At 53.8% G+C, this 57,671-nt stretch carries 54 protein-coding genes and 1 pseudogene; 22 read left to right on the top strand and 33 right to left on the bottom strand.

The annotated features are described in order from the left end of the window. Positions 1-56 precede the first annotated feature (56 nt). Positions 57-1,547: a malate dehydrogenase (quinone) gene (mqo, locus tag B3729_RS22705; RefSeq protein ID WP_073450725.1), complete on the top strand. Its 1,491-nt coding sequence runs from the start codon at positions 57-59 to the stop codon at positions 1,545-1,547. Positions 1,548-1,709: 162 nt separating this feature from the next. Here mqo and B3729_RS22700 read toward each other — a convergent pair whose 3' ends face one another. Further along, entirely contained in the window at positions 1,710-2,540 is an 831-nt protein-coding gene (locus tag B3729_RS22700; RefSeq protein ID WP_010798420.1) for an undecaprenyl-diphosphate phosphatase, read from the bottom strand. 183 nt (positions 2,541-2,723) lie between these two features. Here B3729_RS22700 and pnuC point away from each other — a divergent pair, with 183 nt between their 5' ends. From pnuC to folE, 4 genes are all read left to right on the top strand, one after another. Continuing rightward, positions 2,724-3,284 carry a nicotinamide riboside transporter PnuC gene (pnuC, locus tag B3729_RS22695; protein WP_037030284.1) on the top strand — a complete coding sequence of 187 codons (561 nt, stop codon included), beginning with the start codon at positions 2,724-2,726 and terminating at the stop codon, positions 3,282-3,284. Next, positions 3,281-3,805: an AAA family ATPase gene (locus B3729_RS22690; RefSeq protein WP_074826676.1), complete on the top strand. Its 525-nt coding sequence runs from the start codon at positions 3,281-3,283 to the stop codon at positions 3,803-3,805. Before pnuC ends, B3729_RS22690 begins: the two co-directional genes overlap by 4 nt. 49 nt (positions 3,806-3,854) lie before the next feature. Continuing rightward, positions 3,855-4,412 carry a Smr/MutS family protein gene (locus B3729_RS22685; protein ID WP_150347329.1) on the top strand — a complete coding sequence of 186 codons (558 nt, stop codon included), beginning with the start codon at positions 3,855-3,857 and terminating at the stop codon, positions 4,410-4,412. A 92-nt stretch (positions 4,413-4,504) separates the two neighbouring features. Next, positions 4,505-5,053 carry a GTP cyclohydrolase I FolE gene (gene folE / locus B3729_RS22680; RefSeq protein WP_010798424.1) on the top strand — a complete coding sequence of 183 codons (549 nt, stop codon included), beginning with the start codon at positions 4,505-4,507 and terminating at the stop codon, positions 5,051-5,053. Positions 5,054-5,097: 44 nt separating this feature from the next. Here folE and B3729_RS22675 read toward each other — a convergent pair whose 3' ends face one another. The 4 genes from B3729_RS22675 to B3729_RS22660 are packed head-to-tail and all read right to left on the bottom strand — an operon-like array spanning position 5,098 to position 10,435. Beyond that, positions 5,098-6,900: an ABC transporter ATP-binding protein gene (locus B3729_RS22675; protein WP_125888444.1), complete on the bottom strand. Its 1,803-nt coding sequence runs from the start codon at positions 6,898-6,900 to the stop codon at positions 5,098-5,100. Continuing rightward, positions 6,897-8,033: a family 1 glycosylhydrolase gene (locus B3729_RS22670; protein WP_286789064.1), complete on the bottom strand. Its 1,137-nt coding sequence runs from the start codon at positions 8,031-8,033 to the stop codon at positions 6,897-6,899. Before B3729_RS22670 ends, B3729_RS22675 begins: the two co-directional genes overlap by 4 nt. An 18-nt stretch (positions 8,034-8,051) precedes the next feature. Then, positions 8,052-9,257, bottom strand: coding sequence for a UDP-galactopyranose mutase (gene glf / locus B3729_RS22665; RefSeq protein WP_409438658.1), 1,206 nt, complete (start codon positions 9,255-9,257; stop codon positions 8,052-8,054). Then, positions 9,245-10,435: a glycosyltransferase family 1 protein gene (locus tag B3729_RS22660; protein ID WP_125888446.1), complete on the bottom strand. Its 1,191-nt coding sequence runs from the start codon at positions 10,433-10,435 to the stop codon at positions 9,245-9,247. The genes glf and B3729_RS22660 overlap by 13 nt, the downstream gene beginning before the upstream one ends. A gap of 432 nt (positions 10,436-10,867) precedes the next feature. Between B3729_RS22660 and galE the strand changes: the two genes are divergently transcribed. Continuing rightward, positions 10,868-11,977 (top strand): UDP-glucose 4-epimerase GalE, encoded by a 1,110-nt coding sequence (gene galE / locus B3729_RS22655; protein ID WP_010798429.1) that lies wholly within the window; start codon positions 10,868-10,870, stop codon positions 11,975-11,977. 53 nt (positions 11,978-12,030) lie between these two features. On the opposite strand, the gene B3729_RS22650 is transcribed toward galE, so the two are convergent. Together B3729_RS22650 and B3729_RS22645 are read right to left on the bottom strand one after the other, a co-directional pair. Beyond that, positions 12,031-12,633 (bottom strand): glutathione S-transferase family protein, encoded by a 603-nt coding sequence (locus B3729_RS22650; protein WP_286789063.1) that lies wholly within the window; start codon positions 12,631-12,633, stop codon positions 12,031-12,033. 15 nt (positions 12,634-12,648) lie between these two features. Continuing rightward, positions 12,649-13,806 (bottom strand): PLP-dependent aminotransferase family protein, encoded by a 1,158-nt coding sequence (locus B3729_RS22645; RefSeq protein ID WP_019365563.1) that lies wholly within the window; start codon positions 13,804-13,806, stop codon positions 12,649-12,651. Positions 13,807-13,886: 80 nt separating this feature from the next. Between B3729_RS22645 and B3729_RS22640 the strand changes: the two genes are divergently transcribed. From B3729_RS22640 to B3729_RS22630, 3 genes are all read left to right on the top strand, one after another. After that, a complete protein-coding gene (locus B3729_RS22640) occupies positions 13,887-14,357 on the top strand; it encodes a MarR family winged helix-turn-helix transcriptional regulator (RefSeq protein ID WP_010798432.1) in 471 nt (156 codons plus the stop codon). A 120-nt stretch (positions 14,358-14,477) separates the two neighbouring features. Further along, positions 14,478-15,080, top strand: a complete 603-nt coding sequence (locus B3729_RS22635) for a LysE family translocator (RefSeq protein ID WP_037030959.1) — start codon at positions 14,478-14,480, stop codon at positions 15,078-15,080. Between the two features lie 10 nt (positions 15,081-15,090). Further along, positions 15,091-16,278 (top strand): benzoate/H(+) symporter BenE family transporter, encoded by a 1,188-nt coding sequence (locus B3729_RS22630; RefSeq protein WP_150347325.1) that lies wholly within the window; start codon positions 15,091-15,093, stop codon positions 16,276-16,278. Positions 16,279-16,347: 69 nt separating this feature from the next. On the opposite strand, the gene rluB is transcribed toward B3729_RS22630, so the two are convergent. The 4 genes from rluB to zwf form a co-directional block, all read right to left on the bottom strand. Next, entirely contained in the window at positions 16,348-17,454 is a 1,107-nt protein-coding gene (gene rluB, locus B3729_RS22625) for a 23S rRNA pseudouridine(2605) synthase RluB (protein ID WP_286789062.1), read from the bottom strand. Between the two features lie 171 nt (positions 17,455-17,625). Then, a complete protein-coding gene (locus B3729_RS22620) occupies positions 17,626-18,264 on the bottom strand; it encodes a bifunctional 4-hydroxy-2-oxoglutarate aldolase/2-dehydro-3-deoxy-phosphogluconate aldolase (protein ID WP_010798436.1) in 639 nt (212 codons plus the stop codon). 11 nt (positions 18,265-18,275) lie between these two features. Beyond that, entirely contained in the window at positions 18,276-18,986 is a 711-nt protein-coding gene (pgl, locus tag B3729_RS22615; RefSeq protein WP_286789061.1) for a 6-phosphogluconolactonase, read from the bottom strand. Further along, entirely contained in the window at positions 18,973-20,442 is a 1,470-nt protein-coding gene (zwf, locus tag B3729_RS22610) for a glucose-6-phosphate dehydrogenase (RefSeq protein ID WP_010798438.1), read from the bottom strand. The genes pgl and zwf overlap by 14 nt, the downstream gene beginning before the upstream one ends. Before the next feature lie 161 nt (positions 20,443-20,603). Here zwf and B3729_RS22605 point away from each other — a divergent pair, with 161 nt between their 5' ends. Next, positions 20,604-21,479 (top strand): MurR/RpiR family transcriptional regulator, encoded by an 876-nt coding sequence (locus B3729_RS22605; RefSeq protein WP_074826707.1) that lies wholly within the window; start codon positions 20,604-20,606, stop codon positions 21,477-21,479. Between the two features lie 44 nt (positions 21,480-21,523). Here B3729_RS22605 and B3729_RS22600 read toward each other — a convergent pair whose 3' ends face one another. The 12 genes from B3729_RS22600 to edd all read right to left on the bottom strand — a co-directional run bounded on the left by B3729_RS22600 (position 21,524) and on the right by edd (position 34,731). Continuing rightward, complete coding sequence (locus B3729_RS22600) at positions 21,524-21,697, bottom strand: DUF1289 domain-containing protein (RefSeq protein WP_010798440.1); 174 nt, start codon at positions 21,695-21,697, stop codon at positions 21,524-21,526. Positions 21,698-21,771: 74 nt separating this feature from the next. Beyond that, a complete protein-coding gene (locus B3729_RS22595; protein ID WP_019365555.1) occupies positions 21,772-23,088 on the bottom strand; it encodes a carbohydrate porin in 1,317 nt (438 codons plus the stop codon). 76 nt (positions 23,089-23,164) lie between these two features. Then, positions 23,165-24,376: an AGE family epimerase/isomerase gene (locus tag B3729_RS22590; protein ID WP_286789060.1), complete on the bottom strand. Its 1,212-nt coding sequence runs from the start codon at positions 24,374-24,376 to the stop codon at positions 23,165-23,167. A 10-nt stretch (positions 24,377-24,386) separates the two neighbouring features. Next, the gene (locus B3729_RS22585; RefSeq protein WP_019365553.1) at positions 24,387-25,298 is read right to left on the bottom strand and encodes a carbohydrate kinase family protein; all 912 of its coding nucleotides are present in this window, start codon (positions 25,296-25,298) and stop codon (positions 24,387-24,389) included. Between the two features lie 9 nt (positions 25,299-25,307). Then, positions 25,308-26,411 (bottom strand): ABC transporter ATP-binding protein, encoded by a 1,104-nt coding sequence (locus B3729_RS22580; RefSeq protein WP_019365552.1) that lies wholly within the window; start codon positions 26,409-26,411, stop codon positions 25,308-25,310. 8 nt (positions 26,412-26,419) lie between these two features. Next, positions 26,420-27,265, bottom strand: a complete 846-nt coding sequence (locus B3729_RS22575) for a carbohydrate ABC transporter permease (RefSeq protein ID WP_010798445.1) — start codon at positions 27,263-27,265, stop codon at positions 26,420-26,422. Then, entirely contained in the window at positions 27,258-28,187 is a 930-nt protein-coding gene (locus tag B3729_RS22570) for a carbohydrate ABC transporter permease (protein ID WP_010798446.1), read from the bottom strand. Before B3729_RS22570 ends, B3729_RS22575 begins: the two co-directional genes overlap by 8 nt. A 78-nt stretch (positions 28,188-28,265) precedes the next feature. Then, positions 28,266-29,525: an ABC transporter substrate-binding protein gene (locus B3729_RS22565; protein WP_010798447.1), complete on the bottom strand. Its 1,260-nt coding sequence runs from the start codon at positions 29,523-29,525 to the stop codon at positions 28,266-28,268. Between the two features lie 158 nt (positions 29,526-29,683). Next, positions 29,684-31,141 (bottom strand): ATP-binding protein, encoded by a 1,458-nt coding sequence (locus B3729_RS22560; RefSeq protein ID WP_010798448.1) that lies wholly within the window; start codon positions 31,139-31,141, stop codon positions 29,684-29,686. Further along, positions 31,116-31,853 (bottom strand): response regulator, encoded by a 738-nt coding sequence (locus B3729_RS22555; RefSeq protein WP_010798449.1) that lies wholly within the window; start codon positions 31,851-31,853, stop codon positions 31,116-31,118. Before B3729_RS22555 ends, B3729_RS22560 begins: the two co-directional genes overlap by 26 nt. Positions 31,854-31,939: 86 nt before the next feature. Continuing rightward, a complete protein-coding gene (locus B3729_RS22550) occupies positions 31,940-32,908 on the bottom strand; it encodes a glucokinase (protein ID WP_286789059.1) in 969 nt (322 codons plus the stop codon). After that, positions 32,905-34,731 carry a phosphogluconate dehydratase gene (gene edd, locus B3729_RS22545; RefSeq protein WP_286789058.1) on the bottom strand — a complete coding sequence of 609 codons (1,827 nt, stop codon included), beginning with the start codon at positions 34,729-34,731 and terminating at the stop codon, positions 32,905-32,907. The genes B3729_RS22550 and edd overlap by 4 nt, the downstream gene beginning before the upstream one ends. Before the next feature lie 135 nt (positions 34,732-34,866). Between edd and gap the strand changes: the two genes are divergently transcribed. Further along, on the top strand, positions 34,867-35,871 hold the full coding sequence (gene gap, locus B3729_RS22540) for a type I glyceraldehyde-3-phosphate dehydrogenase (RefSeq protein ID WP_019365545.1): 1,005 nt from the start codon (positions 34,867-34,869) through the stop codon (positions 35,869-35,871). Positions 35,872-35,939: 68 nt separating this feature from the next. Here gap and scpB read toward each other — a convergent pair whose 3' ends face one another. Next, positions 35,940-36,701: an SMC-Scp complex subunit ScpB gene (scpB, locus tag B3729_RS22535; RefSeq protein ID WP_122044780.1), complete on the bottom strand. Its 762-nt coding sequence runs from the start codon at positions 36,699-36,701 to the stop codon at positions 35,940-35,942. A 152-nt stretch (positions 36,702-36,853) separates the two neighbouring features. On the opposite strand from scpB, the gene B3729_RS22530 reads away from it, so the two are divergent. The 4 genes from B3729_RS22530 to guaD all read left to right on the top strand — a co-directional run bounded on the left by B3729_RS22530 (position 36,854) and on the right by guaD (position 40,899). Next, on the top strand, positions 36,854-37,873 hold the full coding sequence (locus tag B3729_RS22530; protein ID WP_286789057.1) for a GlxA family transcriptional regulator: 1,020 nt from the start codon (positions 36,854-36,856) through the stop codon (positions 37,871-37,873). Continuing rightward, positions 37,866-38,099, top strand: coding sequence for a DUF1272 domain-containing protein (locus B3729_RS22525; protein ID WP_150347318.1), 234 nt, complete (start codon positions 37,866-37,868; stop codon positions 38,097-38,099). Before B3729_RS22530 ends, B3729_RS22525 begins: the two co-directional genes overlap by 8 nt. A 560-nt stretch (positions 38,100-38,659) precedes the next feature. Beyond that, positions 38,660-39,493, top strand: coding sequence for a xanthine dehydrogenase accessory protein XdhC (xdhC, locus tag B3729_RS22520; RefSeq protein WP_286789056.1), 834 nt, complete (start codon positions 38,660-38,662; stop codon positions 39,491-39,493). 107 nt (positions 39,494-39,600) lie between these two features. Next, positions 39,601-40,899 carry a guanine deaminase gene (gene guaD / locus B3729_RS22515; protein WP_286789055.1) on the top strand — a complete coding sequence of 433 codons (1,299 nt, stop codon included), beginning with the start codon at positions 39,601-39,603 and terminating at the stop codon, positions 40,897-40,899. Positions 40,900-40,953: 54 nt separating this feature from the next. Here guaD and fdhE read toward each other — a convergent pair whose 3' ends face one another. Genes fdhE through fdnG form a run of 4 tightly spaced genes read right to left on the bottom strand, consistent with a single transcriptional unit; the run spans position 40,954 to position 46,598 of the window. Continuing rightward, positions 40,954-41,844 (bottom strand): formate dehydrogenase accessory protein FdhE, encoded by an 891-nt coding sequence (gene fdhE, locus B3729_RS22510; protein ID WP_286789066.1) that lies wholly within the window; start codon positions 41,842-41,844, stop codon positions 40,954-40,956. A gap of 44 nt (positions 41,845-41,888) precedes the next feature. Further along, on the bottom strand, positions 41,889-42,599 hold the full coding sequence (locus B3729_RS22505) for a formate dehydrogenase subunit gamma (RefSeq protein WP_286789054.1): 711 nt from the start codon (positions 42,597-42,599) through the stop codon (positions 41,889-41,891). Continuing rightward, entirely contained in the window at positions 42,596-43,516 is a 921-nt protein-coding gene (gene fdxH / locus B3729_RS22500; RefSeq protein WP_010798462.1) for a formate dehydrogenase subunit beta, read from the bottom strand. Before fdxH ends, B3729_RS22505 begins: the two co-directional genes overlap by 4 nt. Before the next feature lie 13 nt (positions 43,517-43,529). Then, complete coding sequence (fdnG, locus tag B3729_RS22495) at positions 43,530-46,598, bottom strand: formate dehydrogenase-N subunit alpha (RefSeq protein WP_286789065.1); 3,069 nt, start codon at positions 46,596-46,598, stop codon at positions 43,530-43,532. 393 nt (positions 46,599-46,991) lie between these two features. Here fdnG and B3729_RS24910 point away from each other — a divergent pair, with 393 nt between their 5' ends. Further along, positions 46,992-47,261: an ureidoglycolate lyase gene (locus B3729_RS24910; RefSeq protein WP_409438657.1), complete on the top strand. Its 270-nt coding sequence runs from the start codon at positions 46,992-46,994 to the stop codon at positions 47,259-47,261. A 187-nt stretch (positions 47,262-47,448) separates the two neighbouring features. Further along, positions 47,449-47,715 (top strand): annotated as a pseudogene (locus B3729_RS22490) (hypothetical protein); the annotation flags it as partial. Between the two features lie 5 nt (positions 47,716-47,720). Here the strand turns inward: B3729_RS22490 and rarD are convergent. The 3 genes from rarD to B3729_RS22475 all read right to left on the bottom strand — a co-directional run bounded on the left by rarD (position 47,721) and on the right by B3729_RS22475 (position 50,249). Next, on the bottom strand, positions 47,721-48,626 hold the full coding sequence (gene rarD / locus B3729_RS22485) for an EamA family transporter RarD (protein WP_286789053.1): 906 nt from the start codon (positions 48,624-48,626) through the stop codon (positions 47,721-47,723). Continuing rightward, complete coding sequence (locus tag B3729_RS22480) at positions 48,623-49,480, bottom strand: carboxylate/amino acid/amine transporter (RefSeq protein ID WP_286789052.1); 858 nt, start codon at positions 49,478-49,480, stop codon at positions 48,623-48,625. Before B3729_RS22480 ends, rarD begins: the two co-directional genes overlap by 4 nt. Before the next feature lie 160 nt (positions 49,481-49,640). Further along, positions 49,641-50,249 (bottom strand): FMN-dependent NADH-azoreductase, encoded by a 609-nt coding sequence (locus B3729_RS22475; protein ID WP_074826758.1) that lies wholly within the window; start codon positions 50,247-50,249, stop codon positions 49,641-49,643. 154 nt (positions 50,250-50,403) lie between these two features. On the opposite strand from B3729_RS22475, the gene B3729_RS22470 reads away from it, so the two are divergent. The 3 genes from B3729_RS22470 to B3729_RS22460 all read left to right on the top strand — a co-directional run bounded on the left by B3729_RS22470 (position 50,404) and on the right by B3729_RS22460 (position 53,875). Beyond that, positions 50,404-51,297 (top strand): LysR family transcriptional regulator, encoded by an 894-nt coding sequence (locus B3729_RS22470; RefSeq protein WP_286789051.1) that lies wholly within the window; start codon positions 50,404-50,406, stop codon positions 51,295-51,297. A 69-nt stretch (positions 51,298-51,366) separates the two neighbouring features. After that, a complete protein-coding gene (locus B3729_RS22465) occupies positions 51,367-51,918 on the top strand; it encodes a peptidylprolyl isomerase (RefSeq protein ID WP_286789050.1) in 552 nt (183 codons plus the stop codon). A 121-nt stretch (positions 51,919-52,039) separates the two neighbouring features. Further along, positions 52,040-53,875 carry an ABC transporter ATP-binding protein gene (locus tag B3729_RS22460; RefSeq protein WP_286789049.1) on the top strand — a complete coding sequence of 612 codons (1,836 nt, stop codon included), beginning with the start codon at positions 52,040-52,042 and terminating at the stop codon, positions 53,873-53,875. A 2-nt stretch (positions 53,876-53,877) separates the two neighbouring features. On the opposite strand, the gene B3729_RS22455 is transcribed toward B3729_RS22460, so the two are convergent. Beyond that, entirely contained in the window at positions 53,878-54,513 is a 636-nt protein-coding gene (locus B3729_RS22455; RefSeq protein WP_074826766.1) for a hypothetical protein, read from the bottom strand. 356 nt (positions 54,514-54,869) lie between these two features. Between B3729_RS22455 and queD the strand changes: the two genes are divergently transcribed. Next, on the top strand, positions 54,870-55,226 hold the full coding sequence (queD, locus tag B3729_RS22450) for a 6-carboxytetrahydropterin synthase QueD (RefSeq protein WP_010798473.1): 357 nt from the start codon (positions 54,870-54,872) through the stop codon (positions 55,224-55,226). Between the two features lie 84 nt (positions 55,227-55,310). Next, positions 55,311-56,780 carry an inorganic phosphate transporter gene (locus B3729_RS22445; RefSeq protein ID WP_010798474.1) on the top strand — a complete coding sequence of 490 codons (1,470 nt, stop codon included), beginning with the start codon at positions 55,311-55,313 and terminating at the stop codon, positions 56,778-56,780. 434 nt (positions 56,781-57,214) lie between these two features. Here B3729_RS22445 and B3729_RS22435 read toward each other — a convergent pair whose 3' ends face one another. Further along, positions 57,215-57,463 carry a hypothetical protein gene (locus B3729_RS22435; protein WP_286789047.1) on the bottom strand — a complete coding sequence of 83 codons (249 nt, stop codon included), beginning with the start codon at positions 57,461-57,463 and terminating at the stop codon, positions 57,215-57,217. Positions 57,464-57,671 lie beyond the last annotated feature (208 nt).

Below are 57,671 nucleotides of genomic sequence, written 5' to 3'. Positions count from 1 at the left end.
TAAAAGGCTTGGCTTTTATAATTCAAGAATGACCTTGTGCTTCAGGAGTACCATTAATGACCCAACGTGGTAGCGGAGAGTCGGATCTCGTTTTCGTGGGAGCCGGCATCATGAGTGCGACGCTTGCTGTCATGCTCAAGGAACTTGACCCCTCATTGAATGTGGAAGTTCTAGAGCTACTCAGTTCCGGCGCCGCCGAAAGTTCCAACCCTTGGAACAATGCCGGCACAGGTCACGCAGCACTTTGCGAGCTGAACTACACCCCGGAAGGCAAGGACGGTACGGTAAACATTACCAAGGCCATCGATATCAACATCATGTTCGAGACGTCCAAGCAGTTCTGGACCTACCTTGTCGAACAGGGCCATTTCGATTCGCCTAGAAGCTTTATCAATCCTGTCCCTCACCTAAGCTTTGTCCGCGGCGATAAGGATATTTCGTTCCTGCGCAAGCGCTTCGAAGCACTGTCGGCGAACCCCTTGTTTGCCGGGATGGAATACACTGAAGATCGTGCAAAGCTTGAAGAGTGGATGCCCCTAATGATGAAGGGACGCACCACGAATGAAAAGATCGCGGCGACACGCACCGAGAGCGGTACCGACGTGAACTTTGGCGCACTGACCACTAACCTGCTCCATCACCTGACCAAGCAGCCGGGTACCAAGATTACGTATAACCAGAAGGTTACCGATCTGCATCGCGAGCCTGACAATCGCTGGCGACTGACCATCCAAGATACCCAGACCGGCGCAACTCGCACCTTACGGGCCCGGTTTGTTTTTCTTGGCGCAGGCGGCGGTGCTCTACCACTCCTGCAAAAATCCGATATACCGGAAAGCCACGGTTATGGCGGTTTCCCGGTGAGCGGTCAATGGCTGCGCTGTGACAAGCCGGAAGTGGTCAGTCAGCATCAGGCCAAGGTGTATGGCAAGGCAAGCGTAGGCTCGCCCCCCATGTCCGTACCCCATCTGGATACGCGTGTCGTGGACGGCAAGAAATCTCTACTGTTTGGTCCATTTGCAGGCTTCACAACGAAATTCCTGAAGCAAGGCTCCTTTATGGACCTGCCTAAATCCATTCGAGCCAATAATCTGGGCCCCATGCTGGCTGTGGCACGGGATAACATGCCCTTGACCAAGTATCTGATCGGTCAGGTCATGCAGACGTTCGACCAGCGTATCGAGGAGCTTCGGGGCTTTTATCCAGAAGTGGACAAGAATGACTGGCGGCTTGAGATTGCAGGTCAACGCGTTCAGATCATCAAGAAAGATCCCAAGACGGGCGGCACTCTGCAGTTCGGAACGGAAATCGTGTCGGCACAGGACGGATCGATTGCAGCGCTACTGGGTGCCTCTCCAGGCGCGTCGACGTCAGTCTCGATCATGCTTACGCTCATTCAGCGCTGCTTCCCTGAGCAATACAAGAGTGAGGCCTGGCAGGCTCAGTTATTGAGGATGTTCCCAGCACTCAATGGTTCGCTGGATAAGGACCCTGAGCTGCTTCAGCGCGTGCGTTCACACTGTAATGAAGTTTTGCAACTCCGATAATATCGGTGAAAGAGGACGTGTTGAGCACGTCCTCTTAGAATAATTAGAATATCTAGCTAGCGTGTATTCACTGGACAACCGTCCACCCCGCCCCGAATACCGCCTCAGTGACTGTCGAATGCCATGAGAAACTCTTCCATGGCATTCGATTCGCGACCTTACTCAAGCCACTGCAGACGTCCAATCCACCCAGCCAAACTTCCAGGTTGCCAGGATCAGCAGACCAAAGACGATCCGATACCAGGCGAACATCGCATAACTGTGGTTACCAATAAATTTCAGGAGACCACGCACGGCGATCATCGCGAAAATAAAGGACGTGATGAAACCGATAGCGAATACAGGTAGGTCACTGGGCTGAAAAAGATCCCTGTACTTGTAGCCTGAATAGACCGCGGCGCCGACCATGGTAGGCATGGCGAGAAAGAATGAAAACTCGGTTGCAGCTTTTCGAGAAAGGCCGATCAGCAAACCACCAATAATGGTAGACCCCGAACGGGAAGTACCTGGGATCATAGCCAAGCATTGAATGCAGCCAATCTTGAGCGCATCGACCCAGGTCATGTCATCGACATGATCGATATTCGTGTTGTGTTGGCGCCGCTCCGCCCACAGCATGATCACGCCACCAATAACCAGTGCCATGGCTACCGTGATGGGATTGAACAGGTATTCATGGATCGCATCGGCAAAGGCAACGCCCAGAATGACGGCTGGAAAGAAGGCTACCATCAGATTTACGGTAAACCGTTGAGCCTCTCGTTGGCGGGGCAGGCCGACTACGACATCGATGATCTTGCGGCGAAACTCCCAAACGACAGCCAGAATCGCACCCAACTGAATAATGATGTTGAACGCCATGGCTCTATCGCCACCAAATCCCAACAGGTCGGCCACAATAATCTGGTGACCTGTACTTGAGATCGGCAGAAACTCGGTCAAGCCTTCTACGATGCCCAAAATTAGCGCCTGGATGGCACTCCATAGATCCATTCGTTTCTCCATATAGCTGCCGAGGTAGCAGCGCTAGCTTGCTTATTCAACTGGGGACAACCGGAACGCCGTGAACAATACCAGAGGCCTTACTTTTCGTTGGCATACGTTCAATAAAACGGAGCGATACAACTGAAGGTAAGATACGGTCCCTGTCCGACATATTTTCCCAGGGTGCTTAGGGTGTCTTCTTTTGAAATAGTTGCAGCCGTTTTAGGCGTTATCGCGGTCTGGCTCACGGTTCGGCAAAATGTTTGGGCCTGGCCGGTCGGATTAGTCATGGTCGTGATGTATGCCTGGGTCTTTTATGATGTCAAACTGTACTCAGATATGCTGCTTCAGGGCGTTTATGCCGTTCTGCAGCTCTATGGCTGGTGGCAGTGGGTCAAGGGCGGACAAGATCATCAAGGACGACACGTCACTCGTCTTTCAAATGCAGCTCTGCTGGGTAATCTGCTGGTAGGTGCTCTCGGGACAATTGCCTTAGGTTATTTAATGAGCACCCATACCGACGCAAGCCAGCCCTGGCTGGATGCGGGGCTGACCAGCTTTAGCCTGGTTGCTCAGCTCTGGATGGCACAGAAGCGGGTCGAATGTTGGGTGCTTTGGTTCGTAGTCGATGTAATCTACGTTGCGCTCTTTATCTACAAGGCCCTCTACCTGACCGCCCTGCTCTATGTACTGTTTGTTGGTTTGGCCGCGCGCGGCTGGTTTGTATGGCGACGTGAGGTAGCAACCGTATGAAGGTGATCGTACTGACAGGCCCTGAATCCACTGGCAAGTCATGGTTGGCTCAAACGCTCAAAGACAATCTGGACGGAATGCTGGTAGGCGAATATGTGCGGGAATACTTTGCTACGCTAGGGCGCGATACTACCTACGAAGACATCACCCCTATCGCGCGTCGTCAGCTTGAACATGAAGACGCAGCACGCCAGCAGCGCCCCGCTCTTCTGATCCTAGATACTCATCTTTTAAGCAACATCTTGTGGAGCCGCTTTCTATTCGATGATTGCCCGGACTGGTTGGAAGCTGCATTGCTTGCGCGCCACTACGATCTTCATCTGCTGCTGGACCCGCGGGAAGTACCCTGGAGCAACGACGGACAACGCTGCCAGCCTGACATGCGAGACCGCCTGGCCTTTTATGAGGCTTGTAAAACGTGGCTGGATAACCATAAGCAAACCTATCGGTGCATCGGAGGCAACTGGGCGAATAGACAACGCCTGGCCTTGCAATATGTCACTGAGTTGCTGGAAGGTTAGCGTACCTGCATGTCTATCCAGTAAAATGATGAAATCATTTGGAGGCCCTATGCCAGACGACGATTTCTCATCATTCGCCAGTGAAATGCGAGGCGTTCGACGCTTGGTAGATGACCATGCAGACACCGGTAAACCGCGCACGGATCGTCAGCAGGTCGTCAAGCGTCGTGAAGCCGCCATACAGTCAACGGCAGCTATCAAGGTTGATGGGTTGTCTGATCAGTTCATCATCGACGTGGGGGCTGAAGACGAGCTTTACTGGGCACGTGATGGTGTTCAGGATAGCCAGATTCGTAAGCTCAAGGCCGGGCAGATTCCGTTTGACGGCAGCCTGGATTTGCATGGTATGACGGTAGAGAAAGCGCGCGCGATACTGTGGGACTTTATCGCTGAGGCAACGAAATTCGAAGTTCGCTGCGTTCGCATTACTCACGGGAAGGCAGCGCGCCTTGATGGACGACGCCCGCTCATCAAGAGTCATGTCAACACTTGGTTGCGTCAACATTCTCAGGTGCTGGGCTTTGTGTCTTGCCAACCGCGCCATGGCGGTACTGGCGCCGTCTATGTACTGCTTAAACGAACCATGCTGGAAGGTCGGGACGAATAACCTAGCTTTCCAGTCAGAATTGATTTTAATCGCCGCAGCCCCTACTCTCCTCATCCCGCATCGCTGCGGTGTCAATATCCATAGGAATTACCATGTCATTGGAACAACACTACTCCGCCATTCTTTCTCAGTTAGGCGAGGATGTTTCCCGGGAAGGCTTGCTGGATACGCCCAAACGTGCCGCCAAAGCCATGCAGTACCTGTGCAAAGGCTACAACCAGACGTTGGAAGAAGTGGTTGGAGATGCGCTGTTCACTTCAGACAATAGCGAGATGGTACTGGTCAAAAACATCGAGCTGTATTCGCTGTGCGAGCACCATATGCTGCCCTTTATCGGCAAAGCTCACGTAGCCTATATGCCAAGCGGCAAGGTGCTGGGCTTGTCCAAAGTTGCCCGCATCGTTGATATGTACGCGCGCCGCCTGCAGATTCAGGAAAACATGACCCGTGAAATTGCCGAGGCGATTCAGAAAGTCACCAACGCGGCGGGTGTAGCGGTAGTCATCGAAGCTCAACATATGTGCATGATGATGCGCGGCGTCGAGAAGCAAAACTCATCGATGGTTACTTCCGTCATGCTTGGTCAGTTCCGTAGCAACGATGCAACACGCGCCGAGTTCATGGGCCTTATTAACCGATAAGTCTGATGCTCGTGAAAAACCGGCCTGAATGGCCGGTTTTTTATTTAACCTGCATTGCGGTGTTGGGCCTGTACGTCATCAAGCCCCTTGGCCTGGATAGTCCATAACGACTCGAACAGTCCTCCACTTCGCTGCAGAACAGCCGGTGGGCCATCTTCAACAATACGCCCTTTGTCCATTACGATAACCCGATCGAACGATGCGACTGTAGACAACCTATGGGCTACTGCCAGAACGGTACGTCCACGAACCAGGTCCGTCAGCGCCATCTGAATTTCCTTTTCCGAATGCGTATCCAGCGCAGAGGTCGCCTCATCCAGAATCAGGATGGGGGAGCCCTTCAAAAACGCCCGCGCAATGCCCAAGCGCTGACGCTGCCCTCCTGACAAGCGAGCCCCTCGTTCGCCTACCAGTGTGTTGTACCCTTCGGGTAGCTGGCGTATGAAATGATCGCAATAGGCGTGGCAAGCTGCTTTATAGACCTCTTCATCCGTAGCATCAGGCTTTCCATAACGGATATTTTCACGGATGGAGCGATTGAAGAGAGCGATCTCCTGCGGCACCACTGCGATGGCTGCACGCAAGCTGTCTTGGCTGACTTCATGAATAGGCTGACCATCGATAAGAATTCGACCGCTACTTACTTCGTCCAGACGTTGAAGAAGGTTAATCAGCGTAGATTTGCCTGCCCCGGAGGTGCCCACTAAGCCAACCTTTTGACCTGAAGGAATGTGCAAGGACAGGTCATCGATGACTTTGGATCCGTCAGGATAACTGAACGAAACATGCTCAAACGTGATGGAGCCTGATTTGGCATTGAGAGTAGCAGCATTTTCTGTGTCCTGAATGCCATGGGGCTGGGCAATCACCTTGAGCGTATCGGCTACCGTTCCAAACTGCTGCGCGGCATCGACCAGTGCCAGCGCCAAGTCTCTGGAGCCATGCAGAATACGGAAGGTCAGTGCACTCACCACGACGACGTCACCAGGCGTAACAGTACCTTGTCGCCACAGGTAAATAGCCCAGAGCAGCATAGAGCCTGCCATCAAGGTCAGGCATATATCGTGTAGAACTCGCGCTTTCTCCACGTACATCCAGCTACGACGCTGAGCACGTGCCTCAACACCCAGTTCCTGCGCCAAGCGATCACGCTCTCGAGCCTGAGCCGAAAAAGCCTTGATAGTCCAGACATTGGAAACCATGTCTACAACCTCTCCGCCTACACGCGACGCTTGCTCGGCAAAGGCCTGATGCTTATGGCGACCACGGATGCCAAAACCCGTAATGATGCAGCCAACCAGCAGCACAAAGCCTATCAACGCCAGCGCCATTTCCCAGCGGATGGACAGCATAACGACTACAGCCCCCAGGAAATCGGTACAGGGCGGGACGATACGCCACGTCAACGCGGAAAAAATATTCGCGACGGCTGTGCTGGTCTGATTGATTCGATTGCCCAATGCGCCAGAGAAATGCTCCTTGAAGTAACGCATTGGGTGGCCGGTCAAATACTCGAACAGATCGATTCGCAGATCTACGCCTGTCTTGACAATAGTCCGACAGCCAAGCCACCCACCTCCTCGCCACAGGATGTTTTCAAGAGCAATAAGTCCGATGAAAAAACCAAAGGGGAGCCAGACATTGGCTTCCATCCGGTTGTCACTGGCCATGGCATCCACAAGAAGCTTCATGGCGTACTGAACGGCAACGGCGCAGGTAGCGCCGCCAACCATTAGGAAAAACAACCCTCCAAACGCCAAACGGCGCCGACAGACATAGCGCCATAGAAACGCGATCGGACGAGAGGGGAACGGTCGTCCCCCTGGAGAGCTGGAAGTGTTGCTCATGAAGCCTGCCCTTCAGCCATCGCAGCGAACTGAGCCTGTTGACGCTCCAGCTCTTCTGCCAACGGAGAATAAATGGCTCGATGACCCTGAGGATCAGCATAACCATATAAACCGACTTCACATAGGCGCTCATCGTTCCATCCCGGATAGTCCAAGATGGGATACAGGCAAATGCCTTCGACAGGGATATCCTGAGTCATGGCGTTACGAACTTCTTCACATACGTATGCCAGCCATGAAGGCCTCGCCTCACCTTCCGCTCCTGTCTCTGCAATCATGAGCGGCCGCTGGTAGCGGGCATAGACCTCAGCCAACATTCCACGCAAGGGACGATACAGTGGATCATCGCGAAAAACGGTTTTACCGCCGTTAAACCATTGATTGTCGGAATAGAAGTTGAGCCCAACGATATCAAGATATTCAGCCTTCCCACCGAGCCCCGGCCAAGCTTTTCCACACAACATGTCCCAGGCTTCGAACTGAGACTGCCGGTGGGCTTCGGCCGCCTCGCGGTCTGCTGCTCTACCAGAGGCAGGAATCACATTGATGAGTGGGTCTGCCTGGACGAACCGAGCCTTGGGCGCAACACCACGAATGGCTTCGATGGCAGCAATCGAGGCTCGGATCAACTGATGCTTGAGTTCAGCTCCCCGCTTGACACCCTTGGGGTTGAACTGACCCGTATCACCACCACCCCATGCCCAAAAAGATATTTCATTGACTGGACAATAAAAGGGTACCTCTATGCCTTCGTCACGCATAAACGTGGCAACAGCCTTTGTGAATCGCTCAAAGCGTTCCACAAAGCCGGGATACCAAATATCGATGTCGTCAGGCCACCCATAGTGGCACAGGTCCCACACAATCTGGACACCCTCTTCCCGGGCGGCTTTGACCTGGGGAAGCAGGCTCGACCAGTCAAAAAAACCTGGCCGCGTCTCAATCAGATGCCAGCGCACACCATCACGAGCAGCCTGAATACGATGGGTACGCAAGCGCGCAAAGTCGGCTTTCGCAAAGCGATCATGCCCCGTCGCCTGGATCAAATCCAGGCGACGGTTATCGAAACGGCGGTGAGTTGAGCACTCGAACCCACCCAGGAAAAAACTGTTAAAAGTCCCAGGTACATGCATCGTAATGTGCTCCGGTCTTTATACTGCTGAGACTTCAGCAGTGTCCTCAACCACACCTTCCGATTCCGCGATACGCTTGTAGGCTGTCAATGCCTGTCCAACGACCTGATCCATGTTGTAGTACTTGTACGTACCCAAGCGGCCCAGGAATGTCACGTTAGGCGTCGAGTTAGCCAACTCCTGATATCGCTTGTAGAGCTCGGCATTTTCCGGGCGAGGGATAGGATAATAAGGGTCGCCCTCCGCCGATGGATATTCATAGGTCACGCTGGTTTTCAAATGCTCTTGGCCGGTCAGGTGCTTGTATTCACTGATACGGGTGTATGGAACATCTTCAGAGGGATAATTGACGACTGCCACAGGTTGGAACTGCGCCGAATTGACCGTTTCGTGATGAAACTTTAGCGAGCGGTACGGCAGCTTGCCGTAGCAATAATCAAAATATTCATCGACAGGACCGGTATAGATCAGATGATCGAACTGGACTTCGTTACGGATCTCGCGGTAATCGGTGTTGAGCATGACCTTGATGTTGGGATGATTCAGCATCTTCTCGAACATACGGGTGAAGCCATGCAATGGCATGATCTGGAAGGTATCGCCGAAATAGCGATCATCCGTATTGGTACGGGTAGGAACGCGCGAAGTGACTGATTTATCCAGCTGTGAAGGATCAAGCCCCCATTGCTTACGGGTGTAGCCACGGAAGAACTTCTCGTAAAGCTCACGGCCTACCTGATTGATGACAACATCCTCGGATGTCCGGATAGGCTCTACCGGTTCAGCTCGACCTTTCAGGAAGCTCTCGGCCTCCCCGTCTGTTTTCAGGTCAAGACCATACAGCGCATTCACCGTGGTACGGTTGATCGGGATCGGTACCAGTTGATCGTCCACATAAGCAAGCACCTTGTGCTCGTAGGTACGCCACTCGGTAAAACGGGAAAGATAGTCCACGATCCGCTGCGAGTTGGTATGAAAAATATGCGGACCATAGCGATGAATCAGAACCCCTGCCTCGTCATAGTGATCATAGGCATTGCCCGCAATATGGGGCCGGCGGTCTACAATCAGGACACGCTTGTTGAGCCCTACGGCCAGACGCTCAGCCAGTACGCTCCCGGCAAATCCGGCGCCTACGATCAGATAGTCGAACCCACGTCTCTGGGATTCTTTTGAACTCGCTGCACCTGCAGACATGGCTTCCCCCTCGTTTATCGTGCGCATTTCATTTGCTCCGTCATGCCCTGCCAAGTGGCATCCCATGACATTTCACCCAGGATAGAATCGGCCTGTTTCAAAAGCCCTTCCCGATCCTGGGCATCTACCAGCGAAGCCTCTACGGCACGAATGAATGCTTCAGCGCTATCTGCAATACGGACGATACCCGACTCACCATAGGTGCGTACCACATCGGTAATGGGTGTCGATACGACAGGCTTACCGCCTGCCAAGTACTCGGGCGTCTTGGTAGGGCTGATGAAACGTGTCGACTCGTTTAAGGCAAAAGGCATGATCGCGACGTCCCAGCCCGCAAGATAATGGGGCAGCTCGTCATATACCTTGCCGCCCAAGAGATGAATATTGTCGAGCTTAGGCAAACTATTGGGATCTATCTTGACGACCGGACCAATCAGCACAATGTGCCAATCAGGCCGTTGACGCGCGACCTCGGCCAGCAAGTCGATATCCAGACGCTCGTCAATCACGCCATAAAACCCAAGACGCGGATGCGGAATACTGTTCTGGTCATCAGGATCAAGCTGCTCGGCGCGGGCTTGAGCGAAATGAGCGATATCTACACTGCTCGGGAAAGGATGGGCGTTAGGGTGGCGCTCGCGCTTGGCCTCATACAGGCTATAACCGCCCGTAAACACCACATCGGCCTTTTCCAACAGAAGTCGTTCACGTTCCAGCATTTCCGGCGGCGCGCCTCGGAAAGCAGAAAGCTCATCCATGCAGTCATACACGGTAAGCGTAGATTTGAGGTGATGGCTGAAGGGCCAACTCATGGGAGTGTAATACCAGAGAACCGCCTCCTCAATTCCGGACTCTTCGACGTATCTGTCCAGCAGACGCTTCAATACTGCCTCAGCCGCCTCGCCCTGTACGTCCGCAGGCAGTCTGGGTACCAGACGCGTAACGCCTAGATCAGCCTCGATTTCTTCAAGCCAGGGATTGGGTTCATCCGATGGCATCGGCTCTTCAAAGAACAGTACGTTGTAGTCGCGCGCAAAGCGGGACATCAAGTGCTGAGGCCGTTGGTAGACGAAATTCCAGCGCAGATGGGAAAGACAGATCAGGGTAGGAAGGTTTTCCCTGCCTGATGCATCAAAGCCCATTTCCGTTCTGGATGACGGCTTTGACTTGCCAATCTCATATTGAAAGGGTCCAGCCCAGCTCATCGATTACTCCTTAACTCGTGTATGACCAAGTCAGGAACTCGTACAACACGAATCGAATTCTATGCCTTTTCCCGTTGGAAAGATCCGATTCTTTCCATTTAAGAGCTAAACCCGCCGGCTACTCATTACGCCAAAACCGGCAAAAATCAGAACACCTTGCATTCGAACATCATCGAATATCAATAGAGTCACTGGGCGGTGAGACTGGTTCTGAGCAAACCCAGTTCCAACCCTTTCGTCGATACATGTTTTTTTACACTTACCTCATTCCTATAGGAACTAGTCGTCATATCACCGGGTCTGGCTTTATACATGCATATTCTTTGTGCATGGCCTGTCTTGTTTGCCGCTTCGAATAGGCCGCTGAACCTCGTTCAGCGCTTCGCTGTGTCGGCGTGCTTTGTATTACGACTAGATCAATGGAGCGTGACGATGATTCTTGTGACTGGGGGCGCGGGTTATATAGGGTCGCATGCTGTTTTGGAGCTGTTACTGTCAGGGCAAGACGTTCTCGTGTTGGATAACCTGTGCAACAGTTCACGTGTAGCATTACAACGGGTCGAGCAGCTAGCTGGCCGCAGCGTGCATTTCGTCAAAGGTGATATACGCCGACGCGCGCAGTTGGATGCTCTGTTTGCACAATATCCAATCGAGGCTGTCCTGCACTTTGCCGGGCTCAAAGCAGTAGGCGAAAGCGTAAGACACCCGTTGAGCTATTACGACAATAATGTGGGTGGCAGCCTGACGCTTTGCCAGGCAATGGCTGACGCGGGTGTTTTCAAGCTGGTGTTCAGTTCATCAGCAACCGTTTACGGCATGCCTGACACGGTTCCTATCAGCGAGCAGGCACCTACCGGTATACCAACCAATCCGTACGGGCAATCCAAGCTCATGGTTGAAAACCTGCTGCGCGATCTGGCTGCTGCAGATCCTCGCTGGTCCATTGCCCTGTTGCGCTATTTCAATCCCATAGGTGCACACGAATCCGGCATGATTGGTGAAGACCCAAGTGGCATTCCCAATAACCTTCTGCCATACATCACGCAGGTAGCCATTGGCCGTTTGGAGCGCTTGAGCATTTATGGCTCGGATTACCCTACTCCAGACGGTACCGGGATACGTGATTACATTCATGTAGTCGATCTGGCCAAAGGACATCTTTCCGCCCTGCGCAAGCTACAAAGCGTCAAGGGAGCGCACGTCTGGAACCTCGGAACCGGGCGCGGCTATTCGGTACTGGAGTTAGTCAGGGTGTTTGAAGAGGTTGCACAGATGCAGCTGCCCTATCGCTTGGCGCCTCGCCGCGAGGGGGATGTTGCGGAGTGCTGGGCCGATCCTCACAAAGCCGAACAGGAACTGGGTTGGAGAGCAGAACGCAGCCTGACGCAGATGATTGCCGATGCTTGGCGCTGGCAATCGCAGAATCCAAATGGTTATCGTGTTGCAGAGACAGTGAAGAAGTCCATCAAACAGATTCCAGCAAAGCCTATTACAGGCACTACCGGAAGCCGAATAAACACGTCTGCCAACGCCTCGGCTTGATTCTCAGATATAAAAAGGCCGCTGTAAAACAGCGGCCTTTTTATTCCCGTCAATCAGTCATACATGCCCACATGCTGCGGATGGCTTGCAACACGCTGCAGCCAGGCATCGATGGCAGGGTACCGAGACAAGTCGAATCCACCTTCTGCCGCCACGTGCGTATAGGCGTAAAGCGCAATATCGGCAATGGAGTACGTATCGCCTACCAGATACGGTGTCCGGGAGAGTTGCTGCTCCATAACATCCAATGCCTTATAGCCTCCCTTAAGGCAACTTGCATGTTCGGCACGCCGCTCTTCAGGCATGTCAAGGTAAAACTGAATAAACCGCGCCACTGCTACGTAGGGCTCATGACTGTACTGCTCGAAGAATTGCCATTGCAGTACATGAGTCCGCAAACGCGGCTCCCGGGGCAGGAATGTGCTGCCTTCTGCCAGGTAGTTCAGAATGGCATTGGACTCCCATAGGTAGGAGCCATCATCCAGCTCAAGCACAGGAATCTTGCCATTGGGGTTTTTTTCAAGAAACGCTGGAGAGCGTGTCTCGCCCTTTAAGATATCTACATCAACCCATTCATAGGCAAATCCGCGCAAGGCCATCATCAGCTTGACCTTGTAGCAGTTGCCGGAACGCTGGTCTCCATAAATCCGGTACATAATGATCTCCTTTCATTACAAGGCCTGGGCGGCCTTTATGACACTGGCCAAACGGCTCAGCCCTTCATCAACACGCTCAGGTGCCACATGGCTGAAATTCAGGCGCAAGCGACCAAGGTTGCCCTCCGGGTCACTGAAGAAAGGCTCCCCAGGCATGAAGGCCACATCCTGAGCCAAAGCGGGCTCCAACAGCAAGCGTGTGTCGATTGGCTGGCGCAGTGTTAGCCAGAAAAATAGCCCCCCCTGAGGCTGATTCCAGTCTGCAAGCTCACCAAAGTGGCGAACCAGCGCAGCCTGGAAGGCATCGCGACGAGCACGATAGAAATTGCGCAGCTCCTGAATATGGGCTTGATAGCGTGGCGTTCCGACCCACTGTAAGGCCTGCCACTGCCCGATACGGTTCGTATGCAGATCAGCGGCCTGCTTGAGGCGCAACAAATAAGGATACAGATCAGGAGAGGCAATCAGATACCCCACGCGCAAACCAGGCAGTAACGTCTTGGAGACCGTACCGGTATAGATCCAGCTGGTTCTCTTCAAGCGGCTTACGATAGGCGTAGCCGGTGCATCATCAAAGATCAGCTCGCGATATGGCTCATCTTCAATCAGCGTGACGCTGAACTCATCCATCAAGGCCGCCACCTGATCACGGCAGGCTTCGGTGTAACGTACACCGGATGGGTTCTGGAAAGTAGGAATCAGATAGGCAAAGGCTGGCTTGTTGGTCTCGAGGCACTGGCGCAGCGCTTCAATATCCATGCCTTCCGCCGTCAGTGGTACTGTCAGGCAATCGGCACCGAAAAATTGAAAGCTCTGCAGCGCAGCCAGATAGCTGGGGCCTTCTAACAGCACCTGAGTATCTTGGTCGATGTAGAGTTTTGCAGCCAGATCCAATGCCTGTTGCGAACCAGCCGTAACCAGTACTTGACTGGCATCACACTCGACGCCCAAGGCTCTGGCCTGGGCAGCGATCGCTTCGCGCAGCTCCGGCTCTCCTTCGCTCGTTCCATACTGCCCCAGATTCACCGGCAGAGCATCCCATTCCACGCGAGGCAACATCTCCTGCGCAGGCAGACCACCTGCAAAGGACATCACTTCCGGACGCTGTGCCGCTGCCAGAATTTCGCGGATAAGACTGCTTTTTAGACGGGTAACGCGTTCGGAGAAAGCCATGGAAGCACCAGTAGTCAGCGGCCGGAGAATAAGTCAAACTGCTTGACCGAAACTACGCTGAACCGGATAGAAGCGTCAATATGCTTGACCTAAAAAATACCGTAGCCCAACGCCAGGCGATGCAGTCATTCTTCTTCGGTTACCAGGCATTTACTGCCAAGGCCGACGAAATGCTTTCGCGCCGCGGGTTTAGCCGCGTACACCAGCGTATTCTCTTTTTCGTGGCTGGCTCGCCAGGGATCAGCCACAAAGAGTTGCTGGAGGCTTTGGGGGTTACCAAGCAGGCCGCTAATCCGCCCGTTCGCCAGCTAATTGAAAAGGATATGCTTGTGGTGGAGTCAGACGCGGAAGACAAGCGCAAGCGCAAGTTGCGGCTGACATCGCACGGTGCAAAGCTTGAGCAGCTCCTGCGGCGGGAACAAGTCAAGCTGCTACAGCGTGCCTTTGACGAAGCCGGAGAAGCCGCAGTAGAGGGATGGATGAAAATCAACCAGACGCTGGCAGGCCAGGAGCGCCAACGCGAATCGAGCCGGAAAGACGGGTCGACTTGAGCACAGACTAGCGGCTTCATTCAGACAAAGCCTGATCGACTGTACGGCTCCTTCTACAAGTGAGTGTATCGGTACGCCAGCCAACAGGCTGTTTATGCTGGAAAAAAAGGAAGTCCAGCCATGACAGCCGAATTACTTACCGCTTTTATACTTTTCGCCTTCGTATCCTCAGCTACTCCGGGTCCCAATAACATGATGCTGCTCGCGTCAGGCGTTAACTATGGTTTCCGCCGGACACTTCCGCATATGTTCGGCATTAGCCTTGGGCATATGGTGATGGTAATCACCATGGGATTGGGTCTTGGACAATTGTTTAGCCTGTACCCCTCACTGCACATGGCCTTGAAGGTCGTGGCTACTGCATACCTGTTGTACCTGGCATGGAAAATTGCCAACGCCGCACCGCCTACGCCCAAGCAGGCTTCCGGCAAACCATTCGGTTTTTTTCAGGCAGCTGCCTTTCAATGGGTTAATCCAAAAGCCTGGGTAATGGCCATAGGCGCCGTCACCACGTATTTGCCCGTTCAAGATTTCAACAGCAACCTGCTGCTGATAGCGCTGCTGTTTGCGCTTATCAACCTGCCTAGCGTTAGCCTTTGGACGCTGTTTGGTATGGCATTACGTACACTTTTGAATAGCCCGATGCGTCTGCGTGCGTTCAACTGGACGATGGCTGCCCTGCTAGTTATTTCTCTGTACCCGATTCTGCTGTCTACCCATTGAAGACCGTACCATGACCGTATCCACCGCCTTGCGCCCTTTTGCCGACACATCGCCTTCTTCAATCGTTGCCGGTTTCGTAGCGATGCTGGTTGGCTACACCAGCTCCCTGGTGCTTATGTTCCAGGCAGGCCAGAATGCAGGGCTGAACAGCGCTCAGATTTCCTCCTGGATCTGGGCGCTGTCCATCGGGATGGCGATAACCACGATCGCGCTCTCGCTGCGCTTCAGGACTCCCATCGTCATCGCGTGGTCTACCCCCGGTGCTGCCCTGCTGATGACCAGCTTGCCTCAGGTCCCTTACAGCGAGGCTATTGGCGCTTTCATGTTATGCGCCCTCCTCACGGCCTTCTGCGGTATGACTGGCAGCTTCGAGCGTCTGATGCGCAAGGTTCCTGCTGCATTGGCCGCCGCGCTGCTGGCGGGCATCCTGTTTCGGATCGGCATTGAGATCTGCTCGGCTACTGAGCAGCAACCTCTGCTTGTAATAGGCATGTTCCTGACGTATTTGCTGACCAAGCGACAGGCACCCCGTTATGCCGTATTGGCTGCCCTGATGATTGGAATGATCATCGCCGCCGTCGTAGGGCTGTTGCATTTCGAGCACTTTCATTTGCAACTGGCGGTGCCTGTCTGGACCACACCGTCCTTCTCCATGTCCGCCATCATCAGCATTGGTATTCCGCTATTTGTTGTTGCCATGGCCTCTCAAAACATGCCAGGCATTGCGGTGTTGCGGACCGACGGCTATCAGACACCTGCCTCACCCCTGATATCCGTTACCGGAATAGCCTCGTTACTGTTGGCCCCATTCGGCTCCCACGGAATTAACCTGGCGGCCATCAGCGCAGCCATCTGCACAGGGCCTGAGGCCCACGAAGACTCACAAAAGCGCTACACCGCAGCGCTCTGGTGCGGCTTCTTTTACGGTATAGCCGGAACGTTTGGTGCAACACTGGCAGCCCTGTTTGCAGCGCTTCCTAAAGAATTAGTGCTATCCATCGCGGCACTTGCACTGCTTGGGTCCATCATGAATGGGCTTAACAGTGCCATGAGCGACCCTAAACAACGCGAAGCCGCTCTTGTCACCTTTCTTGTAACCGCTTCAGGCATGACATTATTAGGCGTTGGGTCGGCTTTCTGGGGAGTGGTCGCAGGCCTGATCACCCAGTTAGTCCTGAATTGGAAAAAGGCTGCTTGATCAACGATATAGGTAGAGCCCATACAAAAACGGCTCGCCTAGGCGAGCCGTTCGAGCACAGATAACCGCTTAGCGTTTACCGCGATTATTACTACCAAAGCCTGGACGCTGACCTTCACGGGCTGAACCATTACGGCGCTGTGCCGGTGCGGCCCGTTCCCGGGCAGGGCGCTCGCGACGTCCGTCATCGCCAGAGGCATGCTCTTCACGAGTCCGTACCGGACGCTTGCGCCCACTTTCGGATGGGCGCTCAGCCAATGGCGTGCCACCACCGCGGCCCTCGCCCTGCGGCTTGCCAGAGCGCTTGTCACCACGGCCGCCGCGGCCAGCCTCAACAGGCTTGCCGGACTTGCGCTGCATACGCTCAAGCTTTTCGCGAACCTTCGCGGTCACAGGAGGCAATTCAACAGGCGTCAGCCCTACTTCTGCGCTGAGAATATTGATCTCACCCTGCATCATCTCGCGCCAGCGACCCATGGACAATTCAGCCGTCAGGAAAACCGGTCCGAAACGTACCCGCTTCAAGCGGCTGACCAGCACGCCCTGGGATTCCCACAGGCGACGAACCTCTCGGTTACGTCCTTCCATGACTACGCAATGGAACCAGTGGTTGAAACCGTCACCATTGGGAGCCTGTTGGATATCGGTAAAACGTGCAGGACCGTCTTCCAGCATGACACCTGTCTTGAGACGCTCGATCATGGCCTCATCGACTTCACCACGCACACGTACCGCGTACTCCCGGTCCATCTGATAAGATGGATGCATCAAGCGGTTGGCCAGTTCACCATCGGTTGTGAACAAAAGCAGGCCAGTCGTGTTGATATCCAGACGACCAATATTGATCCACCGCCCGCCTCTCAAGCGCGGCAATCGGTCAAACACCGTAGGACGCCCTTCGGGGTCATCACGGGTGCAGACTTCACCTTCAGGCTTGTTGTAAATCAGTACACGGCGAACATTTTCGGTGGCCTCTTCGCGGCGTAGCACACGCCCGTCCACAGCAATGGCATCCTGAGGCGTAACACGCTGACCCAGAGTGGCGACATTTCCGTTTACTTGAATACGGCCCTCGGCAATCCAGGCTTCCACATCACGGCGGGAACCTACACCCATACGGGACAGGACTTTCTGGAGTTTTTCCCCGACTGGGGTATGAGGAGTGTTGTCGTTCATAAGGCACCTCCCGGTGTAAGCGGCAACAAAAAGGCGCGCATCATAGCGTCACCTGGCCTTTGAGCCTAGCGACTAAATGACTCGACGTGCAGGCCTTTCGACAGAAAAGAGATGGATGGTCTGAGATGCAGACGGCCTGCATGATACAGGCCGTCGAACAAGATGACTGCCTTAATCGAGCGCAGCCAGGGCTTCGCGGCAAAGCTGCTCTATCTTTGTCCAGTCACGCGCCTTGATAGCGTCGGAAGGCAGCATCCAGCTACCTCCTACGCACATGACATTGCTTTGCTGGAAATAGGCTTTGACATTACTCGGATTGACGCCGCCCGTTGGGCAGAATCGAAGATCGCCAAAAGGACCGGCAAAGGCTTTAAGCGCGTCTATTCCACCGTAAACGTTGGCCGGGAAGAGCTTGAAGCGACGGTAACCCAGCCGATAGGCACGCATGATGTCTGAAGGCGTAGCAATACCGGGCAGTAGCGGCACATCGCTTTTAACGCCTGCCTCAAGGATTTCGTCCGTGCAGCCGGGCGTTACAATGAACTGAGCACCTGCTTCTACCGCAGCATCAAACATGTGGGTGTCCAGAACAGTACCGACACCCACCGTTAGCTCCGGGCGTTCCTTGCGCAGCAGGCGCACAGCATCCAAACCATGGGCAGAGCGAAGCGTGACTTCCAGTGTCTTGAGCCCCCCCGCTGCCATCGCGTCAGCAAAAGGCAGGACGTCAGCCGGATCGTTGATCACGATGACGGGCAGGATGCGTGCTTTCTGGCTCAGCGCATCAATGGCAGCGATCTTGTTTTGCATGTCACTCATCCTCAAGGGCACCAATAGATCTTCAGCGGCTCTCGCAGGAAGGCGCTGATAGGAGTCGACAGCTCATCACCGGCAGTTGCAGCGGTTTGCAGAGCGGCCAACTTGCTCTGACCCTGGATGGCCAGGAACTGATTGTGAGCACCAGACAACAATGCGCGTGTCATGGTCAGGCGTTGACGAGGCACGGAAGGTGCCCACATGGGCAGGCACAAGCGCTCGCTCTGTGGATCAAGCGCATCCTCAAGCCCAGGGCTTCCGGGAAACAACGAAGCAGTATGTGCATCGTCGCCCATTCCCAGCACCAGCACATCGATAGGCTTGGGCAGATTCTGCAAGCGGTTATCAGCCTCCTGAGCAGCCGTTTCAGCGTTTTCGCCAGCGGCATAGAGGTCTACAAACGTCGCTGCACGGGCTGCATTACGCAACAGGTGCTTGCGAATTAGCCCGCCGTTGCTATCCGGATGTTCTAAAGGCACCCAGCGCTCATCGGCGAGCGTAATCGTGACCTTCGCCCAGTCCAGCTCCTGCTCGGATAACTGTTCAAAGAACGGCACTGGGCTACGACCACCCGAAACCACCAGTGTGGCCGCCCCTTTCTGTGCAATGGCCTCACGAAGCGCAGCCGCTACAGCTTGGGTCAGCTGCTCAGCATGGGCCTCACGACCGTTCAGCTCGATGAATTCGACGCCTTGTGGCAGGTTAGATATCGCCATACCAGGATCTCCCGTCACGTGCAATGAGAGCAATGGAAGTCAGCGGGCCCCATGTGCCAGCTGCGTATGATTTCGGGGTATCGCCCATTTTTTCCCAGCCTTCCATGAGCTGGTCGCACCAGCGCCAGGCCGCCTCGATCTCGTCCTTGCGCACGAAGAGAGACTGGTTGCCCTGCATCACTTCCAGCAACAAACGCTCATACGCGTCTGGTACCCGCGCCGACTTGAAGGCCTCGGAGAAGTTGAGCTGCAACGGACCGCTGCGCAGCTGCATCCCTTTGCTCAAGCCTTGATCCTTGGTCATGACCTGCAGGGAAATCCCTTCGTCCGGCTGAATACGGATGATCAGTCGGTTGTTGATCAGACTCCGCTGCTCAGGCGCGAAGATGTAGTGTGGCGGTTCCTTGAAATGAATAACGATCTGCGAAAGTTTTTGCGGCATACGCTTGCCGGTACGCAAATAGAAAGGCACTCCGGACCAACGCCAGTTACGAATATCGGCGCGAATGGCCACGAATGTTTCCGTGCTGCTGCTCTCGTTGGAGTTTTCTTCCTCCAGATAGCCGGGCACCGGCTTGCCATCGCTGTAACCACTCGTGTACTGGCCCAGCACGACACGGCTGGCCAGCTGATCGGCGGTGATCGGCTCGAGCGCCTTGAGCACCTTGACCTTTTCATCACGAATACTGTCCGCCGAGAGATCAGCGGGCGGGTCCATTGCAGTCAGGCAAAGCAGCTGCAGCAAGTGGTTCTGCACCATGTCGCGTAGCTGCCCGGCCTGATCGAAATAACCCCAGCGGCCTTCGATTCCTACTTTCTCAGCAACCGTAATCTCCACATGGGAGATATAGTTCTGGTTCCATTGGGTCTCGAACAGACTGTTTGCAAACCGCAGAGCAATCAGATTCTGTACGGTTTCCTTACCCAGGTAATGGTCGATACGATAGACCTGACTTTCCGGGAAGAACCGAGCCACGGAGTCGTTCACGACACGCGAAGACTCAAGGTCATGGCCGATGGGCTTTTCCATGACGACACGTGTACGGCTGCTAAGCCCTACCGCATCAAGATTCTCGCAAATCGAGCTGTATACTGAGGCGGGTGTTGCGAAATACGCAATCACCGTTTCGGAGTCACCTACGTCTTCGGCTAGTCCGGCATAGTCTTCCATGCGTCGGAAATCCATGGCACGGTAGCTTAAGCGGGCGGCGAAACGTTCCCAGACGGCTTGATTCCAGTCAGCATTCGGCACGTAATGCCGAACCCGCTCTTCAATATGAGCGAGCTGCTTGGTGCCGTCTCCTTGATCTCGAGCAAGCGCGACGATACGCGTGTCATCATGGAGGAGACCTTCGCGATCGAGTTGGTAGAGAGCCGGAAACAACTTGCGCAGAGCGAGATCGCCCAACGCGCCGAACAGGGCCAAAGTGCAAGGGAGTACGCGAACTGCTGGCATATATTCGTTCTTTTACGAAAAGTTGGTGAATGAAAGCCCAGTTTAAGTGAGCTTTCCCCTTTTACGTAGTATAAAAATCAAAAATTTAATAAAACCTTTTTGTGCAGCCTTATTCCTCTATAGCTGTACGATAAAAGGATGACAACTTTCAGGAGCATTTGATGGATCGGGCCAGCACATTGCTGCAATTGATTCAGACCCGTCTGCCGGAATTGAACCGTGCCGAACGCAAGGTAGCCGAGGTTATTCTAAACAATCCACGGCAGGCTACCCGCCTGACCATTGCGGCCCTGGCACAGGCAGCACACGTCAGCGAACCGACCGTCAACCGCTTCTGCCGATCACTGGGAATCAGCGGCTACCCTGAAATGAAGATTCAACTGGCTCAGAGCATCGCCAGCGGCGCCGTCTACGTAAGCCAGGCGGTGGAAGCGGATGATGAGCCTGAAGCCTACTCAGAAAAGATTTTCAGTAGCACCATCGCCTCGCTCGATAATGCTCGTCAGCGCATGGATGCTCAAGTGATCAATCGAGCCGTCAATCTCCTGATTCAGGCACGGCAGATTCATTTCTTTGGCCTGGGTGCATCTGCACCCGTAGCGCTGGATGCCCAGCACAAATTCTTTCGCTTCGGTCTGGCTGTTTCGGCCCATTCAGACATTCTGATGCAGCGCATGCTTGCGTCTGTAGCGCAGATAGGCGAAGTCTTTGTCATCATTTCCTACACCGGCCGCACGCGCGAACTGGTGGATGTTGCCAAGCTGGCACGGGATAACGGGGCATCAGTTATCGGGATGACTGCTGCTAATTCTCCGCTTGCGAAGGTTTCAACACTTAGCCTTGATATTCCAGTGCCCGAAGATACTGATATCTATATGCCAATGTCGTCACGTATCGTTCAGCTGACAGTACTCGACATTCTGGCCACTGGCGTTACGCTGCGCCGCGGCGTTGATTTCCAGCCGCACCTGCGCAAAGTAAAGGAAAGTCTGGTAGCAACACGCTATCCAATGGAGCAGGAACAGGAAGAGTTGTAATCGACGAGAAAGGCTGGAGCAGTACGCTTCAGCCTGTAGCGAGGTTATTTCTTCTTGAGCTTCTTGAGACGCTTGCTGGCCTTTTCGACTACATCCTTGCGCTCTTTGTCCTTCATGGACTTCCAGCCCTTGATTTCATCGCGGCTGCGGCCGCATCCCTGACAGACTTCATCCTTGAGCTTGCATTGGCTTACGCAGGGACTCTCAACCTTACCCACAGGGCTACCTCAGCATCTGGACACAGCGAACAGTATAAACACACTGCTCGCTGCGCCCAGTACCCTCTGCGGAATTAGAACACCGCTTGGACCTTCAGGCCGCCGACAACAGCATTATCGACTTCCTTGACGCCACCCGGGTTACGCATGTACTGAATATTCGGACGTAGGGTGAGCCAGTTGGTCACGTGTACGCCGTAGTACAGCTCAGCATCGTATTCGCTGTACTGCAGCGGTACGTAGCCTGGGTTGTCATAATCGTCGATACCGGTAGCAAGGTTGGCTGCACGTTGCGCATCACGCGCATCGCTGTTGGTGTGGATACGAGCCACACCGAAACCGATGTCGTCTTTTGGTCGCGCATCGAATGGTCCCTTGTACACCACACCAGCCTGGATGTAGTTGTCTACCTTGTTGGTAGCCTTGTCATGCACCGTGAAGTTGGCGAATACACTCAGACCACGAGAAGCATCACCGTTGTGCTTGGTCAGCTGCTGCTTGGCTACAACCCAGTAGCCATGCTTACTGGAATGACGGCTGGAAACACCATCCACATCATCCGCATCAGCGGTGCTGTAGTAGTAACCGAAGCGGTACTCACCCGGTAGGCTGTTCAGCGTTGGCAACCATACCAGCTCAACTGGCAGGATCACGCCTTTGGCACCGCTGGTATTCATCTTGAAGCCATTACCGGTTTCAAGCAGCGACGGGTTCTGCTCGTAAACCCCAACCTGGGCAAACAGCTCAGGTGTCAGGTTGTACTTGACGCGCATGGCCCACTGGCTGACCGGCCAGTTGTACCACTGATCACCTACCCAGTTACCCACCTGGGAACCACAGAACGCCAGGTTCTGGAAGTCACAATCGAACGAGTTGAAATCTTCACCCTCGCCGAAACGACCAGCCTTAATGTCCAGACGGCCATCAAAGAACCCCTTGCTCAACCACAGCTGGGTAAGGCGCCAGGTCTGGCCGCGACCCCAGACTTCTTGTACGGAAGAATACGTACCGGAACGTGGATCACCAATATTGTCGTTGGTCAGGTTACGGCCGTCACGTGAAGTAATGGCAACCTTGAATACGGAATTCTCCCAACCCAACGTCTTGTTCATGTCGACCGCCAGGCCGAACATGTACTGGGAAGACCAACGTGCGGTGTGATCTTTGTCGTATCCACCTCGCATGTTGGTAGCGCCTTCCCCGACGTACTCCAACTTGATGTCGTAACCCTTATCTAGCAGTTCAGTACGCAGGCCACCCCAATCGCCTGTCATACCACCTGCTTCAGGGTCGAAGGCATCGGCTGCATGGGCAGTGGCACTGAGCCCGCCCAGTGCAGCTAACGACAACACAGCCAAGTGCCGTACGCGTTTGCCTTTATGCTTATACATTCTTCTCGGTCCTTTATAATTTTTAATGGGCTATACGCAACACACCACAGGTCCCACGCCAATAACTGGCTAAACTTCACGGCAGAACATTGAGTACCTCGTAACAGGCTCCCATGGTGTGGTAGTCGACCTTTCCGGCCGGACTTTTTTCGTCGGAATACTTAGTATTTCGACGGTCGAGGATGCGCCACCAAGCGCCATACTCGTGATCAATGAAATGCTCCCAACTATAGTGCCAGAGCTGTTCATATTGTTTCCAATATTTACCGTTGCCGGTGCGCTCGGCAAGCAAGGCTGCAGCCGCCAAGGCCTCGGCCTGAACCCAGAAGTACTTGTCTGGATCACAAACGCTGCCATCCGGAGCGAACCCGTAATATAGGCCACCATGTTCATGATCCCATGAGGTTTTCCACGCGGCATCAAACAGCTCTGCAGCACGTGGCGCCAACCATGCCTGGGGACGATGGCGCTCAAGTATCAGTAAGAGCTTGGCCCACTCGACCTGATGTCCAGGCTGAAAACCCCAAGGGCGGAAAAGGTTGGCGGGATCATCCCGGTTGTAATCCCAATCGATGCTCCAGTCCTGATGGTAATGCTCCCAGATCAACCCACCTGATACATCCCGAGCAACCTCAGCGCTTTCCTGGCTAAGTGCTGCCTGGCGCTGAGTCATATTGATTGCAAGCGTTTCGGCGCGGTCCAGATAGCGGGACTCTTGTGTCGCCTCATAGGCAGCCAGAAGCGCCTCGCAGGCATGCATGTTGGCATTTTGTCCACGATAGGAGGAAACCTCGGACCAGTCGGCACTGATCTCATCACAGTACAGACCTTCTTCTTCACGCCAAAAATGACGCTCGAAGGTATCCCACGCTTCAGCCAGCCATGCTCTGCTCTCCTCGACTCCTGCCATGACGCCGTGAGAGTACGCCAGGATAACGAATGCCAGACCATAGGCATGATTGGTGCCGTCTACTACTTTGTCGCCCTTCAGTAGCCAGGCGTAGCTGCCATTGGGCTGCAGATGCTTTTCCCTTAGAAAGCGAAGCCCGTGCCGAGTGGCGCCCAAGTATTCAGCGTTGCCAAACTGCCGATAGGCCATTGCAAAATTGAAGACGAAACGGGTACTGGAGACAAGATGGCGCGTCTCTCGGTCGTAGATATCGCCATTGTCACGGAAGAACTGGAAAAACCCGCCCTGCTCGTCGATGCAGCGCGGATAGTAGAAAGCCAGCGTATGCTGGATATGATCCAGCAGAGTGTCACGTTGACGGAAGTCTGGAAAGTTCATACGAAGTCCCTTAGGCAGGAAGCGGCGAAGTCGCCATCATGGCGCGAACGTCATCAAGCGTCGGCGCATAGGCCCCCGATTTCTGGCAAGACACCGAGGCACAGGCAGCTGCGAAAAGTAGTCGCTCTTCCAGTGATGCGCTTGAAATGATCCCTGACGCCAACCACCCCGCCATACAGGCGTCACCGGCACCTACGGTGTCCGCCACATGAATCGGAATACCAGGCTGAGTCCACTCCCCCTGGCTGGAAAGCAGCGTGATGCCCTTGGCACCCTGCGTATAGAGGATGTTGGCCTCTGGATTCATCTCCCGCAGGCGGCTCAAGCCCTGTTCAGGCGTTAATCCGGGATAGATATTTTCCAGGTCTTCGTCAGAAAGCTTGATGTCGTCTGCCAGCCTCACAAGGGTTGGAAAGATACGACGACAGTAGTCATCGCCCATCAGGTTTCGCCAGTTGGGGTCGTAGCTGATACGTTTACCTCCTGCCTTGGCCTTTTCTGCCTGTTCAAGCAGTTTGGAAGCCAACGGCTCACGGGCCAGACTGATGCAGCTGAAGTGGCAGAGTTCAGCAGCCTCGAGCCAGCCTTGCGGCAACGCATCCGGATCAAAGGCTAGATCCGCCTCCCCAGCAAAGAAATACCGAGGTGGATTGCTGGACGGCACTACTGCCACCAGCGGATCAGCTTCGACCCGCTGCAGAAAACGCATATCCAGTCCGGACACCTGAGACTGCTCATGAATCTCATCGCCTAGAGAATCCTGGCTGATTGATCCCGCAAACGCAGCGGGTACGCCCAGACGCGCCAGCGTCCGGGCAACATTCCACGGTGCACCGCCTGGATGGCCTTGCCACTGTCCGGGTGAATGCTGGACCAGATCGGTCAAGGCCTCTCCAAAAACCACCACACGTGGCAATGTCATAACTTTCTCCTAAGCGATACGAGCACCTGAAGCAGGTTCGAATAATACGAGACGCTCTACATCAAGCTCTAGCGTTACGATTGATCCGATTTCAGGAGTGTCGACTGGCGCTACTCGACAACACACCTGGACGCCATTGACCTCGACATAAACCAGAGTGTCGGGGCCTGTTGGCTCCACGACCTGCACTCGGGCGCTGACCAATGGCAAATCGCCGATCTGACCACTGCGAATACAAATTTGCTCAGGTCGAACCCCTAAAATTGCTTCGCGACCGTCTGCCAGAGCGGTTTGAAGCATGGGTAGACCAATAGCGGTACGCTCGCCATGCCCCTGCAAACGCACCACAGGGCGCCCGTTTTCCTGCTCCAACGCGACAGGAATGAAGTTCATTGGCGGAGAACCAATGAAGCTGGCCACGAAGAGGTTGGCGGGGTTGTTGTAGATTTCCTGGGGAGTACCAAACTGTTGAACTTCTCCCTCTTTCATAACTGCGACACGGTCGCCCAGCGTCATGGCTTCGATCTGGTCGTGAGTAACGTAGACAGTTGTAGTCTTGAGCCGCTGGTGCATTAGCTTGATCTCGGTGCGCATTTCCACACGCAACTTTGCATCAAGATTTGAGAGCGGCTCATCGAACAGGTAAAGCTTGGGGCGGCGCGCCAGTGCGCGCCCCATGGCGACACGTTGTTGTTGCCCACCGGATAGCTGCGAGGGTTTGCGCTCGAGCAAATGCTCGATCTGCAAAAGCTTGGCGACACGGTCCACTTCCGCCGCGATCTGGTCAGCAGGTGTCTTGCGGATCTTCAACCCAAAGGCGATGTTTTCCCGCACCGTCATGGTCGGATACAACGCATAGGATTGAAATACCATGGCGATATCGCGGTCCTTGGGCTCGACCGCAGTTACATCCTCACCACCCAGCATGATGGCCCCGCTGGAAATATCTTCCAGGCCAGCGATGGCGTTCATCAGCGTAGACTTACCGCAACCGGAAGGACCAACCAGGATCAGGAACTGCCCAGTCTCGATACTGATGTTGATACCTTTAAGCGCTTCCTGAGCAGCGTTGCCGTAGGTCTTGCGGACATTTTTAAGTTCTAGTGCGGCCATGATTGTTCTTATCCTTTGACGACGCCCGAGGTCAGACCACGGACGAAATACTTGCCGGCGAAGATGTAAACGAGCAGTGTCGGCAGCGCCGCAATCATCGCAGCGGCCATATCCACGTTGTATTCCTTGGCCCCGGTACTGGTATTGACGAGGTTGTTGAGCGCTACCGTAATCGGCTGCGCAGAGCCGCTGGCGAACACTACGCCAAACAGAAAGTCATTCCAGACCTGAGTGAATTGCCAGATCAGGCTTACCATCACGATAGGGGTGGAAAGCGGCAGCAGGATCTTCCAGAAGATGGTGAAGAAGCCTGCACCATCGAGACGTGCCGCCTTGATCAGGGCATCCGGAATACCGACGTAGTAGTTCCGGAAGAAAAGCGTTGTGAAGGCCAGACCGTAGATGACGTGAACCAGCACGAGTCCGGTGGTGGTATTGGCCAGACCCAGCTTGCCCAGGGTGAATGACATTGGTAACAGAATGACCTGGAACGGGATGAAGCAACCGAACAGCAGCATGCTGAACAATACGTTCGAGCCCTTGAAGCTCCACTTCGACAAGGCGTAGCCGTTAAGCGCACCGATGAAAGTCGAGATGATGACGGCAGGAACCGTGATCATGAAGGAGTTCCAGAAGTACTCGTGAACCGTACTCCAGGCCTTTATCCAGCCAATGAGTGTCCAGTCTACTGGTAACGTCAGCAGGTTACCGGTGCGCACGTCATCCGGTGTCTTAAAGCTGGTTAACAGCATGACTACCAGTGGCACGAGATAGACAGCGCAAGCCACCAGAAGCGTAGTGTGAATTGCAATGCGGTTGAAAGACCAGCGCTTGCTATGGGAAAGATCAGCCATGACGCTTGCTCCGCAGTTCGGAATAAAGGTAAGGCACCAGGATGGCAAGCACCGCGCCAAGCATCAGGACGGAGCTGGCCGCCCCCAACCCCATTTGCCCGCGTGTAAAGGTGTGTTGATACATGAAGACCGCAGGAAGGTCGGATGAGTAACCGGGTCCACCGGCGGTCATGGCCATTACCAAGTCAAAGCTCTTGATCGCAATGTGTGACAGGATCATCACGGCACTGAAAAAAACAGGTCGCAAACTGGGTAGAACGATGCGCAGATAAATCGTGGGCAGCGAGGCTCCGTCAATTTGTGCGGCACGAATGATGGCGCTATCCACGCCGCGTAAACCGGCCAGGAACATTGCCATGACAAAGCCGGAGGCCTGCCAGATCGCAGCGATCAGCAAGCAATAGATGACCCTATCCGTATCAACAAGCCAGTCAAAGCGGAAACCTTCCCATCCCCAGTCGCGCAGGAGCTTGTCCAGGCCTAACCCTGGGTTGAGCAGCCACTTCCAGGCAGTACCGGTAACGATCATCGATAGCGCCATGGGATAAAGATAAATGGTGCGGATAAAACCTTCGCGTCGGATGCGTTGATCCAGCAGGATGGCGAAGAACACGCCAATGATCAGGCAAAGCAGGATAAACATCCCGCCAAAGATGGCCAGGTTTTTACAGGCCACCAGCCAACGGTCGTTGGCCAGTAGGCGTTCAAACTGGGCAAGACCTGCAAAGTTATACACCGGCATGAAGCGGGACGTGGTTAATGAGATCACGGCCGTCCACAGCATGTAGCCGTACAGGCAAACAATCATTGCCACTGCGGTAGGGGCCAGAACCAGCTTGGGAAGCCATTTCTGGAGGCGGTCAGGCTTTCGTACAGACGTGCTGGTACCTGTGCGCATGATTTGCACTTCGCTTAAAGACATCGAAGAACTCCTGATCCAACCCGTAGGTTGGTATTCGCATCAGGACCGGGCGTCTTGCAACGCCCTGCCCTTACTGCATTACTGCGCCGCTTTGATGGAGGCGACCAGTTGTTCGGTCGCCTTTTTGGGGTCGGCGCTTGGATCGTTGAAGAAGTTGGTGATCACATCGAAGACAGCGCCCTGGATATAGCTGGTGTTGGCCATGCTATGCGCCAGGCTTGGCTCCGCTTTGCCCGAGTCGTTGGCTGCCTGGAAATCCTTCATGGACTGTTTGGCACAGTCATCGAACTTCGCCATGTCGATATCATTGCGAACAGGAATCGAGCCTTTGTTCAGGTTGAAGACTTCTTGGAAAGGCTTGTCGATGACAGTACGGGCCAAGTCGTCCTGGGCTTTCCTGTTTGCCTCGTCCTTGAGCTTGAACATGGCCAGGGAATCGATGTTGTAGATGAAGTCACCCTGAGTGCCCGGCATGACTACGCACAGGTAGTCCTTGCCAGCAGTCTTGTTTGCAGCCGTAAACTCGGCCTTGGCCCAGTCGCCCATAATCTGCATACCGGCCTTGCCATTGATGACCATGGCGGTAGCCAGGTTCCAGTCACGGCCCGCTGCATCTGGGTCGATGTAGTTGCGAATACGCTTGAAGGTCTTGAACACTTCAACCATCTTGTCGCTGCGCAAAGTGTCTTCGTCAGTTTCGACAAATGCCTTGTGATAGTCCTCTGGCCCCATCATGGCCATGACCAGCGACTCGAAAATGGTGGTGTCCTGCCAGTTCTGACCGCCGTGGGCAATCGGAATGATACCTGCTGCCTTGAGCTTGTCTGCAGCCTCGAAGAACTCATCTAGTGTCGTTGGCACCTTGGCGCCCGCTTTCTGGAAGGCCTCAGGGTTTATCCAGAGCCAGTTGATGCGATGAACACCGGCGGGAACGGCGACGTAATCACCATCATGCTGCATGGTTTCAGCGATGCGCTTGGGCATGATGCTGTCCCATTTTCCGGCCTTGGCGATGTCGTTCAGGTTGGTAAGAAAGCCCATGTCAGCCCACTCCTGAATGTCGGGGCCTTTGAGCTGTGCTGCAGAAGGAGGATTGCCAGAAACCGCACGGGTTTTCAGAACGGTCATCGCGGCCTCACCGGCACCGCCGGCAACCGCGAAATCCTTCCAGGTATCGCCCTGCTTTTGCATCATTTGCTTGAGGGTATCGACAGCCCGAGCTTCACCACCTGAAGTCCACCAATGCAGGACTTCCACTTCGCCCGCCTGGGCGGTTAGGGGTAATTGGCTCAAGCAGGACAAAGAAACCGCGAGGGCGAGACGATTGAGTGCTTTCATGATCAGTGACCTTGTTGTTTTTATAAATCTGATCGGAGTCTAGCCAGCCCTTGGCCAGCGTGGGTAACGAAGGGAATCATTAATGTCACAATGCCGTTACATTAGGCGGCTTTTGTAGATATCGATCACAATTTGACGCCACTCGTTTCAGGACGCCTCTAGCGCGGCAACGTCAGCGTGACCCGCAGGCCCCCTTCCCGACGATTGCGCAAGACCACCTCCCCCCCATGGGCATGGGCTAAATTACGCGCAATCCCGAGCCCCAATCCGTATCCCTGCTGTTGACCTGTCAAGCGGACATGCGGTTCGAAAACCTGCTCTAAATCCTTTTCTGGCACCCCTGGGCCTTCATCATCGACATGCAGCATAAATACCTTGCCATCATCCTCCACCGTCAAATGCGCCCGATTACCGTACTTCAGCGCGTTGTCGAGTACATTGCCGATACAGCGCTTCAAGGCCAGCGGCTTGCCGGAATATAGAGCCACCGCTTTACCTTGCAACGTCGCTCGAGGCTGCTCACCGACCTGGTAAGGCTCGACGATATTGCTCAGCAGGAGATTGAGGTTTACCGACTCGATATTTTCATGAATATCGGTGTCCTTGACGCATTGCAGTGCTCCCTTGACTAGCAGATCCAGTTCGTCGAGGTCTCGATTGAAGCGCGCCTGCAATGCCTCATCCTCCAGTAACTCGGCGCGGAGCCGCAGCCGGGTGATAGGGGTCCGCAGATCATGGGAAATCGCACTGAAAAGCTGGCCCCGCTCGGCCAGGTATCGACTGATACGATCACGCATGGTGTTGAAGGCGCGTGTGACTTCCTGAATTTCACTCGCCCCGACTTCAGGAAGGGGTTGAACCTGTGCCTCCAGCGAAAGCTCACGTGCCTCTTGCGACAAACGTTTAAGCGGCCGGCTCTGCCAGTGGATGAGCAGGCCGATGAACAAGAGTAGAAAAGCGCTGCTGAACAGGATGAACCAAGCCTGCTGCAGAGGCAGGAAGGGCTCATCCAGGGTGAGATAAGGGGCTGGCATCAGTGTCCCGATGTAGACCCACTCCTCCGGACCTATTCGTATCTGGGTGACCAGAATGGGCGGATCTAGTGGTTCAAAGCTGAGAACGTAGTGCGCCCAGGAGCGCGGCAACTCATCCAGGGAAAGATTGCCATTGAACAGGCGCAGGTGCTTGGGGCTGACAAACTCCACATACATCGGCATCCCATTGCCGAGACGCTCCCGCAAGACTGACTCCACAGCATGAAGTACCGCCTGCTTGCCAGGCGAATCGGGCAGCGGCTCCATGATCAAGGGCTTTTCATTAAGCGATACGAAAAACCGTGTACCGCCCATATTACGCAACTGCTCCAGCACTACCGGACGATACGCCGGTGGTAGCAGACTGAAATAACGCACGCTGGCCGCAATGGAGTAACCAAGGCTGCGCGAAGCGTTCAGCAGACCTTCCATTCGGCTGGCACGCAAGTGCGATATCCAGAAGAGGCTGGAAACGCCCTGGGCCAGCAGAACCGCCAGCAGCGTAAGCAACAGCATTCTTCCCAACAATGAGTGCGGTACCAGCCGCTGGAGTGCCTTAAAAAACATCAGCGGTCGGGCCATGCACCTGCGCCGCCAGAAGGTAGCCACTGCCGCGTACCGTGCGAATCAGTCGAGGCGATTTCCCGGTGTCACGCAGCCGTTGACGCAAGCGGCTGACGGCCATGTCCACGATGCGGTCAAGCGGCATGACTTCACGCCCCCGCGTCGCGTTGGCAATCGTGTCACGGTCAAGTATTTGCTGGGGATGATCTAGAAACAGTTTGAGCAGAGTGAAATCAGCGCCGGACAGAATGACCTCTTCTCCGTCCTGGTGGAACAGCCTGTGCGTGACAGTATCAAGACGCCATTCATCAAACACCAATGTGTGTCCCGACTTGGCGTCACCAAAACCTGCGCGCCGGAGAAGCGCTTTGATCCGCGCCTGTAATTCCCGCGGACTGAATGGTTTTCCAATGTAATCGTCAGCGCCCAATTCAAGGCCAATCACACGATCTGCCTCATCGGAGCTGGCGGTCAGCATGATGATAGGTACTTGAGAGATGGAACCACTCAGCGCCCTGACCCAACGGCAAAGACTGAAGCCGTCCTCACCCGGCAGCATGACATCCAGTATCAGAAGATCAGCCGGCTCGGCTTTAAGCGCAGTACGAAATCCGTAGCCGTCTGCCACAGCCCGAACGCTAAATCCGGCACGGCTCAGATAAGCCTCAAGAAGCTCACGAATGTCCTGATCGTCATCGACCAGCAGGATGGATTTACCCATCGGCGTCATAGCGTTGTCCCTTGTCTTTTTTATTATTGCCCTGGTGTCGAAGCATGCACGACACCAGGGGGAACGCCAAGAGGTGAAACGCGGTATTACTGACCGTTCAGGCTTTGCTGCAAGGCAACCCCTGCGCCAAACAAGCCAGGGTACTCGGCGGTGACCAGCCAGGCAGGAATATCCTGAAGGTAGGCACTGCTCGTCTTACCCTTGTCCGCAAACGCCTTGGCAAAGGCGCCGTTCTGGAAGCGCTCAACAAATCGCGGCAGAATTCCACCGGCGATATAAACGCCACCCAACGCACCTAAGGTCAGCGCAGCATTACCAGCCACACGGCCCAGCCATACGAAGAACTGCTCCAGCACCTCGTCGGCATAGGCGTCACCGGACAGCGCCATTTCACAGATCTCGGCAGCGGTCACGCACTTCTCTTCGCGGCCATCCAGTTCACAGCTGGCCTTGTAGAGATTCACCAGGCCATTGCCGGAAATAATACGCTCCGCCGACACGTGGTTACCAAACTGGCGCTTCAGGATCTTCCAAATTTCGAACTCACGTGGCGTGCCGATCGGCAAATCAACGTGACCGCCTTCGCTGGAAAGTACCATCCAGCGGTCATCCCCGATCGGCAGCAGACCGGCCACACCCAGGCCAGTCCCCGGCCCGATGATCAGACGTGCCCGATTGGCATGCGCCGCTCCCTCACGGACCTGAACGCAATGCGCTTTGTTCAGCTTAGCTACAGCCCAGGCCATTGAACTGAAGTCATTGATCAGAAGCAGGTGAGTCAGACCAAGCTCAGCGCAGAAACGCTCGCGGCTGATAACCCAGTGATTATTGGTAAAACGGAAGTCACCCTCGCCTACCGGCCCCGCGCAGGCGAGACATACGGAGTGAATATCGTCAAGAGCGACACCGGTACGCTTGAGGTATTCACGCACAGCATCTTCGGGACGCTCGAAATCGGCACACGCCATCACCTCGATCGCATCAAGCTGCTGGTCACGCCACAATGCGAAACGGGCATTCGTGCCCCCGATATCCCCTACCAAAGCCAAATTCATTTCAGCGCCTCCAGGCTGGATGTAAATGCACTCGCACCCTTTTCGGCGGTGCTCATTGCTTGCCGCATGAACGCAAAGAGTTCACGTCCCGTTCCAATTCCCATGCCTTGCGGGGGCGCCACCTGCTCCCGAGCATTCCACTCGGCAGGATCAACCACCACGATCAACTCTCCGGTTTGTCCATTGACACGCACCAGATCACCGTCACGTACTTTCGACAACGGACCGCCATCGATTGCCTCTGGGCATACATGGATAGCCGCTGGCACCTTGCCGGATGCTCCAGACATACGTCCATCAGTCACCAGAGCGACCTTAAAGCCTCGATCCTGCAACACGCCCAGGTAAGGCGTCAGCTTATGTAACTCCGGCATACCAAGGGCCTTGGGTCCTTGAAAGCGGACCACCGCTACAAAATCGCGGTCCAGCTCACCCGCCTTGAAGGCATTAGCAAGCTCGGCTTGATCAGCAAATACTCTAGCAGGCGCTTCTACGATCTGGTGATCAGGCGCTACGGCAGATACCTTCATGACCCCACGGCCAAGGTTGCCATCCATCACACGCAAACCACCTTCAGGGCGGAACGGGCGCTCGACCGGACGCAGGATTTCTTCATCCAAGCTCGCCACAGGTCCTTCACGCCATGTCAATGTGCCATTCTCCAAGAATGGCTCCTGCAAGTAACGACGTAATCCATGACCCATGACGGTGTTCACATCTTCATGCAGCAAACCGGCATCCAAAAGGGTGCGAATCAGGAAATTGGTGCCACCAGCCGCATGAAAATGGTTCACATCCGCCTTGCCGTTGGGGTAAACCTGCGCCAGCGTTGGAACGACAGCCGACAGATCCGCCATATCCTGCCAGGTTAGTTCGATACCAGCCGCCTGTGCGATGGCGGGAATATGCAGGGTATGGTTGGTAGAACCACCGGTTGCATGCAAGGCCACGACCGAGTTGATAATGGCTTTTTCGTCAACGATCTCACCCAGCGGGATGAAATTACCGCTTTGCTGCGTGATACGTGTCACCTGACGCGCCGCTTCACGGGTCAGCTCGTCACGCAGAGGCGTATACGGATTCACGAAGGACGAGCCCGGCAGGTGCAGTCCCATCACTTCCATAACGACCTGATTGGTGTTGGCTGTACCGTAGAAGGTGCAGGTGCCGGGACTATGGTAGGACTTCATTTCGGACTCAAGCAGCTCCTCGCGGGTTGCCTTACCCTCCGCAAAAAGCTGACGCACTCGCGCCTTTTCCTTGTTGGAAATGCCCGAAGGCATTGGACCACCTGGCACAAAAACGAATGGCAGATGACCAAAACGTAGAGAGCCAATCATCAGGCCAGGAATGATCTTGTCGCAGATGCCCAAGCACAATGCGGCATCGAACATATTGTGGGACAGTGCCACAGCGGTGGACATTGCGATGACTTCACGGCTCAGCAAGCTGAGTTCCATACCCGCTTCGCCCTGGGTTACGCCGTCACACATGGCTGGCACTCCACCGGCGAACTGACCAACGGAGCCTATTTCGCGCAGGGCATCTTTGATGATCTGGGGGAAATGTTCGTAAGGCTGGTGCGCAGACAACATGTCGTTGTAAGACGAAACGATAGCGACGTTAACCTCATCCATAAGGCGCAGACGTTGCTTGTCCGCAGGACCGCATCCGGCTACGCCGTGGGCAAAGTTGGCGCATTGTAGCTTGGCACGCTGAGGGCCTTCGCTCGCAGCTGCCCGGATCATTTCAAGGTAGCGCGTACGCGTAGGGCGGCTACGCTCAATGAGACGCTGTGTAACTTCAAGGACGCGAGGATGCATGGTTCCGATTCTCCAGGCAGGCGAAAAATTTGTTGTTTTTAAAACAAATTTGATCTGAGTGGCTATTATTCCTCTCAAAATACGCGATAGTGTAATTGTTTTTACAACAAATCCTGCCAGAACGAGGTTTCAAATATGAGCATTCGTATTGCTATCAATGGTTTCGGGCGTATCGGCCGTAATGTTCTTCGTGCGCTTTACTCCGGAAATTATCGTCAGCATATGCAGGTTGTCGCCATCAATGACTTGGGTGACGCGTCCATTAATGCCCATCTCCTGGAATTCGACAGCGTGCATGATCGTTTCAATGCTGAGATTTCCGTTGATGAGAATAGCCTGACCGTGAATGGCGACCGTATTGCGGTATCCGCCATCCGAAATCCGGCAGAGCTTCCCTGGAAAGACCTGAATGTTGACGTGGTGTTCGAATGCACCGGTCTGTTCACCAGCCGCAGCAAGGCGGCGGCTCACCTGGACGCAGGTGCTTCCAAGGTCATTATCTCCGCACCTGGTAAGGAGGTTGACGCCACTATTGTTTATGGTGTGAATGACAATATCCTGCGTCAGTCCCACCAGATCATTTCCAATGCGTCCTGCACAACCAACTGTCTGGCCCCGGTCGCTCAGGTCCTGAACCGTGAGTTGGGTATCGAGCATGGTCTGATGACCACAATCCATGCCTATACCAATGACCAGAACCTGTCGGATGTCTATCATTCCGACCCCTTCCGTGCCCGCTCGGCTACTCAGTCGATGATTCCAACCAAGACCGGTGCGGCTGAAGCCGTGGGTCTGGTGCTGCCAGAGCTGGTCGGGAAGTTCAGCGGCATGGCTGTACGTGTGCCGACCATCAACGTGTCGCTGGTCGACCTGACCATTCAGGTTTCCAAGACAGCAGATGCCAAGGCAATCAATGCCTTTATGAAAGCGGCCAGCGAAGCCTCGCCGGTATTGGGTTATAACGACCGTCCACTGGTGTCGATCGACTTCAACCATAACCCGCTGTCCTCAATCTTCGATGCCAACCACACCAAGGTCACCGGCAATTTGGTGAAGGTCATGGCCTGGTACGACAACGAGTGGGGATTCTCCAACCGTATGCTCGATACCTGTCAGGCACTGGTAAACGCTCCGGCGTAACACAGAACCTGACACAGACGAATCGGCCGGATCATCTCCGGCCGATTCTCATTATAGCGGCTATTGCCTCATTGCTCTTCCCGATCCTCTCCCACCGGATCGATGGCCTCTTCCAGGCGCAAATCGTCAAAATCAATCTTGAGCCCGGTTTCCATGACATCCAGCTCCGCCAGTAATGTCCGGAAACTGGTTTCCTCTGCCGGCTTGGCTGATGTTTCGGCAGGCTCCGGTGACATGACTGACACATCTTCTGCTGCCAGCGCGTGATCGTCGAGAACAGGTTCTGGCTCGAACTCCATCTCGCGAATAGCGGCCAGCGTTGGCAACTCATCCAGGCTTTTCAGGTTGAAATAATCCAGAAACGCTCTGGTAGTGGCAAACATGGCCGGGCGGCCCGGCACATCACGATAGCCAACCACGCGAATCCATTCGCGCTCAAGCAATGTCTTGACGATCTGGCTGTTGACTGCAACACCACGCACTTCTTCGATTTCACCACGGGTGATTGGCTGTCGGTAGGCAATCAGCGCCAAGGTTTCCAGAAGCGCTCGCGAATAACGTGGCGGACGCTCATCCCAAAGACGACCGACCCAGGTTGAATACCGCTCCTTGACCTGCAAGCGATAACCGCTGGCCACTTCCTTGAGCTCAAAACCACGCTTCTTGCACGAGCCGGCCAGCACAGCGAGTCCATCGCGTAACTGCTTGGGCTCGGGCCGCTCATAGTCATCGAAGAGTTCCGCGAGGCGTTCCAGCGTCAGCGGTTTACCCGCAGCCAGCAGTATTGCTTCGAGCAGAGGCGCGAGTTCTTTAGGGTCAGAAACATTCATGGCGCGCATCTTAAAGAGGTTGTTGCCAGAGCAGAAGCCACCCTGAAGAATTTCCGATGATCTTATCCAGATGTCCATATCTGTGGGGCACCTGTCATTGCAGACAGACACAGCGCGCAGCACACTTGATTGATCCGTCCTGAGTATGAACCATGAGTGCCGTCCGCGTTGTTGCCAGCCTTCTCTATCCAGACGTAATGAGCCTGGATGTAACCGGGCCGTTGCAGGTTTTTGCGTCTGCCAATGTTGAACGGCAGCGACAAGGGCTGCCTCCGGCTTATCAGATAAGTCTTCTGGCTGATCAGCCCGGCCCAATCATGACCTCATCTGGCATTCAGATCGTGGCGGATCAATCCTGGCGTGACATGCCTGCAGAGCAGCTCGATACCCTACTGATTCCTGGCGGTATTGGCGTCGAGCAGCAATGTCGACATACCGAATTGCTGGACTGGCTGCAACAGAGCCAGCCTCGCCTGCGTCGTCTGGGGTCCGTTTGCTCCGGCGCCCTGATCCTGGCTGAGGCTGGGCTGCTGAAGGGCCGACGCGCCACGACACACTGGGCTGACCTGGAAGCGTTGCAGCGTTACACCGCCATACAAGTTGAGGGAGACCGCCTGCATACCTACGATCCTGCCGGGCAGGACGGTTATGCCGATGTCTTTACTTCCGCCGGTGTTACGGCAGGCATTGACCTTGCGCTGGCCCTGGTTGAAGCGGATCTGGATCGACCTACAGCATTAAGCGTAGCGCGCAGACTCGTCATGTTTTTACGTCGTCCCGGTGGTCAGGCACAGTTCAGCGCCTGTCTTTCGCCGGAGCCCAGCCGAACTCCTCGTTTGGCCGCATTGTTGGACTGGATACCCGCGCATTTGGGGGAAGATCTTTCCATCGAGCGTCTGGCAGAGCAGGTCAACATGACGCCTCGCACCTTGTCGCGTGCATTTGGCAGGGAGTTGGGCATCACTCCGGGACGCTATGTAGAACAGGTTCGCCTGGAGACCGCCAGAGCACTTCTACATGATGCACAAGCCTCAATCAGCACCGTTGCTCGCCTCTGTGGCTTCGGCCACCCGGAAAGCCTTCGCCGGACGTTTCAGAAACATTTGTCAGTCAGCCCGCAGGCGTATAGCGCCCGATTCGGTGACCCCATACGAGGACTTGATCATGCTTGAGCTACGCCCTAACTGTGAATGCTGTGATCAAGACCTGCCACCTGACACAAGCGACGCATTCATTTGCTCTTTCGAGTGCACATTCTGCAAGACATGCGCCTTGAGTCACCTGCACGGCTGCTGCCCCAACTGTGGAGGTGAGCTGGTCAGAAGACCGATCAGACCGGCACAAAAGCTGGCGCACTTTCCTGCCAGCCTGAACAGAAAGATACAGCCCTGCCGATAACCATGCAGGCTTTCTGATGGACACGCTCTTAAGGTCCATACCTAGTGCATCAACGCTATCGCCGCCGCAAGCGGAGCGGATTTGAGCGGCAAGGTAGCGCAGAACGCAGCATTCAGGATTCGCCAGCGCTTGGTTGAATTTGCGGCTCGCACTATGGTGCCCGCGAAGAAAATGTTGCCTTCACTAACGGCTATGTAGCATATGGGAACAGCAGCCGGCCTTCGAAAAGTTGATCCGCAGGGGCTATATCGGTCAGATATCTCTCGAAATTCCTGCACTAACGGATATCTCCCTGATTTCCGCATCAAGCCGGTGGAAGATCGAGCCCGAGGGCAACCGTATCTCACTCCTACGCCGTAGGCGAGCCGCCCTTCATACGAGGCATTGCTGTCTGGTACAAATTAAAGGACGCCGTTGCCAGCCTAGCGGATTACCGGATTCACCCAAATGTTGATGCCCTCCCCACTCGAGTATGTACTGTAGGACGTGAAACTGACGAAACGCCTGGAGCAGGCCGAGGCCTGCACCACGGCAAACCCCGCCACTGAGCAGGTAAGTGCATGAAAGAAAAGACGGGCTGGTTAGCCGAGCTGGCCACTTTTGAATCCCAGGGCATTCCGTGCGTGTTGGTCACCGTTGTTGAAGAGAAAGGCTCAACGCCGCGTACTACAGGGACAAAAATGATAGTCACTGCCGATAGTTTACGGATGACGATTGGCAGCGGTCACCTCGAGTACAAGGCCATCGAGATTGCGCGGCAGATGCTCAAGGAAGGAATACGCGAGCCGCGCATCGAACGGTTTGCGCTGGGTGAACGTCAGGAACCATGCGGCAGAGAAGCCACAGAATTGCTGTTTGAGCCCATGGGCCAGCACACGGTGCACGTCGCCGTGTTTGGTAATGGACATGTGGCGCGTTCCCTAGTACCACTACTAGCCAGCCTGCCATGCGAGATACGCTGGATCGATTCACGTGTTCGGGAGTTTCCAGACACTCTTCCTAGGGGAGTTACCAAAATCGTCACGGACGAACCTCTGGATGAAGTAGACGCCATGCCAGGCGGCACCTACTTTATCGTCATGACGCATAATCATCCGTTAGACCTTGAGCTGACCGAGCGCATCCTGACCCGTAACGATTTTGGCTATTACGGACTGATAGGCTCTAAAACCAAGTGGGTGAAGTTTCAGCATCACCTTGCAACCAAAGGTTTTACAACCGAACAGATCAATCGCGTACGTTGCCCTCTGGGAATCCCGCAAATTAAAGGTAAACTTCCTGCGGAAATTGCGATCTCTGTAGCGGGAGAAGTTATCGCGACCTATAGCGCACAGGCTACGCTACAAGAAGCCTCTCCACTGCGTCTCGTTCAGCCGACACATAACCATTCCTAATAATGTCGCGCGGGTTTGAATTGTCGACCTTGCAGTGGTTGATCGTGCGCGACAGGTTGCATGCTTGACCTGTCTACCGTTAATACACTGGATGATTAAGAAGGGATATGACTACTCAAGCCTACCGTGCCGCTCTGCTCCACTGCGTTGCCGATCCGAATGACGTCGGCATCGAGGCTGCCTGTGAGTTCGTTGAAGACGGATTGCTGGTCGTAACTGATGGTCGCATCGAAGCAATGGGAAACGCAGCCACGCTGTTGCCCGTACTGCCCGAAGGAACCGAGGTCATTGAGCACCCGGATGCGCTGATTACACCAGGCTTTATCGACACGCACATCCATTACCCACAGACGGGAATCATTGCATCGTACGGTGAGCAACTACTGGACTGGTTGAACAATTACACGTTCCCGGCCGAGGGAGCGTTTGCTGACTCAGCCAAAGCGGCGGAAGTCGCCGATATTTTCCTCAAGGAGCTGTTACGTAACGGCACCACAACTGCTCTGGTGTTTGGCACTGTACACAAGCAGTCTGTAGAGGCATTCTTCGAAGCGGCTGAAAAGCTCAATTTGCGCATGATCGCCGGCAAGGTCCTGATGGATCGAAATGCTCCCGACTTTCTGGTAGATACGCCAGAGTCCGGCTATGCAGACAGCAAGGAGCTGATCGAGCGCTGGCATGGCAAAGGCCGCCTGCACTATGCCGTGACACCGCGCTTTGCACCAACGAGCACGCCAGAGCAGCTAACGCTTGCAGGCCAGTTGCTTGAGGAATACCCGGATATCTACCTGCACACGCACCTTTCCGAAAACCTCAAGGAGATCGAGTGGGTAAAGTCGCTTTTCCCCGAGCGCAGCGGTTATCTTGATGTTTACGATCATTATCAATTGCTAGGTAAACGATCGGTGTTTGCACACGGTGTACACCTTTGCGATGAAGAATGCTCCCGCTTGAGTGAGACTGGATCAGCCGTAGCCTTCTGCCCTACTTCGAATCTGTTCCTGGGTAGCGGCCTTTTCAAACTGTCACAACTTGAGCAGCATAAGGTGAACGTTGGCCTGGGCACGGACGTTGGAGCCGGCACAAGTTTCTCAATGCTGCAGACGGTCAACGAGGCGTACAAGGTTATGCAGTTGCAAGGCGAAAAACTGCACCCGTTCAAGGCCTTTTACCTTGCTACGCTAGGCGGAGCTCGTGCATTACGCCTGGAGGATAGGATTGGTACCTTCGCTCAAGGTAACGACGCAGACTTCGTGGTGCTCGACTACAACGCAACACCCCTGCTGAGTTACCGCCTGAAGCAGGCCAAGTCACTAGAAGAAAAGCTGTTTGCCCTGATGATGCTGGGTGATGATCGAGCCGTTAAAGAAACCTATGCCATGGGTGTGAAGGTTCATCGGCGCTAAGTCGCTAATAAAAAGGCCGGCTAGAAAGCCGGCCTTTTTATTAAGGGTAAACGGTTATTCACCTACGATCAGCAACGGGTTGAATCCGCTTCGATCAAATTGCCCTTCTTCTGCAAGCTTCATATCCAGCATCAGGCTAGCCAGATCATCCGCCATTGGTTCCGCTCCCAGATTGAACTCTTTGGTTACAATCTTGAGATAGCTGTTGCAGTCGCTACATGTTTCCGCCTGCGCAGCCACCGGCGCTTTGCCTTGCTCATCTTCGAGGCTCAGGTACTTCACCGTACGGCCTTCTCCACACACACTGCACTTGCTGCGCTCCAGATGCCACTCGGTCGAACACAGACCACAGTGCAGATAGCGTACGCCACTGCGGTCTCGATCAGCATGAATGATACTGGCGACAGGAGCGGACCCGCAGCATGGACAAATCGTTCGTGCATTACCGGACGGCCTTCTGGGTGGCGAAGATAGACACTGTGTAAGACGAACCCAGGCGATCTGCAATGCTGCCGAGATAAAAGGAAGCAAGGCACGATGCTCTACAGGGCCTGGACGGCCATCCAGAATATCGTCCGCCAGTGCTTCCCTTGTCTCATGGTCCAGATGACGCAGTGCAGTCAAAAGCTCACGCTGCTTATCGGCCACGTGGAGCTCAAGCGTATCAAGCAATGCGTTCAGCTCAGCCTGCCAATCAATGTCACGACGCAAAGCATTGATTCCAAGCGGCGGCATACCATGCTCCAGCGCCAGCGTGAAAGCGCTTGGATCAGGTAGCCAACTGGCTTCATGCTCGTTCAAGACAATGTCCTGCGCTTTGACGAGCTGCGACATGAACAGCAAGAACCCGCTGAGCGGCTCGACTTTCTCAGAAAGCTCCTTGAGCCTTCGTGCCCGCATGGCAAATACCTGCTTTTTAGGCAGTACAACGGGAGCCGGATCCATGATCCCCGTCGGCGAGGTCCCATATTGGTGAGTGGCAGTGGCTGTCACGGCGTCCCCTTCGTTGGCATATGATGCTCATTGACCGCACCCGAACGCGAGCCGGTTCTTTCCTTTTTTTTGCGCTCCTGCTCCACAATATCATCGTACCAGAGGCGATGATGATGCTTGGCCCAGGCACGGCTAACCCGTCCCTGCGTCATCGCTCGGAAGGAGCCTTTCACCCAGATCGCCGAGTAGACGTGAATGATCAGCGTGATGATCGCAACAAAGGCGACATAGGCGTGTACCAGACTGGAGAGTCGCAACCATTCACGAGGGAAATACTCTGCGAAATAAGGACGCCAGATAACGATACCTGAGATCAACAGCAACGGCACACTCATGACCATTAGCCAGTACACCAGCTTCTGGCCAGGATTGTTAATGCCAATGGGTGGCGCCAGCTCGTCCCGGTTACTGAGTACATCACCAATGTGCTTCATCCACTCGATATCATGACGCTTGAACAAGTTGACCTTGAAAAAGCGTATGGCCATGACCACGAAACAGAGTGCCATGATCACCCCGATAAAGGGGTGAACCATGCGCGTCACTGTCGGACCGCCAAACAGGGCGGTCAGGTCAAAAAAGAAGGGGTGAAAGAACGCCAGACCGCTGAGCACCAGACATACGAATGTAATCGCGATGACCCAATGGTTGAGACGGCTAAACGTGCTGTACCGCAGAATGCCTTTCTCGCTGCTTGAAGGGGTCATTTGCGATCCTCCTCTAGGGCCTCGTGACGAATCTCCTCATCCGGCGTGTCTTCCGGCTCCTCCTTGGGGCCCTTCATCACGTAGTGCGCAAAGCCTGCCAGGGCAGTCAAACCAATCATCGCGGACATGATGGGCTTGGTAATGCCCTTCCACAGCCCTACCAGCGGACTGATCTGCGGATCGCTCGGCAGATTACTATAGAGCTCTGGTTTGTCGGCATGCTGCAACACATACATGACATGGGTACCGCCCACACCCGGTGGATCGTACAAACCTGCATTGGCGTAACCACGATCATTGAGCTGGCCTACCCGCATCAACGCATGTTCGGTCATGTCTTCCTTGGTACCAAACATGATAGCGCCTGTTGGGCAGGTCTTAACGCAGGCAGGCTCCAGGCCGTGATAGACACGGTCCGAGCACAATGTGCATTTATAGGCCTTTTGATCCTTCTTGGAGATACGCGGAATGTTGAATGGACAGCCTGACACGCAATAACCGCAACCGATGCAGTGCTCGGAGTTGAAGTCCACGATACCGTTGGCGTATTGCACAATCGCCCCGGGTGCCGGACAGGCCTTCATGCAGCCAGGCTCTGCACAGTGCATGCAGTTGTCCTTGCGGATCAACCACTCCAGATTGCCCTGCTCGTTCACATACTCATTGAACCGCATGACCTGGAAGGTAGTGGGGCTAAGGTCTGCCGGATTATTGTAGCTACCATCGCAATGACCGATCTCATCACGCAGATCGTTCCACTCCGAACACGCTACCTGACAAGCCTTACACCCGATGCACCGGGAAACATCGATCAGCTTGGCGACCTTCTCCACCCCACCGTCACGTGTGTGCGGCGAGGCTTCGGTGGTAGCGGACCGGGCGACGATGTTTTGAAAGTTGACTTGATCGCCTCTCATGATTATCGCGTCCTCATACCTTCTCGACGTTCACCAGGAACGACTTGAACTCAGGCGTCTGCGTGTTGGCATCGCCCACCACCGGCGTCAGGGTATTGGTCAGGAAACCTTTCCTGGCCACGCCTTTGAAGCCCCAGTGAATAGGAATACCAATCTGGTGCACCGTGCGTCCTTCCACTTGAAGCTTATGGATACGCTTGGTAACCACCGCAATGGCACGGATGAAGCCACGCTTTGACGTGACCTTTACCGTATCACCAGCCTTGATACCGAGTTCATTGGCCAAGTCTTCCCCAATTTCCACAAACTTTTCTGGCTGTGCAATGGCATTGAGTCGCGCATGAGTGGTCCAGAAGTGGAAGTGCTCCGTAATCCGATACGTCGTAGCGGCATACGGAAAGTCCTTGCTGGTCCCCATTTGCTCCCGGTCGCCTTTGAACACACGTGCCGCCGGATTGTTTTTGGCTGCAGGGTTGTTCGGGTGCATCGGGTTGTAGTCGAGAGGAGACTCGAACGGCTCATAATGCTCAGGGAACGGCCCTTCCGCCATCATGCTACCGCCAAAGAAGTGCGCAACACCTTCCTGGTTGAGAATAAATGGGCTAGCACCGGCTTCTGGTGGCGACGTCCAAGGAAAGTCTGGAATATCTGGTCCAGCCCAACGCTCGCCGTTCCACCAGATGAGCCGCTTCTCGGGCGCCCAAGAGGTGCCATCAGGACGCGCGCTTGCACGGTTATACAAAATGCGTCGATTGAGAGGCCACGACCAGGCCCATCCCAATGTAATACCGACATTGTAAGGATCGGCATTATCGCGTCTATCCATCATATTGCCGGCACGAGTCCAGCAGCCAGAGTAAATCCAGCAGCCACAGGCTGTACGACCATCATCGGTCAGATAACCAAAGTCATCCAGCAGATCCCCCTTCTTGTGGGTGATGGTTTTGCCATCGGTACTGGGCAGATCCGCCAATGCGCGGCCGTTATATTCCTGGGCCAGATCTTCCGGGTTAGGCTCTTCAGGGTTGCTGTAGGGCCAGGTCAGATTCAGAATCGGATCAGGGAATGTTCCGCCTTCATCACGATACATCTGCTGCAGACGATGGAAAATACCGGCCATGATCGCAACGTCTGGACGCGCCTCGCCTGGTGGTGGTGCCGCGCGCCAATGCCACTGCAACCAACGACAGCTGTTGACGATGGAGCCGTTTTCTTCAGCGAAACAGGTCGTGGGCAGACGGAAAACTTCAGTCTGAATTTTTGACGAATCTACATCATTGTACTCGCCATGATTTTTCCAGAACTCGGTCGTCTCGATATCCAGAGGATCCATGACTACCAGGAACTTGAGCTTGGAGAGTGCTTCCACGTTCTTGTTCTTGTTCGGGAACGAAGCCAGGAAGTTGAAGCCTTGCGCCAGGTAGCCAGTTATCTCGCCATTGTGCATACGCTCAAGAGTATGCATAACGTCATACAACGGTTCTGTGAGCTTGGGCAGCCAGTCATAACACCAGTTGTTTTCTGCCGTGGCTGCATCGCCATACCATGACTTCATTAGGCTTACATGGAAGCGCTTGAAGTATTTCCAATAAGACACCTGCCCTGGACGTAACGGCTGCTTGGCACGCCGCTCGATATAACCGTCAAAATCCTGCTCTTCATGAGAAGGCAGACGGATATAGCCAGGAAGCTGGTTTGAGAGCAGACCCAAATCGGTCAGGCCCTGAATGTTAGAGTGCCCACGCAAGGCATTAACCCCACCACCCAGCATGCCGATGTTACCCAGGAGTAACTGCACCATACTGCCGGCACGAATCATCTGCGCGCCAACAGAATGCTGTGTCCAACCCAGCGCGTAGAGAATGGTCATGGTTTTGTCTTCGGCAGCCGTCTCGGCAATCATGTCCCAGACTTTCTGGACTTGATCACGTGGCATACCGCAGACGCTTTCAACCTTCTCGATGGTGTAGCGGCTGTAGTGCTTACGCATCAGCTGATAAACGCAGCGGGGATGCTGTAGGGTTGGGTCTTCCTTCACCATACCCTTTTCATCGAACTCGTAACTCCAGCTCGACTTGTCATAAGCACGGATATCGTCCTGCTTATAGCCGGAGAACAAGCCATCATGAAAGTCGAAATCCTCTTTTACGATGATTGCGACGTCGGTATAGGCCTTGACGTACTCATGGTTGATCTTGTCAGTGGTCAACAAATAGTTGATCAGACCACCCAACCACACGATGTCAGTGCCTGTCCGAATGGAGGCATGGTAATCCGCCACGGCGCCCGTACGGGTGAAGCGTGGATCGATTGAAATGAGTTTGGCGTTGTTCTTTTCCTTTGCCTCGATTACCCAGCGAAAGCCTACAGGATGCGCCTCAGCCGAGTTACCGCCCATGGAAAGGATCAAATTGGCATTGCGGATATCAGTCCAAGAATTCGTCATCGCACCGCGACCGTAAGTTGGGGCAAGACCTGCCACCGTCGGTCCGTGTCAAACGCGTGCTTGGTTATCCATTACAACAACACCAAGACTCCGTGCGATTTTCTGCGTAAGGTAAGCCGTCTCATTCGAGGTAGCAGACGCTGCGAGAAAGCCTGTTGTAGTCCAGTGGTTGACCAGATGACCATGCTGATCACGGGCCACAAAATTCTTGTCCCGGTCATCCTTCAAATGACGCGCAATGCGGTCCAACGCCTCATTCCAGCTGATGCGTTTCCATTCGTTGGAACCCGGTTCGCGAACGGAGGGATGAGAAAGGCGAGATTCACTCTTGACGAAGTCGAGTGCGCCAGCACCACGAGGACACAGGGAACCGCGACTGACCGGATGATCCGGATCGCCCTCAATATGGTAAATATCCTCAACGGTATTGATACTGTTATCGCCTCGGCTATAAATCAGCATGCCGCATCCTACGGAACAGTAGGTGCAAGTGTTTCGAGTTACCTTGGCTGCGGCAAGTTTGAAATAACGGATGGACGCCATGGCAGGTTCAGGCGCAAAGCCCAACATTGCCATACTCGACGTTGCCACCCCGGTCGCGCTTAATTTTAAGAAGTTTCTTCGCGATACACGGATCGACATGGGGGGTTACTCCAGGCACAACTTTCACGGATCAACCCTTCGGCCCCAAGATATTCGCAATTGTTCCCCAAAAAGTTCCAATACCTTACGAAAGGTTACAAAGGGTAAATATATAAATAGGCATGTCTTGGCTCTTTACTGTACGCGTTGCGCTGCTAAAAGGACTGTCTGCTGCCCGGTACACGTTGTGTTCCATTGCTGTTTACCTATGCCAACAATGCGCCAGATCGGTATCCACACAGTACAACGCCGGAGCGATATCGGCACTTGGAGAGCCGTGCGCAGTGTGCAGCACATGGGTTGTTAATCGCCCCATGACCAGCCTCTTGAAATGGCATTGAATCAGGCAATGCGTGATGAGCCAGAGCAAACTAGGAAGCCAGCCGTTTGTCCCGCTCAGACAAGCCTTTTCTGATCGTAGTCACGTCCGCGGGTGATACGCCTGGTCCTGACCCTATCAGGACCTTCCTTACCAACGAAGAGCAAGGCATCAATTATCACCAAGGAGTCTTGCATTACCCTATGCGAGCACTCTTGGATATCGAAGACTTTCCAATTGTTGACCAAAGCGGCACAGCCAACCGAAAGCCCGCGACTGGCACTGGCCGTCATCAGGTCCACATACCGCTTGGTTATACTGATAGCTTTAGCCAGTGATCGCGACATGCAAAAACTCAGATGGATGCTGTTTGGCTCAGGGCTAACATTGGTAGCGCTGGGCCTCTTCCTGTGGTTTGACAATGAGCAGATGTCTCCATTGATACAATCCACTCACACGCCCCCACCTGTCAAAAATCCAGGCAGCCTTTACGCTACGGTACAATCGCAACAGATGCCACTTACCGCTACAGGTGATTTCGCTCAGGTAGAAGGCATCATTCACGAACGCTGTACGGTCTGTCATTCCAGTCAACCCACCAGTCCCTTGTTTAGTGAGGCACCGGCTGCGGTTCTATTGGATACGCCTGATCAGATCCGGCAAATGGCCCCGCGAATCAAGCAGCAAGCCATAGATTCCAATGCCATGCCTTTAGGCAATGTCACGCAGATGACCCAGTCCGAGCGAGACCTCATAGGACGCTGGATTTCAACGCTTAATGGCGGCCGCTGAAGCTATCAGAAACTTTCCAGCCCTCGACGCAACTGCTTCTTGAGCAAACGGGCACTGTCCAGGCAAACAAGCAGTACGGCAATCCAGATCGGTCCGTATGTCCAGAGCTGGGAAGAGACAAATGCTTCGTCCAGCAGCAGGATCGCGACAAACACAAGCAGGGCCGGCTCGATGTAGCTTAGGATACCAAACAGCCCCATTGGCAACAGTCGGCTTGCAGCCATCATGGCGCCGAAGGCCACCGCGCTTAACAAGCCAAGCCCCGGTAGAAGGATCCACAAGCTCGGCGCCACCTGCAGAGCCGAGGCAGGACTAAAGAAATAGAGCAGCACGATAGCCAAAGGCGCCATGCACAGCATTTCTAGAATAAAGCCGGACAGCGCATCAATTTTCATCCAGCGCCGCAACATGAAATAAGGTGGATAACCCAGAGCCGACACCAGCGTAACCCAGGAAAACGCCCCAGTAGCCCACCACTCATGAATGACGCCGATCAAGGCGAAGACTACAGCGACCCGATATAACGGCCTCATCTCTTCGCCGTAAAACATGCGGCCGACTATGACCATCACCAGAGGCAACAGGAAATAGCCCAGTGTTATATCCAGGGTATGCCCTGTCATCGTTGCCCAGACAAATACCCCCCATTGCGACCCAACCAGTAAGGTGCTGCCTATTAGAGCCAAAATCAGCCGAGGCTCACGAAGCAATCGAGCAAGCGCCTGTCGCAGCATAGCGCCCTGTCGTGTCAGTACCAGAAGCAGCAATACCATGGGAATCGACCAGAGAATGCGTTGCGTCAGCACCTGAACACCGTCCAATGGCTCCAGATAATTGAAGTACACCGGCATCACAGCGAACAGTACAGAAGAAAGCACCGACAGCGCCATACCCCGGCCAGATAGAGTCATGCGAATGCCCTGCGTCCCAAACGATTAATCATCAAAGAGGCCACGATAACCCCACCACCCAATAGCAACCGAACAAGATCCACATCTCGATTCCAGATAAGGATATTCACGATTAGACCGGCAGGTACATGCAGTTCGTTCAAAATTGCCAGTGTTCCGCCGTTGACCCGGGTTGAGCCGATCGTCCACCAGTACATGCCCAGCGCCGTGGCAAACAGTCCCATCCAGATCAGTACGCCCCACTGTACGGCTGTTTGGGGCATACGCTCCAGGTTGCCAAACAATAGAAATGACGGCAGCGCGATCAGTAAGGCGCCTAGGAAAAAGTATCCAAAACGGTGATACAGCGGGATATCCGAGGGATGACACTGTACCAGGTACTTACACAATACCTGTCCTGCCGCGAAGGTCAGATTGGCCAGCTGCAACAACAGAAATCCTGACAGATACTCACCTTCGAGCCGCTCCAAGCGAATCACGACGGCCCCTAGAACCGCCACCACAGCGGCGACCAATGACCACGGATTGAAGCGGCGACACACCACATCATCCAAAAGCGTCACATAAATAGGCGTCAGTACGGTAAAAAGGAGTACTTCCGGTACCGTCAGAACTGCAAAGCTTCGGTATAGGCACAGGTATGTAATGCCGAATTGAAAGGCACCCGCCACCATCAAGCCTGCAATGAAGCGCGGCGCAACACCTCGCCACCGAGTAAACGGCAGAAACACAGCGGCGGCCAGCAATACTCTGATCAATACAGCAAAATCACTGTCGACCTTACCGGCCAGGTATTCCCCTATCAAGCTGAAGGAAAACGCCCAAAGTACAGTGACAGACAACAGATACGGCATAACGACCACTCAGCAAAAGGTGCGCGACAGTACCGCGCTTTTTAGCATCAGAAAAGTCTTCACCTCTTGATACTGAATCCACGAGACACCAGGAATAACCAATGCCCAGACGAAAAAAAGCCTCCCGAAGGAGGCTCAATCCAAAGGTAAACGCCTGAACTTAGAGTGCTTCGGCCAATTGAGCCTTCGCCAGTTCCAGTCCCTTGGCCATTGCTTCTGGCCCCATCGCAACGCCCTCCACATGGATAAACGTCACGTCAGTAATGCCAATGAAGCCCAGCACCTGCCGCAGGTAAGGCTCCTGATGATCAAAAGTATTTGCAGGGCTTCCGGTGTAAACACCACCACGCGCCGTCAGAATATATGCGCGCTTGCCTTCAAGAAGCCCTTGGGGCCCCTGCTCAGTGTACTTGAACGTCACACCTGCACGTAGTACATGATCCAGCCAAGCCTTCAGGGTACTAGGGATAGCAAAGTTATACATGGGTGCGGCCAGTACGAGAACATCGGCTGCCAACAGCTCTTGGGTCAGCTCGTTCGAACGTGCAAGAGCTGCTTTTTGTGCCTCGGAATGTGTCTCGGCTGGGCTCATCCAACCTGCCAGAAGGTTTTCATCCAGGTGAGGAATAACATCAACGGCAACATCCCGTACCGAGATTTTGTCTTCTGGATGTTTATGCTGCCACGCTTCGATGAACTCAGCGGTAATCTGACGAGAAATCGAACCTTCTTTACGAGCACTGCTTTCAATCACGAGAACCTGAGACATTATGCTGGCGTCCTTTGTAATGGGAGAATGAGCACAGCCTAATAACAATTAAGTTGATATAGAAACGGAATTTATAGCTAATACCAATCAACTTTATTGATATAACAGTGTCTTATCATGGCGTTTACGCTGCCCGATTCGCTAAGGAATAGGTATGAAGGCTCCTCGAGTTACGCTAGACCAATGGCGCACCTTACAGTCAGTGGTTGACCACGGCGGTTTTGCACAAGCTGCCGAGGTACTACATCGCTCTCAGTCATCCATCAGTTATACCGTCGCGCGCATGCAGGAGCAGCTAGGCGTTCCGCTGTTACGCATCGAGGGACGCAAGGCAGTACTAACAGAAGCCGGAAACGTCTTGCTAAGGCGCTCGCGCCAACTGGTTAAACAGGCCAGCCAGCTGGAAGAGCTTGCCCACCATATGGAGCAAGGCTGGGAAGCAGAGGTACGCCTGGTAGTCGATGCAGCCTACCCTACTTCCCGTTTGGTCAGCGCACTGACCGAATTCATGCCACAAAGCCGTGGATGCCGGGTTCGCCTGAGGGAAGAGGTACTGTCTGGTGTAGAGGAAGCCTTACTTGAAGGCATGGCCGATCTTGCTATCAGCGGTCTGAATATTGCGGCTCACCTAGGCGCAGGCTTGGGTACAGTCGAATTCGTCGCAGTCGCCCATCCAGATCATCATCTGCATCGACTGCAGCGTGAGCTGACGTTTCAGGACCTTGAGGCTCAGATGCAGATTGTCATACGAGATTCCGGTCGCACCCAACCACGAGACGCTGGCTGGCTGGGCGCGGAACAGCGCTGGACCGTTGGGAGCCTTGCTACAGCCGCCACCTTTGTCCGCAATGGGCTGGGGTTCGCCTGGCTACCTCGTCATTCTATCGAGCGCGAAATCAATGAAGGTACGCTAAAACCTCTTTCGCTGAGCCAAGGAGGTAACCGCTTCCATCCTTTTTATATGTATCAGAGTCGAGAGCGCCCGCTCGGTCCTGCCTCTCAGATACTGGTTGAATTGATCAAGAAACAAGGTACAGGGCATGGCTAGTCTTGATAAGTGCCATGCAAACCGCGCTACGCTCATACATAACCAACCCTAACCCCAAAAGGAGCGCTTATGCTCAAAGCTTTCTTTACTGCCGCCACGCTTGTGCTGGCTTCTTCTGCCTGGGCTGCCGAAAATCCTCATGTCGTGCTGACCACCAACCAGGGCGAAATTGAACTGGAACTGGATGCACAAAAAGCGCCTGTCAGCGTACAGAATTTTCTTTCTTACGTAGATTCAGGTTTTTACAAAGGCACCATCTTCCATCGCGTCATTCTAGGCTTCATGATCCAGGGCGGCGGATTTACCCAGGACATGCAGCAAAAAGACACACAAGCCCCTATTCGCAATGAAGCGGACAATGGGCTTAAAAACACACGCGGTACCGTATCCATGGCACGCACCGCAGCGGTCAATTCGGCAACCAGCCAGTTTTTCATCAACGTCTCAGACAATGCCTTTCTTGATCATGGCCAGCGGGATTTTGGTTATGCCGTCTTCGCAAAAGTTACTCGCGGCATGGACGTAGTAGATAAGATCGCCGGTGTCTCGACTGTTAGCAAAGGCATGTTCCAGAACGTTCCACGCGAACCGATTTTGATCCTCGCGGCCAAAAGATCATAAGCCTGCTTCCGATTAAAGTGTGACTGCTTATTCTGCTGACAGGCAGTCACACGCCTCTGAGGATCAGGCTTAAGACAGCGCGGCTTCCTGCCGCATACACTGAACGGCAACGAGAGCGCATATGGTTTTTCGCCTGTTTGAAACTATTATTGATCCCTTCAAGCCTGCCTCCGACGAAACACCTCCCAGCAACGTGATGCGGTTCTACATCCACTACCTTAAACAGGCCTGGCCTGCTTTTCTCTTTCTATTGGTAGTGGGCCTGGTAGGTTCCCTTATCGAGGTCGCACTCTTCAGCTTCCTGGGTCGAATCGTCGACTTGGCACAGAGTTCTGTTAACAGCACGGTTTTCTTTCGGGAGCATGGCCATGAACTAATCTGGATGGCAGTAGTTACACTCTTGTTGCGTCCACTTTTTATCAGCCTGCATGACCTGCTGGTCCATCAAACCATTACTCCTAGCCTGACTACACTGATTCGTTGGCAAAATCATCGCTATGTCTTGAAGCAGAGCCTCAGCTTCTTCCATAACGATTTTGCAGGTCGTATTGCCAACCGTATTATGCAAACCGGAGCATCGCTACGGGACTCCGCTGTCCAGGCAGTGGATGCCATCTGGCATGTACTTATCTATGCCGGCAGCGCCCTGGTTCTTTTTGCCCAGGCTGACGTCTGGCTTATGGTTCCCCTGATTATTTGGATCATCGCGTACATCCTTACCCTCTGGTACTTCGTACCCAAGACCAAGGAGCGATCCGTCATCTCGTCCGAAGCACGCTCAAAACTGTCCGGACGGATTGTTGATGGCTACACAAACATCATGACGCTCAAACTCTTTGCTCATACTCGGCAAGAGGAAGACTACGCTCATGAAGCCATGGCAGAACAAACAGAAAAAGCTCGCTATGCGTCACGTCTGATTACCGCTATGGGTGTCACTATTTCCCTGTTGAACGGCTTCCTGATCGCCGGAACGACGGGACTTGCCCTGTGGCTTTGGCATAAAGGTCTTATCTCAATCGGAGCGATCGCTCTTTCTACAGGACTTGTCATCCGTATCAACAATATGTCCGGCTGGATCATGTGGGTAGTCAATGGCATCTTCGAAAACATTGGTATGGTTCAGGATGGCCTGGAAACTATTTCCCGCCCCCGCACCGTCATTGATCAAAGCAGTGCCAAACCACTTGAGATTGAGCGAGGCGGAATCCGCTTTCAAGAGATTGCCTTTCACTATGGCAAAACCCGTGGCGTTATCGAAAACCTTAATCTGGACGTAAAGCCCGGAGAGAAAATAGGCCTTGTCGGACCCTCTGGCGCAGGGAAATCCACGCTAGTTAACGTCCTGCTTCGCCTGTATGACTTGGAAAAAGGGCAAATCTTGATTGATGGCCAGGATATTGCTCACGTCACTCAGGAAAGCCTTCGCAGCAACATAGGCGTCGTAACTCAAGACACATCACTACTGCATCGCTCGATTCGCGAGAACCTGACGTATGGCCGACCCAATGCAACAGACGAAGAAATTCAAGCAGCCGTACATAAGGCTAGAGCAGATGAATTCATTCCATTACTGACTGATGCGCAAGGACGAACCGGGCTCGATGCGCAAGTAGGCGAGCGTGGGGTCAAGTTGTCCGGCGGGCAACGCCAGCGTATTGCGATTGCACGCACCCTACTCAAGGACGCGCCTATTCTTCTGCTGGATGAGGCAACATCAGCACTGGACTCAGAGGTCGAGGCTGCCATTCAGGAAAGTCTCGAAACGCTTATGAAAGGCAAGACTGTGATAGCCATCGCTCACCGTCTCTCTACCATCGCACGTATGGACCGACTTGTTGTGATGGATAAAGGCCAGATCGTTGAAACTGGCTCCCATGAAGAATTGATTGCTCAAGGAGGGTTATATGCCCGTCTATGGCATCATCAGACGGGCGGATTCGTAGGAGAAAGCTGAGGCTATTTCAAAAGAGCTGTTTGGCAATATTGGTCAAGCAGCTTTTTTTGGTTTTCAATATCCAAGCCAGGATAGAAACCCTGAATCTTCTGAAAACCACCAAACCACCATTGCTTTTCAGTCACGCACTCATAAACAGGGCATTGCTCGCTACGGGCGGCACAGTCCTGGTAGTACGTAAGCATTTGGCTTTTGTCAGCGCTGCCTTGAAAACTTCCCTTGCGGTCCCTCAAGGAAAAGAAGTCAATAAAGGCTGGACCGCTGTAATGTCTGACCTGCACTTCAAGCGCGGATGGGTAAAAAATCACCAGCAATACGTTAAAAAGCAGCCACATAATCAGCGCTGTAACGGGTACAGGCAGTCGTGCGCGATAACGCCCTCCCGCCTTTATGAAAGCAGCAGTGACTGCAGTTGTAAGTGCCAAGGCGAACAATAACGATGTCAGGCCATTGACAACATATCCATGTGTACCCGCCTCCAGTCCATTGGGTAGCGACATTGAGTCATAACCAATATGTATCAGCTCCCATCCGAGCTGATTACCAAGTACAGCGAGCATTACCAGCACTGCAGCAATTCCAATAAGCACCCAAAAAGTGAGCTTGGTTGGCGATTCCGTTGATACGTTCTTTGCCACGGGACCCCTCATACATGATTAAAGCCGCGAGCCTGCCTTGCTTGCTATCACAGCGCAACGACTTTCAGCGAGTACCAAATGCCCATAATTGTTAATCATAAAAAAATGCTTGATTAGAAACCGCTTTTGCTTCAACCAAGAGCATCTTCACAGGTTGCTTCTCCCTCTATTCACGCCTCTACAGCCCGCTCGTATTCGTCTAACATGAATCATGTGATCTTCAGGTACACCTTACCGATAAGCGCAGTCAGTCGGCGAAGTGGGATATAAAACATGAGAAGTCGAAAAAATTATGACGAAACTGTTAAACTCCGCGCCCATCAGAACCGCATGTCGCGGTAGTTCGAGCTGATCACGTGGAAATTTTTAAAGAATTCACCTTCGAAGCAGCCCATTTCCTACCTAATGTTCCAGAAGGACATAAGTGTGGGCGCCTACATGGGCACTCCTTCAAAGTAGCCATCTATCTTGAAGGGCCGGTTGATCCCCACACAGGCTGGCTACGGGATTTTGCTGATATCAAAGCGATCTTCAAGCCTATCTATGAGAGACTCGATCACTACTATCTGAACGATATTCAGGGTTTAGAGAACCCGACCAGTGAAAATCTGGCAATCTGGATTTGGCGTGAACTGAAACCACAGTTACCCGAACTCTCTCGGGTCCGTGTTCACGAGACCTGCACAAGCGGCTGCGAATACCGCGGCGACTGAATATTACCCATTTATTACACAAAGGGTCAGTTGTCTGGCTGCTTTCTGACATAATTGCTGCCTTTCAACTGTCGATGAAACGATATGTTCGATCTCTTCAGCGGGCTAGATGTCTGGGTAGGCATTAGTCTGGTTCTTGCCTTGGCTTTCGTGCTGACATTTGAATTCATTAACGGTTTTCATGACACCGCAAATGCTGTCGCAACCGTCATTTACACCAAGGCAATGCCACCTCATTTAGCGGTTATGTTCTCAGGTATATTCAATTTCCTGGGCGTTCTGTTTGGTGGTGTTGGTGTTGCCTATGCCATTGTTCACCTCTTGCCAGTCGATTTACTCATTAATGTGAACACAGGTCATGGCCTCGCGATGGTCTTTTCGCTTTTGGCTGCTGCCATTACCTGGAACCTAGGCACTTGGTATTTCGGTATACCAGCTTCTAGCTCTCACACTCTGATTGGCTCAATTTTGGGTGTTGGCCTTACTAACTCCCTTATCACAGGTATCCCCTTAAGCGAGGGCGTTAACTGGCAGAAGGTAATTGATATCGGCCTTTCGCTTATTGCCTCTCCAATAGCGGGTTTTGTACTGGCAGGCGCTATTCTTATAGGTCTAAAGCGCTGGCGCCCCCGTTCCAAAATGCATAAGACACCTGAGCAACGCCGCGAAATAGACTCAAAAAAGCATCCACCTTTCTGGAACCGTTTGATGCTAGTCATCTCGGCCATGGGTATGAGCTTCGTGCACGGCTCCAATGACGGCCAAAAAGGGATTGGCCTCATCATGCTGGTACTCATAGGCATCGTGCCAGGTAAGTTCGTCTTGGATCTGACTAGCACCACCTATCAGATTGAACGCACCCGTGATGCGGCTATTCACTTGGGTCAGTTCTACGAGCGTCAATCGAGTGTTCTGAAGGAGTACTTGGATTACACAACTGGCAATCGGGATCTTCCTGAAGAGTTCAGCTGTGAAACCAGGCTTACAATTCCTACACTTAATGCGTTGTTAAGCAATCTGAATGGTGTGACCGACTATCGCGCCATGACCGTGGATCAGCGGACCCAAGTACGCCGCTATTTGCTTTGCCTGGACGATTCCGCAAAGAAAATTAGCAAGCTTCCCGTTCTGGAAGGCCGCGATGTTGAAGATCTGAACAGGCTGCGTAAAGACCTTACCAGCACAACAGAATATGCTCCCTACTGGGTGATCATCGCAGTAGCATTGGCTCTAGGGATCGGAACCATGGTCGGTTGGAAGCGAGTGGTACTGACAGTAGGTGAAAAGATAGGCCGGCAAGGAATGACGTATGCACAAGGTGTCAGCGCGCAGTTTACTGCCGTAATCGCCATCGGCGCCGCGAACATTTATAGTCTGCCCGTATCCACTACACACGTTCTATCTTCTGGTGTAGCAGGCACAATGATCGCCAACCGCAGCGGTCTGCAGGGCGGTACGGTACGTAATATCCTATTAGCTTGGGTACTAACTCTACCCGCCTCGATGCTGCTTTCAGCTGCCCTTTTCTGGTTGTCCAACCAGTTTATTGGGTAAGATCCTAGCCTGGTAGCTAACTAGCTATGATTGCTAGTTAGCTACTCGCCCCAGACGACTACTCGTCGAATTCCTGTAGAAGCTCTAAACATCTCTTGCTTTAGCGAGTCTGTATAGGTATAGCCCCTTAAGGGATATCAATACGCTTGAGCAGTATGGTGATGCCATGAGCCCAGCAGTCTATATAGTATTATTGATTATCGGATGGCTCGCATTAGCCGGTACGATGTTATGGGCAATGCTTAGAATAAGCCGATCTCCACGGCATCATAGACATTCGCACTCTGAAACAGACAAGCCGGTTACAGTAAAGCCCACTGGCTCGGAACCTCCGCAGCATCTTTTAAACCTATCTCATAAGGCTCGCTCCTTCCACGCCTGAGTAGCTAATAAAAAACCGATCTATGAAAGGTCGGTTTTTTATTTGTCTTTTGCTATATCGAACTGACCAACAAGGGCACTACTTCCGTATTGCTCTCGAACTCTCGTTCAATCATCTTTTTCAAAGTCGATAACGAATCCTGAGATGCTGGCTTTTCAAAAAGTTTTACGTGAGAAGTGATAAGGCCATTTAGCCAAGCGGCTAATTGCTCAGCAATTGTCTCCTTAGCATCACCTTTGACTTGAAAGGCAAAGCCAGGAACTTCCCCAATAACAAAACCAGAACCAATAGCAGCAAACATAAATCCACCTCACTCAATGCTTGTATCTAGTTGAGTGAGCAAGCGAGAGGGAGTTCGTGACTGTTTATCGGGAAAGAGCTTTTTCCTAAAAAGAAGAGGCCTAGCCTCAGTAAGCAGACAGGCGGAAGCAAATAAGCAGCTCTTGTAGGCCACGCAGGAAAGGAAAGCCCATCGCCTTTATTTCTGCCGCAAAAGCAAAACCCCCGGG

It is taken from the genome of Pseudomonas sp. UBA3149, from assembly GCF_002364655.1.
Taxonomy (GTDB): Bacteria; Pseudomonadota; Gammaproteobacteria; order Pseudomonadales; family Pseudomonadaceae; genus Chryseomonas; species Chryseomonas luteola.
This window is presented reverse-complemented; position numbering and strand designations above follow the sequence as displayed.

Coding starts and splice junctions, on each gene's coding strand:
- B3729_RS22595 (WP_019365555.1), bottom strand. CDS start 23,088: ATGTATAAGCATAAAGGCAAACGCGTACGGCACTTGGCTGTGTTGTCG.
- B3729_RS22555 (WP_010798449.1), bottom strand. CDS start 31,853: ATGACGCCGATGGGTAAATCCATCCTGCTGGTCGATGACGATCAGGAC.
- B3729_RS22565 (WP_010798447.1), bottom strand. CDS start 29,525: ATGAAAGCACTCAATCGTCTCGCCCTCGCGGTTTCTTTGTCCTGCTTG.
- B3729_RS22570 (WP_010798446.1), bottom strand. CDS start 28,187: ATGTCTTTAAGCGAAGTGCAAATCATGCGCACAGGTACCAGCACGTCT.
- B3729_RS22470 (WP_286789051.1), top strand. CDS start 50,404: ATGAAGGCTCCTCGAGTTACGCTAGACCAATGGCGCACCTTACAGTCA.
- B3729_RS22475 (WP_074826758.1), bottom strand. CDS start 50,249: ATGTCTCAGGTTCTCGTGATTGAAAGCAGTGCTCGTAAAGAAGGTTCG.
- B3729_RS22480 (WP_286789052.1), bottom strand. CDS start 49,480: ATGCCGTATCTGTTGTCTGTCACTGTACTTTGGGCGTTTTCCTTCAGC.
- rluB (WP_286789062.1), bottom strand. CDS start 17,454: ATGAACGACAACACTCCTCATACCCCAGTCGGGGAAAAACTCCAGAAA.
- B3729_RS22635 (WP_037030959.1), top strand. CDS start 14,478: ATGACAGCCGAATTACTTACCGCTTTTATACTTTTCGCCTTCGTATCC.
- B3729_RS22560 (WP_010798448.1), bottom strand. CDS start 31,141: ATGGCCCGACCGCTGATGTTTTTTAAGGCACTCCAGCGGCTGGTACCG.
- glf (WP_409438658.1), bottom strand. CDS start 9,257: ATGCGCACGATAAACGAGGGGGAAGCCATGTCTGCAGGTGCAGCGAGT.
- xdhC (WP_286789056.1), top strand. CDS start 38,660: ATGAAAGAAAAGACGGGCTGGTTAGCCGAGCTGGCCACTTTTGAATCC.
- fdhE (WP_286789066.1), bottom strand. CDS start 41,844: ATGGATCCGGCTCCCGTTGTACTGCCTAAAAAGCAGGTATTTGCCATG.
- pgl (WP_286789061.1), bottom strand. CDS start 18,986: ATGGCGATATCTAACCTGCCACAAGGCGTCGAATTCATCGAGCTGAAC.
- folE (WP_010798424.1), top strand. CDS start 4,505: ATGTCATTGGAACAACACTACTCCGCCATTCTTTCTCAGTTAGGCGAG.
- B3729_RS22670 (WP_286789064.1), bottom strand. CDS start 8,033: ATGCATGTACCTGGGACTTTTAACAGTTTTTTCCTGGGTGGGTTCGAG.
- B3729_RS22620 (WP_010798436.1), bottom strand. CDS start 18,264: ATGCAAAACAAGATCGCTGCCATTGATGCGCTGAGCCAGAAAGCACGC.
- zwf (WP_010798438.1), bottom strand. CDS start 20,442: ATGCCAGCAGTTCGCGTACTCCCTTGCACTTTGGCCCTGTTCGGCGCG.
- gap (WP_019365545.1), top strand. CDS start 34,867: ATGAGCATTCGTATTGCTATCAATGGTTTCGGGCGTATCGGCCGTAAT.
- fdxH (WP_010798462.1), bottom strand. CDS start 43,516: ATGAGAGGCGATCAAGTCAACTTTCAAAACATCGTCGCCCGGTCCGCT.
- B3729_RS22640 (WP_010798432.1), top strand. CDS start 13,887: ATGCTTGACCTAAAAAATACCGTAGCCCAACGCCAGGCGATGCAGTCA.
- B3729_RS22435 (WP_286789047.1), bottom strand. CDS start 57,463: ATGTTTGCTGCTATTGGTTCTGGTTTTGTTATTGGGGAAGTTCCTGGC.
- B3729_RS22580 (WP_019365552.1), bottom strand. CDS start 26,411: ATGGCCGCACTAGAACTTAAAAATGTCCGCAAGACCTACGGCAACGCT.
- B3729_RS22445 (WP_010798474.1), top strand. CDS start 55,311: ATGTTCGATCTCTTCAGCGGGCTAGATGTCTGGGTAGGCATTAGTCTG.
- B3729_RS22550 (WP_286789059.1), bottom strand. CDS start 32,908: ATGAATTTGGCTTTGGTAGGGGATATCGGGGGCACGAATGCCCGTTTC.
- B3729_RS22700 (WP_010798420.1), bottom strand. CDS start 2,540: ATGGATCTATGGAGTGCCATCCAGGCGCTAATTTTGGGCATCGTAGAA.
- B3729_RS22465 (WP_286789050.1), top strand. CDS start 51,367: ATGCTCAAAGCTTTCTTTACTGCCGCCACGCTTGTGCTGGCTTCTTCT.
- B3729_RS22685 (WP_150347329.1), top strand. CDS start 3,855: ATGCCAGACGACGATTTCTCATCATTCGCCAGTGAAATGCGAGGCGTT.
- galE (WP_010798429.1), top strand. CDS start 10,868: ATGATTCTTGTGACTGGGGGCGCGGGTTATATAGGGTCGCATGCTGTT.
- scpB (WP_122044780.1), bottom strand. CDS start 36,701: ATGAATGTTTCTGACCCTAAAGAACTCGCGCCTCTGCTCGAAGCAATA.
- B3729_RS22630 (WP_150347325.1), top strand. CDS start 15,091: ATGACCGTATCCACCGCCTTGCGCCCTTTTGCCGACACATCGCCTTCT.
- B3729_RS22645 (WP_019365563.1), bottom strand. CDS start 13,806: ATGGCTTTCTCCGAACGCGTTACCCGTCTAAAAAGCAGTCTTATCCGC.
- B3729_RS22660 (WP_125888446.1), bottom strand. CDS start 10,435: ATGAGCTGGGCTGGACCCTTTCAATATGAGATTGGCAAGTCAAAGCCG.
- rarD (WP_286789053.1), bottom strand. CDS start 48,626: ATGACTCTATCTGGCCGGGGTATGGCGCTGTCGGTGCTTTCTTCTGTA.
- B3729_RS22525 (WP_150347318.1), top strand. CDS start 37,866: ATGCTTGAGCTACGCCCTAACTGTGAATGCTGTGATCAAGACCTGCCA.
- B3729_RS22505 (WP_286789054.1), bottom strand. CDS start 42,599: ATGACCCCTTCAAGCAGCGAGAAAGGCATTCTGCGGTACAGCACGTTT.
- B3729_RS22585 (WP_019365553.1), bottom strand. CDS start 25,298: ATGACATTGCCACGTGTGGTGGTTTTTGGAGAGGCCTTGACCGATCTG.
- guaD (WP_286789055.1), top strand. CDS start 39,601: ATGACTACTCAAGCCTACCGTGCCGCTCTGCTCCACTGCGTTGCCGAT.
- B3729_RS22605 (WP_074826707.1), top strand. CDS start 20,604: ATGGATCGGGCCAGCACATTGCTGCAATTGATTCAGACCCGTCTGCCG.
- B3729_RS22690 (WP_074826676.1), top strand. CDS start 3,281: ATGAAGGTGATCGTACTGACAGGCCCTGAATCCACTGGCAAGTCATGG.
- B3729_RS22590 (WP_286789060.1), bottom strand. CDS start 24,376: ATGAACTTTCCAGACTTCCGTCAACGTGACACTCTGCTGGATCATATC.
- mqo (WP_073450725.1), top strand. CDS start 57: ATGACCCAACGTGGTAGCGGAGAGTCGGATCTCGTTTTCGTGGGAGCC.
- B3729_RS22530 (WP_286789057.1), top strand. CDS start 36,854: ATGAGTGCCGTCCGCGTTGTTGCCAGCCTTCTCTATCCAGACGTAATG.
- B3729_RS22675 (WP_125888444.1), bottom strand. CDS start 6,900: ATGAGCAACACTTCCAGCTCTCCAGGGGGACGACCGTTCCCCTCTCGT.
- B3729_RS22650 (WP_286789063.1), bottom strand. CDS start 12,633: ATGTACCGGATTTATGGAGACCAGCGTTCCGGCAACTGCTACAAGGTC.
- edd (WP_286789058.1), bottom strand. CDS start 34,731: ATGCATCCTCGCGTCCTTGAAGTTACACAGCGTCTCATTGAGCGTAGC.
- B3729_RS22460 (WP_286789049.1), top strand. CDS start 52,040: ATGGTTTTTCGCCTGTTTGAAACTATTATTGATCCCTTCAAGCCTGCC.
- B3729_RS22575 (WP_010798445.1), bottom strand. CDS start 27,265: ATGGCTGATCTTTCCCATAGCAAGCGCTGGTCTTTCAACCGCATTGCA.